Origin of the sequence: Haloferax sulfurifontis (assembly GCF_014635105.1) — an archaeon.
In the GTDB taxonomy this organism is placed as follows: Archaea; Halobacteriota; Halobacteria; order Halobacteriales; family Haloferacaceae; genus Haloferax; species Haloferax denitrificans.
The window spans coordinates 1-54,129 of the sequence record NZ_BMCI01000009.1 but is presented as its reverse complement, the minus strand read 5'-3'; the positions used below and the strand labels follow the sequence as shown (position 1 = coordinate 54,129).

Annotated in this window: 60 protein-coding genes, 1 tRNA gene and 1 pseudogene (1 of these 62 only partly in view); 36 read left to right on the top strand and 26 right to left on the bottom strand. The window is 66.5% G+C overall.

The window, feature by feature from the left end; translation table 11 throughout:
• On the top strand, positions 1 to 487 hold the 3' end of the coding sequence (locus IEV64_RS18900) for a lysylphosphatidylglycerol synthase domain-containing protein (RefSeq protein WP_007275393.1). It extends 515 nt beyond the left edge of the window; only the last 487 of its 1,002 coding nucleotides appear in the window; its start codon lies beyond the left edge, outside the window; its stop codon occupies positions 485 to 487.
• Positions 488 to 548: 61 nt separating this feature from the next.
• Here IEV64_RS18900 and IEV64_RS18895 read toward each other — a convergent pair whose 3' ends face one another.
• Positions 549 to 1,523, bottom strand: a complete 975-nt coding sequence (locus IEV64_RS18895; RefSeq protein WP_188425015.1) for a DUF7551 domain-containing protein — start codon at positions 1,521 to 1,523, stop codon at positions 549 to 551.
• Between the two features lie 449 nt (positions 1,524 to 1,972).
• Between IEV64_RS18895 and IEV64_RS18890 the strand changes: the two genes are divergently transcribed.
• The 3 genes from IEV64_RS18890 to IEV64_RS18880 all read left to right on the top strand — a co-directional run bounded on the left by IEV64_RS18890 (position 1,973) and on the right by IEV64_RS18880 (position 3,024).
• Positions 1,973 to 2,266 carry an ArsR/SmtB family transcription factor gene (locus tag IEV64_RS18890; protein WP_004967581.1) on the top strand — a complete coding sequence of 98 codons (294 nt, stop codon included), beginning with the start codon at positions 1,973 to 1,975 and terminating at the stop codon, positions 2,264 to 2,266.
• The gene (locus tag IEV64_RS18885; protein WP_007275396.1) at positions 2,259 to 2,675 is read left to right on the top strand and encodes a DUF8036 family membrane protein; all 417 of its coding nucleotides are present in this window, start codon (positions 2,259 to 2,261) and stop codon (positions 2,673 to 2,675) included. The genes IEV64_RS18890 and IEV64_RS18885 overlap by 8 nt, the downstream gene beginning before the upstream one ends.
• A gap of 115 nt (positions 2,676 to 2,790) precedes the next feature.
• Positions 2,791 to 3,024, top strand: a complete 234-nt coding sequence (locus IEV64_RS18880) for a DUF7123 family protein (protein ID WP_007275397.1) — start codon at positions 2,791 to 2,793, stop codon at positions 3,022 to 3,024.
• 339 nt (positions 3,025 to 3,363) lie between these two features.
• On the opposite strand, the gene IEV64_RS18875 is transcribed toward IEV64_RS18880, so the two are convergent.
• Entirely contained in the window at positions 3,364 to 3,903 is a 540-nt protein-coding gene (locus IEV64_RS18875) for an Lrp/AsnC family transcriptional regulator (RefSeq protein WP_188425013.1), read from the bottom strand.
• Between the two features lie 192 nt (positions 3,904 to 4,095).
• Between IEV64_RS18875 and IEV64_RS18870 the strand changes: the two genes are divergently transcribed.
• The 13 genes from IEV64_RS18870 to IEV64_RS18810 all read left to right on the top strand — a co-directional run bounded on the left by IEV64_RS18870 (position 4,096) and on the right by IEV64_RS18810 (position 16,340).
• The gene (locus IEV64_RS18870; RefSeq protein ID WP_188425011.1) at positions 4,096 to 4,578 is read left to right on the top strand and encodes a DUF7529 family protein; all 483 of its coding nucleotides are present in this window, start codon (positions 4,096 to 4,098) and stop codon (positions 4,576 to 4,578) included.
• 303 nt (positions 4,579 to 4,881) lie between these two features.
• Entirely contained in the window at positions 4,882 to 6,570 is a 1,689-nt protein-coding gene (locus tag IEV64_RS18865; protein WP_188425009.1) for an ABC transporter substrate-binding protein, read from the top strand.
• Positions 6,571 to 6,621: 51 nt separating this feature from the next.
• Positions 6,622 to 7,641, top strand: a complete 1,020-nt coding sequence (locus IEV64_RS18860; RefSeq protein ID WP_188425007.1) for an ABC transporter permease — start codon at positions 6,622 to 6,624, stop codon at positions 7,639 to 7,641.
• Positions 7,642 to 7,643: 2 nt separating this feature from the next.
• Complete coding sequence (locus IEV64_RS18855) at positions 7,644 to 8,549, top strand: ABC transporter permease (RefSeq protein ID WP_007275401.1); 906 nt, start codon at positions 7,644 to 7,646, stop codon at positions 8,547 to 8,549.
• Position 8,550: 1 nt separating this feature from the next.
• The gene (locus IEV64_RS18850) at positions 8,551 to 9,678 is read left to right on the top strand and encodes an ABC transporter ATP-binding protein (protein ID WP_188425005.1); all 1,128 of its coding nucleotides are present in this window, start codon (positions 8,551 to 8,553) and stop codon (positions 9,676 to 9,678) included.
• Positions 9,675 to 10,739, top strand: a complete 1,065-nt coding sequence (locus IEV64_RS18845) for an ABC transporter ATP-binding protein (protein ID WP_188425003.1) — start codon at positions 9,675 to 9,677, stop codon at positions 10,737 to 10,739. The genes IEV64_RS18850 and IEV64_RS18845 overlap by 4 nt, the downstream gene beginning before the upstream one ends.
• Positions 10,736 to 11,098: a hypothetical protein gene (locus tag IEV64_RS18840; RefSeq protein ID WP_083874923.1), complete on the top strand. Its 363-nt coding sequence runs from the start codon at positions 10,736 to 10,738 to the stop codon at positions 11,096 to 11,098. Before IEV64_RS18845 ends, IEV64_RS18840 begins: the two co-directional genes overlap by 4 nt.
• Positions 11,095 to 12,177 carry an S-methyl thiohydantoin desulfurase family protein gene (locus IEV64_RS18835; protein WP_188425001.1) on the top strand — a complete coding sequence of 361 codons (1,083 nt, stop codon included), beginning with the start codon at positions 11,095 to 11,097 and terminating at the stop codon, positions 12,175 to 12,177. The genes IEV64_RS18840 and IEV64_RS18835 overlap by 4 nt, the downstream gene beginning before the upstream one ends.
• 8 nt (positions 12,178 to 12,185) lie before the next feature.
• The gene (locus IEV64_RS18830) at positions 12,186 to 13,109 is read left to right on the top strand and encodes a DUF1177 domain-containing protein (protein ID WP_188424999.1); all 924 of its coding nucleotides are present in this window, start codon (positions 12,186 to 12,188) and stop codon (positions 13,107 to 13,109) included.
• Position 13,110: 1 nt separating this feature from the next.
• Positions 13,111 to 13,770: an AroM family protein gene (locus IEV64_RS18825; RefSeq protein WP_188424997.1), complete on the top strand. Its 660-nt coding sequence runs from the start codon at positions 13,111 to 13,113 to the stop codon at positions 13,768 to 13,770.
• A 1-nt stretch (position 13,771) separates the two neighbouring features.
• Positions 13,772 to 14,719 carry an aminopeptidase gene (locus tag IEV64_RS18820; protein ID WP_188424995.1) on the top strand — a complete coding sequence of 316 codons (948 nt, stop codon included), beginning with the start codon at positions 13,772 to 13,774 and terminating at the stop codon, positions 14,717 to 14,719.
• Positions 14,716 to 15,681 carry a nitroreductase family protein gene (locus IEV64_RS18815; RefSeq protein WP_007275407.1) on the top strand — a complete coding sequence of 322 codons (966 nt, stop codon included), beginning with the start codon at positions 14,716 to 14,718 and terminating at the stop codon, positions 15,679 to 15,681. Before IEV64_RS18820 ends, IEV64_RS18815 begins: the two co-directional genes overlap by 4 nt.
• Positions 15,681 to 16,340, top strand: a complete 660-nt coding sequence (locus IEV64_RS18810) for an aspartate/glutamate racemase family protein (protein ID WP_188424993.1) — start codon at positions 15,681 to 15,683, stop codon at positions 16,338 to 16,340. The genes IEV64_RS18815 and IEV64_RS18810 overlap by 1 nt, the downstream gene beginning before the upstream one ends.
• A 176-nt stretch (positions 16,341 to 16,516) precedes the next feature.
• Here the strand turns inward: IEV64_RS18810 and IEV64_RS18805 are convergent, their stop codons facing one another.
• On the bottom strand, positions 16,517 to 17,317 hold the full coding sequence (locus IEV64_RS18805; RefSeq protein WP_188424991.1) for a TrmB family transcriptional regulator: 801 nt from the start codon (positions 17,315 to 17,317) through the stop codon (positions 16,517 to 16,519).
• 386 nt (positions 17,318 to 17,703) lie between these two features.
• Here IEV64_RS18805 and IEV64_RS18800 point away from each other — a divergent pair, with 386 nt between their 5' ends.
• Positions 17,704 to 18,498, top strand: a complete 795-nt coding sequence (locus tag IEV64_RS18800) for a TrmB family transcriptional regulator (protein WP_004976490.1) — start codon at positions 17,704 to 17,706, stop codon at positions 18,496 to 18,498.
• Positions 18,499 to 18,548: 50 nt separating this feature from the next.
• Here IEV64_RS18800 and IEV64_RS18795 read toward each other — a convergent pair whose 3' ends face one another.
• On the bottom strand, positions 18,549 to 18,875 hold the full coding sequence (locus tag IEV64_RS18795) for a hypothetical protein (protein ID WP_152420733.1): 327 nt from the start codon (positions 18,873 to 18,875) through the stop codon (positions 18,549 to 18,551).
• Between the two features lie 367 nt (positions 18,876 to 19,242).
• Between IEV64_RS18795 and katG the strand changes: the two genes are divergently transcribed.
• The gene (katG, locus tag IEV64_RS18790; RefSeq protein WP_007275411.1) at positions 19,243 to 21,399 is read left to right on the top strand and encodes a catalase/peroxidase HPI; all 2,157 of its coding nucleotides are present in this window, start codon (positions 19,243 to 19,245) and stop codon (positions 21,397 to 21,399) included.
• Positions 21,400 to 21,526: 127 nt separating this feature from the next.
• On the opposite strand, the gene IEV64_RS18785 is transcribed toward katG, so the two are convergent.
• Complete coding sequence (locus IEV64_RS18785) at positions 21,527 to 23,263, bottom strand: methyl-accepting chemotaxis protein (protein ID WP_188425024.1); 1,737 nt, start codon at positions 23,261 to 23,263, stop codon at positions 21,527 to 21,529.
• A 346-nt stretch (positions 23,264 to 23,609) separates the two neighbouring features.
• On the opposite strand from IEV64_RS18785, the gene IEV64_RS18780 reads away from it, so the two are divergent.
• The 3 genes from IEV64_RS18780 to IEV64_RS20160 are packed head-to-tail and all read left to right on the top strand — an operon-like array spanning position 23,610 to position 25,501.
• Entirely contained in the window at positions 23,610 to 24,338 is a 729-nt protein-coding gene (locus tag IEV64_RS18780; protein WP_188424988.1) for an ABC transporter ATP-binding protein, read from the top strand.
• Entirely contained in the window at positions 24,335 to 25,051 is a 717-nt protein-coding gene (locus IEV64_RS18775; RefSeq protein WP_007275415.1) for an ABC transporter permease, read from the top strand. Before IEV64_RS18780 ends, IEV64_RS18775 begins: the two co-directional genes overlap by 4 nt.
• 45 nt (positions 25,052 to 25,096) lie before the next feature.
• Positions 25,097 to 25,501 (top strand): GIY-YIG nuclease family protein, encoded by a 405-nt coding sequence (locus tag IEV64_RS20160; protein WP_152420734.1) that lies wholly within the window; start codon positions 25,097 to 25,099, stop codon positions 25,499 to 25,501.
• Positions 25,502 to 25,700: 199 nt separating this feature from the next.
• Here IEV64_RS20160 and IEV64_RS18765 read toward each other — a convergent pair whose 3' ends face one another.
• A complete protein-coding gene (locus IEV64_RS18765) occupies positions 25,701 to 26,624 on the bottom strand; it encodes a DUF7845 domain-containing protein (RefSeq protein WP_229722758.1) in 924 nt (307 codons plus the stop codon).
• An 88-nt stretch (positions 26,625 to 26,712) separates the two neighbouring features.
• Positions 26,713 to 26,949 (bottom strand): DUF7563 family protein, encoded by a 237-nt coding sequence (locus IEV64_RS18760; RefSeq protein WP_081909213.1) that lies wholly within the window; start codon positions 26,947 to 26,949, stop codon positions 26,713 to 26,715.
• Between the two features lie 541 nt (positions 26,950 to 27,490).
• Here IEV64_RS18760 and IEV64_RS18755 point away from each other — a divergent pair.
• Both IEV64_RS18755 and IEV64_RS20155 read left to right on the top strand, forming a co-directional pair.
• Positions 27,491 to 28,636, top strand: a complete 1,146-nt coding sequence (locus IEV64_RS18755) for a Fic family protein (protein WP_188425023.1) — start codon at positions 27,491 to 27,493, stop codon at positions 28,634 to 28,636.
• 96 nt (positions 28,637 to 28,732) lie between these two features.
• Positions 28,733 to 28,921: pseudogene (locus IEV64_RS20155) on the top strand (DUF7342 family protein); the annotation flags it as partial.
• Positions 28,922 to 28,945: 24 nt separating this feature from the next.
• Here the strand turns inward: IEV64_RS20155 and IEV64_RS18750 are convergent.
• The 4 genes from IEV64_RS18750 to IEV64_RS18735 form a co-directional block, all read right to left on the bottom strand.
• Entirely contained in the window at positions 28,946 to 29,431 is a 486-nt protein-coding gene (locus tag IEV64_RS18750) for a DUF8154 family protein (protein WP_188424986.1), read from the bottom strand.
• A complete protein-coding gene (locus IEV64_RS18745) occupies positions 29,424 to 30,113 on the bottom strand; it encodes a helix-turn-helix domain-containing protein (protein WP_188424984.1) in 690 nt (229 codons plus the stop codon). Before IEV64_RS18745 ends, IEV64_RS18750 begins: the two co-directional genes overlap by 8 nt.
• A 227-nt stretch (positions 30,114 to 30,340) precedes the next feature.
• On the bottom strand, positions 30,341 to 30,670 hold the full coding sequence (locus tag IEV64_RS18740; protein WP_188424982.1) for a hypothetical protein: 330 nt from the start codon (positions 30,668 to 30,670) through the stop codon (positions 30,341 to 30,343).
• Complete coding sequence (locus IEV64_RS18735; RefSeq protein ID WP_188424980.1) at positions 30,671 to 31,042, bottom strand: hypothetical protein; 372 nt, start codon at positions 31,040 to 31,042, stop codon at positions 30,671 to 30,673.
• A 365-nt stretch (positions 31,043 to 31,407) separates the two neighbouring features.
• On the opposite strand from IEV64_RS18735, the gene IEV64_RS18730 reads away from it, so the two are divergent.
• Positions 31,408 to 31,923, top strand: a complete 516-nt coding sequence (locus IEV64_RS18730; protein ID WP_188424978.1) for a DUF7342 family protein — start codon at positions 31,408 to 31,410, stop codon at positions 31,921 to 31,923.
• 85 nt (positions 31,924 to 32,008) lie between these two features.
• The gene (locus IEV64_RS18725; RefSeq protein ID WP_229722756.1) at positions 32,009 to 32,368 is read left to right on the top strand and encodes a hypothetical protein; all 360 of its coding nucleotides are present in this window, start codon (positions 32,009 to 32,011) and stop codon (positions 32,366 to 32,368) included.
• Between the two features lie 167 nt (positions 32,369 to 32,535).
• Here the strand turns inward: IEV64_RS18725 and IEV64_RS18720 are convergent.
• The 5 genes from IEV64_RS18720 to IEV64_RS18700 form a co-directional block, all read right to left on the bottom strand.
• Positions 32,536 to 32,608, bottom strand: a tRNA-Arg gene (locus IEV64_RS18720).
• A 62-nt stretch (positions 32,609 to 32,670) separates the two neighbouring features.
• Positions 32,671 to 34,137, bottom strand: a complete 1,467-nt coding sequence (locus IEV64_RS18715) for an MATE family efflux transporter (RefSeq protein ID WP_007275418.1) — start codon at positions 34,135 to 34,137, stop codon at positions 32,671 to 32,673.
• A 188-nt stretch (positions 34,138 to 34,325) separates the two neighbouring features.
• On the bottom strand, positions 34,326 to 34,907 hold the full coding sequence (locus tag IEV64_RS18710; RefSeq protein ID WP_049920582.1) for a 2Fe-2S iron-sulfur cluster-binding protein: 582 nt from the start codon (positions 34,905 to 34,907) through the stop codon (positions 34,326 to 34,328).
• Positions 34,908 to 35,136: 229 nt separating this feature from the next.
• Entirely contained in the window at positions 35,137 to 36,036 is a 900-nt protein-coding gene (gene gnd, locus IEV64_RS18705; protein ID WP_188424975.1) for a phosphogluconate dehydrogenase (NAD(+)-dependent, decarboxylating), read from the bottom strand.
• Between the two features lie 93 nt (positions 36,037 to 36,129).
• Entirely contained in the window at positions 36,130 to 37,002 is an 873-nt protein-coding gene (locus tag IEV64_RS18700) for an ATP-grasp domain-containing protein (protein WP_007275421.1), read from the bottom strand.
• Between the two features lie 141 nt (positions 37,003 to 37,143).
• Between IEV64_RS18700 and IEV64_RS18695 the strand changes: the two genes are divergently transcribed.
• Both IEV64_RS18695 and IEV64_RS18690 read left to right on the top strand, forming a co-directional pair.
• Positions 37,144 to 38,238 (top strand): aminopeptidase, encoded by a 1,095-nt coding sequence (locus IEV64_RS18695; RefSeq protein ID WP_188424973.1) that lies wholly within the window; start codon positions 37,144 to 37,146, stop codon positions 38,236 to 38,238.
• A gap of 116 nt (positions 38,239 to 38,354) precedes the next feature.
• Positions 38,355 to 38,861 carry a high-potential iron-sulfur protein gene (locus tag IEV64_RS18690; protein WP_188424971.1) on the top strand — a complete coding sequence of 169 codons (507 nt, stop codon included), beginning with the start codon at positions 38,355 to 38,357 and terminating at the stop codon, positions 38,859 to 38,861.
• Positions 38,862 to 38,864: 3 nt separating this feature from the next.
• Here the strand turns inward: IEV64_RS18690 and IEV64_RS18685 are convergent, their stop codons facing one another.
• Positions 38,865 to 39,167 (bottom strand): rubrerythrin-like domain-containing protein, encoded by a 303-nt coding sequence (locus tag IEV64_RS18685; RefSeq protein WP_004967548.1) that lies wholly within the window; start codon positions 39,165 to 39,167, stop codon positions 38,865 to 38,867.
• 154 nt (positions 39,168 to 39,321) lie between these two features.
• On the opposite strand from IEV64_RS18685, the gene IEV64_RS18680 reads away from it, so the two are divergent.
• The 3 genes from IEV64_RS18680 to IEV64_RS18670 are packed head-to-tail and all read left to right on the top strand — an operon-like array spanning position 39,322 to position 40,668.
• The gene (locus IEV64_RS18680; RefSeq protein ID WP_007275424.1) at positions 39,322 to 39,723 is read left to right on the top strand and encodes a 30S ribosomal protein S6e; all 402 of its coding nucleotides are present in this window, start codon (positions 39,322 to 39,324) and stop codon (positions 39,721 to 39,723) included.
• 24 nt (positions 39,724 to 39,747) lie between these two features.
• Positions 39,748 to 40,185: a DUF7112 family protein gene (locus IEV64_RS18675; protein ID WP_007275425.1), complete on the top strand. Its 438-nt coding sequence runs from the start codon at positions 39,748 to 39,750 to the stop codon at positions 40,183 to 40,185.
• Positions 40,186 to 40,239: 54 nt separating this feature from the next.
• Positions 40,240 to 40,668, top strand: coding sequence for a DUF5807 family protein (locus IEV64_RS18670; protein ID WP_188424969.1), 429 nt, complete (start codon positions 40,240 to 40,242; stop codon positions 40,666 to 40,668).
• A 49-nt stretch (positions 40,669 to 40,717) separates the two neighbouring features.
• Here the strand turns inward: IEV64_RS18670 and IEV64_RS18665 are convergent, their stop codons facing one another.
• Both IEV64_RS18665 and IEV64_RS18660 read right to left on the bottom strand, forming a co-directional pair.
• The gene (locus IEV64_RS18665) at positions 40,718 to 41,980 is read right to left on the bottom strand and encodes a DHH family phosphoesterase (protein ID WP_188424967.1); all 1,263 of its coding nucleotides are present in this window, start codon (positions 41,978 to 41,980) and stop codon (positions 40,718 to 40,720) included.
• Between the two features lie 55 nt (positions 41,981 to 42,035).
• Positions 42,036 to 42,497, bottom strand: a complete 462-nt coding sequence (locus IEV64_RS18660; protein ID WP_188424965.1) for a universal stress protein — start codon at positions 42,495 to 42,497, stop codon at positions 42,036 to 42,038.
• Positions 42,498 to 42,598: 101 nt separating this feature from the next.
• On the opposite strand from IEV64_RS18660, the gene IEV64_RS18655 reads away from it, so the two are divergent.
• Positions 42,599 to 43,054, top strand: coding sequence for a universal stress protein (locus tag IEV64_RS18655; protein WP_007275428.1), 456 nt, complete (start codon positions 42,599 to 42,601; stop codon positions 43,052 to 43,054).
• Positions 43,055 to 43,085: 31 nt separating this feature from the next.
• Here the strand turns inward: IEV64_RS18655 and IEV64_RS18650 are convergent, their stop codons facing one another.
• Together IEV64_RS18650 and IEV64_RS18645 are read right to left on the bottom strand one after the other, a co-directional pair.
• Positions 43,086 to 43,640 carry a GNAT family N-acetyltransferase gene (locus IEV64_RS18650; protein ID WP_004967541.1) on the bottom strand — a complete coding sequence of 185 codons (555 nt, stop codon included), beginning with the start codon at positions 43,638 to 43,640 and terminating at the stop codon, positions 43,086 to 43,088.
• Positions 43,637 to 44,005, bottom strand: coding sequence for a universal stress protein (locus IEV64_RS18645; RefSeq protein WP_007275429.1), 369 nt, complete (start codon positions 44,003 to 44,005; stop codon positions 43,637 to 43,639). The genes IEV64_RS18650 and IEV64_RS18645 overlap by 4 nt, the downstream gene beginning before the upstream one ends.
• Before the next feature lie 120 nt (positions 44,006 to 44,125).
• On the opposite strand from IEV64_RS18645, the gene IEV64_RS18640 reads away from it, so the two are divergent.
• Positions 44,126 to 44,845: a DUF5806 family protein gene (locus IEV64_RS18640; protein ID WP_188424963.1), complete on the top strand. Its 720-nt coding sequence runs from the start codon at positions 44,126 to 44,128 to the stop codon at positions 44,843 to 44,845.
• Between the two features lie 67 nt (positions 44,846 to 44,912).
• On the opposite strand, the gene IEV64_RS18635 is transcribed toward IEV64_RS18640, so the two are convergent.
• Complete coding sequence (locus IEV64_RS18635) at positions 44,913 to 45,434, bottom strand: DUF7529 family protein (RefSeq protein ID WP_007275431.1); 522 nt, start codon at positions 45,432 to 45,434, stop codon at positions 44,913 to 44,915.
• A gap of 142 nt (positions 45,435 to 45,576) precedes the next feature.
• Here IEV64_RS18635 and IEV64_RS18630 point away from each other — a divergent pair, with 142 nt between their 5' ends.
• A complete protein-coding gene (locus IEV64_RS18630) occupies positions 45,577 to 46,029 on the top strand; it encodes a hypothetical protein (RefSeq protein WP_188424961.1) in 453 nt (150 codons plus the stop codon).
• Between the two features lie 21 nt (positions 46,030 to 46,050).
• Here the strand turns inward: IEV64_RS18630 and IEV64_RS18625 are convergent, their stop codons facing one another.
• Together IEV64_RS18625 and IEV64_RS18620 are read right to left on the bottom strand one after the other, a co-directional pair.
• Complete coding sequence (locus IEV64_RS18625; protein WP_007275433.1) at positions 46,051 to 47,340, bottom strand: dihydroorotase; 1,290 nt, start codon at positions 47,338 to 47,340, stop codon at positions 46,051 to 46,053.
• Between the two features lie 144 nt (positions 47,341 to 47,484).
• Positions 47,485 to 48,171: a lipoate--protein ligase family protein gene (locus tag IEV64_RS18620; RefSeq protein WP_188424958.1), complete on the bottom strand. Its 687-nt coding sequence runs from the start codon at positions 48,169 to 48,171 to the stop codon at positions 47,485 to 47,487.
• Between the two features lie 54 nt (positions 48,172 to 48,225).
• On the opposite strand from IEV64_RS18620, the gene IEV64_RS18615 reads away from it, so the two are divergent.
• Complete coding sequence (locus tag IEV64_RS18615; protein WP_188424956.1) at positions 48,226 to 49,137, top strand: DUF8155 domain-containing protein; 912 nt, start codon at positions 48,226 to 48,228, stop codon at positions 49,135 to 49,137.
• Positions 49,138 to 49,358: 221 nt separating this feature from the next.
• Positions 49,359 to 50,042 carry a helix-turn-helix domain-containing protein gene (locus IEV64_RS18610; RefSeq protein ID WP_188424954.1) on the top strand — a complete coding sequence of 228 codons (684 nt, stop codon included), beginning with the start codon at positions 49,359 to 49,361 and terminating at the stop codon, positions 50,040 to 50,042.
• A gap of 218 nt (positions 50,043 to 50,260) precedes the next feature.
• On the opposite strand, the gene khk is transcribed toward IEV64_RS18610, so the two are convergent.
• A complete protein-coding gene (gene khk / locus IEV64_RS18605) occupies positions 50,261 to 51,388 on the bottom strand; it encodes a ketohexokinase (RefSeq protein ID WP_188424952.1) in 1,128 nt (375 codons plus the stop codon).
• A 57-nt stretch (positions 51,389 to 51,445) separates the two neighbouring features.
• Positions 51,446 to 54,037 carry a PAS domain S-box protein gene (locus tag IEV64_RS18600; RefSeq protein ID WP_188424950.1) on the bottom strand — a complete coding sequence of 864 codons (2,592 nt, stop codon included), beginning with the start codon at positions 54,035 to 54,037 and terminating at the stop codon, positions 51,446 to 51,448.
• Positions 54,038 to 54,129 lie beyond the last annotated feature (92 nt).

Below are 54,129 nucleotides of genomic sequence, written 5' to 3'. Positions count from 1 at the left end.
GGCCCGAGACGCGCTGTCGGCGGTCGTCGTCGCGGTCCTGACTCCGGTCGTTCGCGTCGTCAGCGGCGTCACCCGCGAGACCCCGCTCGGCCGCGACGCCGTCGCCGACGCGGTCGAGCGGTTCTGGGAGCGCGTCGTCCGCTTCCGCGACGCGCCGGAACTCCTCGGCGTCATCGCGCTCAGCGGCGTCTTCGAGCAACTGCTCACGTCGCTCGCGCTCTGGGTCGCGCTCGCCGGCACCGGCACGACCGTGGCGTTCCTCCCGATTGTCGCCGTCATCCCGCTCCCGCAGGCGGCGAGCGTCGTCCCCGTTCCGGGGAGTCTCGGCGCGTACGACGTGCTTCTCGCGGGCGCGCTCAGCCTCACGACGGGCGCGCCGGCCGCGGGCGCGGCCGCGGCGGTTCTCGTCGTGCGGACGTTCGAACTCCTCGTCTCGCTCGGCTGTGGCGGCGTCGCAACCGGCTTCCTCCGCGGCTTTCGGGCCTGAGGCGAGTTGGTCGGCCCCCGTCGCGGCGGCGTGAGAGGTGATGAGAGGAGCGAAAAGCGAGTCAGTCGGCGGTGCGCTCGTGGATGGGGACGCTCGCCAGCCCGACCGCGTTAGACTTCGAGGAGACCGAGAGCGTCGCGTGCCAGCCCCCCTCGGCCGGCGTGACGTGCAGGGAGACGGGCTCCCACGACGACGCGCGGCGGTAGAGCTCGACGACGACCGGCAGTACCGGGAGCCGGCCCTCGCGCGCCGAGAGGGCGTAGCCTTCGAGGGTCAACTCCGCCGACCTCGTGCCGGCGTCCGGGCCGGGCCGCCACGCCGAACAGCTGTACGACTCCACGAGGCCGAGCCGTTCCATCTCCACCAGCGTCGCCTCCAGCGCCCCCGCGGAGTCGGGCCGCGACGCGAGATGCGAGGCGGCGCGTTCGAGCACGTCCGCCTGCTCGGCCGACGGGAGGTGCACGTGGAGCGCGGTCGCCATGCTCTCCAACAGGCGCAGACAGAGGTCGTCCGCGCTGGACACCGTCTCCGCGAGGTCGAAGTACGCGTCCATCACCGCGGTCTCGACCGCCCGGTGGCCGGCGTCCACGAGTGCTTCGAACACCGCCGCCGCGACCCGGTGACAGAACTCGACCCGCTCGGCGCGGTCGCCGCCGTCCACACACGCCGCGCGGCCGTCCGCGTCGGGTCCGAGGTCGAGGTCACAAGACGGGTTCGGGAGCCCCGGCGTCGCCCCGGCGGTCGCCCACCCCTCCGCGGGCGCATTCGCGCTCGCGCCGCCGCCCCCCGACCGCGCCTCATGCTCCGAGACGATGAGGTCGTAGTACGGGACCTTCGGGTCGTACCGCCGGAGCGCGGAGCGGTACTTCCTCGCCGCGCGCGCGGCGGCCTCGGCGGTCGCGCGGTCCTCGAACCGGAGGCCGTCGACCGGAACGGGTCGCTCCCCGGTCCGTCCGCAGACGAGCTCGTAGCTCCCGTCGTCGCTCGCGAGCGATTCGATGTGGGTCCGTATCTGGGTGAGTGTCGTGCCGACCATGATGTGTCAGTGTGTCCGTTCGCGGGTCGTCGCCGACGCCGCGGTCCGTTCGTCGCTCGCTCGACACATTGTTTAGGCGGGCCTAAAACGTATTGGTTCGAGCGGTCGCTCGGGAGGCCGCCCGAGACGCGCTTCCCTCGGTCGTCTGCCCTCGTTATCGCACCCGTGTCGGTCGGTCTCGATTCGAATTTGGGCCTAATTTGTGCCCCTCTCGGGGGCAACTCTGCGTCGAGTTCGGCGAATCATTATCCGCCGTTACGCGGGTAGATTCGATAGATGACGCACTCGACGAACTGCGAGACGAACACGCCCTCGATGACCGGCCGCGGGACGACCGCGACGGGCGCGCGACGATGACGACCCACAACCGCACCACGAGAACGCCGGCGCTCCAGCAGACGACGACAGATGCACGTCACGAACACCGGCGGAGCAAAACGGGAGCGCAGATGAGGCAGTTGTTGTGGTGGCTCGTCGGCGGGACCCGCGGCGGGAAGAACCGCCTCAGAATCATCCGCGCGCTGAACGAGCGCCCGATGAACACGAACCGGCTCTCGAACGAACTCGACTTGAACTACAAGACCGTCCAGCACCACCTGGAGATGCTCACGGAGAACGGCGTCCTCACCACCAGCGGCGAGGAGTACGGCAAGCTGTTCTTCCTGACGCCGGAGATGGACGACAACCTCGACCTCCTCGACGACATCGCGGAACAGACCGATATCGAGGACGAGGATGCATGAAACCGCGGCGCTCCGGCGAACCGCCGGGTACACCGCGGTCGCCGTCGCCGCCTCGCTGGGCGTCGTGTTCTCGCTCCCCGAGGCGGGGCTCCCGATGTTCTTCGACCCGCGGACCCCGCTTTTCGGCGCGCTCGTGCAGACGAAGCTGTTCTTCTCGACGTTCACGACGCTCTTACTGCTCGTCCTGCTCGCGACGTACGGCCGCGTCTACCGCGAGTTCCCGAACCGCTTCACGCTGAGTCTCATCCTCTTTACCGTCGCGCTGTTGTTGCACGCGGTCACGTCGAACCCGTTTCTCCCGCTGTTGTTGGGGTTCGGCCGCGGCGTCGAACTCGGACCTTTCACGTATCTCCCGGACCTCTTTACGAGCGTCGCGGTGGTCATCCTCCTGTACCAGAGCCACAAGTAGGGGCCGCCGCCCGCGATTGGGCCGTCCGAACTCGGTGGGAGTTGTGCCTCATCCGGCCCCGAATTGGTCGTAAGTTCGGAAATCGAATTTCACCGTTCGACCCGCACCTCGAACCATGAGTTCCGGTAGTGCCCCGTCCAAGCGAGACCGCCTCGAACAGTACCTCTCGGCGCGCGCCTCGGAGGGAGCGTTCCACTTCAAGAGCAGACACATCGCCGACGAGATCGGACTGTCTTCGAAGGAAATCGGGTCGCTCGTCGGGAGGCTTCAACGCGAGGCGGAGGCCGCTCGCATCTCCCAGTGGGGGTACACCCGCGGCACCACGTGGTACGTCGAGCCCGCCGACTGAGTTGCGAGGCGCTTGCCCGACGGCGGCGCAAAAGAATGTTGGTGGGATTCCGGCCCGAAGTGGCAGGGCAACCGGGTCCGAGACGGTGCGTCAGTCCGGGCCGACAGGGGAGACGGGGAACGCGGCGGCCGACGACCGGCCGAGCGACCGTGTGGTGCTCGGCGGACGCGGCGCGCCGCCGACGGGGTCCGTCACAGAGAGGGGAGTTCTGTTCCCCGTCTACACATGAGCTAACGGTGAAATAGCGGTTTTCCGAACTTCGGGACAACACCGACCGAACTCTCGCCGAACTCCGTTCGGATTACACCCAATTCTCGCTCGCGGCGACCCGCGACTCGGTCACGACGCGTCGTTGGCGTCTTCGCCCGGTCTGTAGAACGTCCGGTGGAACATCTTGTAGGAGTCGGTGATGGGGACGATGGTGTAGGTGTCGACCACGTCGCTGTCTTGGAGGAGTTCGCGGACGTAGCTGTTGATACTGCTCAAAGAAGACTGCCAGACGCGAATCAGCAGGTCGTACTCGCCGATACATTCGGCGACTTCGTACACCAGTCCCTCGTCGAGGAGCCGCTCGATGAACGCCGTTATCTCGTCGTTCGTGGCGTGGTTGTCGTAGGAGATGTGGACCTCGGCGTAGGGGTAGTTGGCCGCCCGAAAGACCAACAGCGCGAAGATTTCGAGAATGCCGTCTTCTTGGAGCATCTTGCGCCGCCGCCGCGCGGCCGTCCGCGAGAGCCCGACGCGGTCGGCCAGCTCCGTGTCCGAGATGCGCCCGTCTTTGTTCAGCTCGCGGAAGATGCGGACGTCCTTTTTGTCCATCCGGTCTTCGAGAAGCTCGACAACGCGCGGGTCCTCCATCCACTCCTGCGAATCGGGCATTGCTAGTCTCACGGTTATATCGCTTAGCTTCATATATATGAATGTTTCTTCGAAATCTCCGAATTGGATATAGTATGTGAACGAATCGTTTACTCACGTCGAGACGGCGGCCGACCGAAATCGCAGGCCGTCGGGGGAACGCGCGTTTCGGCCCCCAAACACTTTTACTCCGCGTTCACGGAGGGGAACGACATGGTTCGCGGAAAAATCAATCGAACGAACAAGGCCCTCGCGGATTGGGCCGACATCCTCACTGAAATCGACGAGGTCTCGGGGGAACTCGAAGATTCCGGCTGGGAGACGCTCGTCCTTCACCCGGGAGACGTCTCCACGTCGGACGCGGCGGCGGCCGCCGACTCCGGATTCCGGCTCCTCGTTCCGGATTCCGAACTCGAAGCCCTCGAATCGGCAGTCTCGGGGGCTGATGCGGCGTTCGACCAGTTCGAGGTCTACCGCGCCCGCGACACGAACGTCCGAATCTTCGTCGTCGTCGTGAAATCCGAGGAAACGATGGAAGCGGTCCTCTATCCCGTGTTTTACGACGCCGACACCGACTCGTCGTTCGTCGAAACGCTCCGGACCGAATCCGAGATTCGAACGACGGTGAGCGACCTCGGAAACAGTCGCCGCTGTTCGTTCCGACACACCGAACCCGGCCTGTTTCTCCCCCAGTAACTGCCCGCGGGGTCGCTGATTCCGTCTCGTCCCCGACCGCGCTCGCCGCGACGTTCTCGTGATTGACGAGCCGAGTCTGTCCACTATTCTCACGATTAGCTGTGCATATTCGATCTCTATCGGGAAAGTCAAGACCGAATCGGCTTCTATATCTTCTTATGGGGTGTATTCGTCCATACCTGTGGGTTCTCGGTTCTCTCCAATATTATTACGAACTCACAATTAGATGAATCAACTCCTTTTATAGACGATATGTTCAATCGCTAGGAAAGCTTTATACGAATGGGGTATCCACAAACCTCCATGCCAACCGGCAACATAGAGCGCAGAAAACTGCTGAAACTCATCGGTGCGGGCGCGACGAGTGTCGCGCTCGCGGGCTGTCAGGGGACCCAGCAGACCGAGACGAGCGACGGGAGTTCCGGGAGCGACTCGACTGCGACCGAACAGACGAGCGACGGCGGAAGCGGCGGAAGCGGCGGCAACGACTTCCACTTCATCGCCGGGCAGGTGTTCGGGACGCTCGACCCCGCAGAGCAGGTCGACTACACGCAGGGGCTCGCGGCGCAGAACCTCTACGACGAACTCATCACGGTCGACGCCGAGACGCTCCAGCCGACCGCCCACATCGCCGAGAGCTGGGACACCGAAGACGAGGGCCAGACGTGGGTGTTCACCCTCCGCGACGACGTGACGTTCTCCGACGGCACGCCGCTGACCGCCGACGACGTGGCGTACTCGCTCACCCGGATGCTGGAACTCCAGCGCGGCTACTCGTCGTTCTGGCTCGACTATCTCGACCCCTCGAACATCTCCGTCCGCGACGAGCGGACCGTCGCCTTCGAGTTCAATCAGGCGTACGGCCCGGCGCTGGCGACGTTCGTCCAGTTCTACGTCGTCAACAGCGCCGTCGTTCAGGAGAACGAGCAGGACGGCGACTACGGGAACGCCTACCTCCAGAGCAACTCCGCCGGGTCGGGCGCGTACGTCCTCGACGACTGGGAGCAGGGGAACTCCATCGAGGCGACCGCCTACGAGGACTACTGGAAGGGCTGGAGCGAGGACAGCTTCGACACGTTCCGCTCGACGGTCATCACCGAGGAGTCCACCATCAAGACGACGATGCAACAGGGCGAAGGCGACATGACCGACCAGTACATGGGCACGCAGGCGTACGCCGAGATGGACTCGTACTCCAACGTCCGCGTCCCCGAGGTGCCGCAACTGCAGTTGTTCCACTTCCCGCTGAACTGCCGGAAGGCACCGACCGACGACATCAACGTCCGGAAGGCCATCGCCTACGCGTTCGACTACGACAGCGCCGTCAACGACATCATCGGCGGCGGCGGCGTCGCGGCCGGGCCGGTCCCCCGCGAGATGGCGGGCCACAACGGCGACCTCGTCCCGATGGAACAGGACCTCGACAAGGCCAAGGAGTTCCTCGACAAGGCGGACTACTCCGTCGAGGAAATCAACGAAATCGGCCTCGAACACGTCGTCGTCGCCGGCACCGAACTCCAGCGCCAGATGGGGCTTCTCAACCAGGCCGGGCTGAACGAACTCGGCATCGACCTCGAAATCAACCCCCTGCAGTGGGCTCGCCTCACCGACCGCGCGACGAGCGCCGAGTCGACCGCCCACATGACGAACATCTTCCACACGGCGAAGATGCCGTCGCCGGACAGCCACACCTACCTGATGTACCACCCCTCCTCGTTCGGGTCGTACATCTCCCAGTCGTGGTACTCCACCGACGAAATCGCGGCCACCCTCGAAGAGGCGCGCCAGACCTCCGACCTCCAGAGCCGGCTGGAGAAGTACGAGGAGGCGCAGGCGCTCATCGTCGAGGGCATGCCCAGCGTCTACATCGCCAACCCGCCGTACCGCATCGGCATCAACGAGAACGTCGAGGGCTGGCAGTACCGCGGCGTGATGTCGTTCGACTGGGACGTCCACTCGATGACTCGGAGCGGCGAGGGTCGCGCGGAGTAGCCGCCCGACGACTTCCGACGCCCCGCCTCGGGCCGTCTTTCCAACTCACCAATGTCATACGTAGATTACCTCGTTCGGCGCGCAATCCACTCGGTCCCCGTCATCTTCGGGCTGTCAGTGCTCATCTTCCTGATATCCCGCGTGATTCCGGGCGACCCCGTTCGGTTGGCGCTCGGACCGGAAGCAACTGACCAGCAAGTCGCGGCACTCCGCGCCGAGATGGGCCTCGACCAGCCCCTGCCGATGCAGTACGTCGACTGGCTCGTCGGCGTCGTACAGGGCGACTGGGGGATGTCGCTACGGACGAACAACAACGTCTTTTCCGACATCGTCGCTCGCCTGCCCGCGACGCTCGAACTGACCGTCGTCACGCTGTTTTGCGCCGTTCTGTTGGCCATTCCGTTCGGCGTCGTCGCCGGCACCAACAAGGACCGCTGGCAGGACCATCTCTCGCGCATCACCGCCCTGTTCGGCGTGTCGATGCCGCGGTTCTGGGTCGCTATCGTCCTCCAAATCGTCTTCGTCGTCAGCCTCGGGCTGTTGCCCCTCTCGGGGCGGCTCAGCGACGGCGTGGCACCTCCGCCGGCGGTCACCCGCCTGTATCTGGTCGACAGCCTCATCGCCGGCCAGTTCGGGACGTTCGTCGACGCGGCCACGCACCTCCTGTTGCCGACCGTCGCGCTCGGCCTCGCCACGCTGGCGCAGGTGATGCGGCTCATCCGCTCGGACATGATCGACGAACAGCGCAAGGACTACGTCCTCGCCGCGCGGGCCTACGGCCTTCCGAACACCCTCATCGAATACAAGTACATGCTCCAAAACGCCTTTACGAGTTCACTCACGGTGGCCGGCCTCGCGTTCGGCTTCCTCCTCGGGAACGCGTTCCTCGTGGAAATCGTCTTCGCGTGGCCGGGGATGGCGCGCTACGGCGTTCAGGCCATCCTCTATCAGGACTTCAACGCCATCGTCGGCGTCACCATCGTGGTCGGTATCGGCTTCGTGACCGCCAACTTCGTGGTCGACCTGCTGTACGGCTACCTCGACCCGCGGGTGCGGCTGGAGGAGGGATAGCCGTGTCCACGAAGACCACTATCCCGTTTCTCGACACCGAGAGCGCCGCCCGAAAAGAGCGGATTCGACAGCTCAAACGCGGCTTTCGGACCTTCGCGGGCAACAAGCTCTCGCTCGTCGGGCTGGCGATGATTCTGACGCTCGTCGCCGCGGCGCTCCTCGCGCCGTACATCGCGCCGTTCCCCGAACACGCCGGCGCGGGCGTCTACTTCGACCAGGCGAGCGAGCCGCCGAGCGCGACGCATCTGATGGGCACCGACACGACCGGCCGCGACATCTTCAGCCGCGTCCTGTTCGGCGCGCGCCTGTCGCTCCTGATGAGCGGCGTCGTCCTCTCTATCGCCATCTCCATCGGCGTGACGCTCGGGCTCATCGCGGGCTACCTCGGCGGGACGACGAACACCGTCATCATGCGGGTGACGGACATCTTCCTCGCCATCCCGCCCACGCTTCTCGCCATGGCGGTGGTCGCCGCGACCGGCGCGTCGCTGTTCAACGTCATGGTCGCCATCGCCTTCTCGTGGTGGTCGTGGTACGCCCGCCTCGTGCAGGGCGAGGTGCTCTCGATAAAGGAAGACGAGTTCATCGAGTCGAGCCGGGCGCTCGGGTCGGGGTGGGTGCGGACGACGTTCAAAGAGATTCTCCCGAACGTCGTCAGCCCCATCACGGTCAAGGCGACCCTCGACATGGGCTTCGTCATCCTCGTCGGCGCGGGCCTGTCGTTCCTCGGCCTCGGCGCGCAACCGCCGACGCCGACGTGGGGCGCGATGATCGCGCAGGGCCGCAACTACGTCACGAGCTTCTGGTGGATCGCCGTGTTCCCCGGACTGGCGATTTCCTTCGCCGTCCTCGGGTTCAACTTCATCGGCGACGGCCTGCGCGACGTGCTCGACGTGGAGGTGGACTGAGATGGCCGACCCCATCTTAGAGGTGAAGAACCTCCACGTCCACTTCGAGACCCACGACGGGACGGCCGAAGTGATAAACGGCATCGATTTCACCATCGACCGCGGCGAGACCGCGGCGCTCGTCGGCGAGACGGGCTGTGGCAAGAGCGTCACCGTGAAGTCAATCATGGGCCTGCTCCCCTCGGCGACCATCCCCGAGGGCGAGATTCGATACAAGGGCGAGGACGTGCTCTCGCTTTCCGACGCCGAGCGCCACTCGCGGCGCGGCAAGGAGATGAGCATGATAATGCAGGACCCGATGACGAGTCTCAACCCCGTCCTGACGGTCGGCGAGCAGATGGTGGACGTGCTGAAGTGGCAGGGGCGGCCGCGGCTGTCGCTGTCGAAGCTCGTCCGCGACGCGCTTTCGACCGGCTCGAAGGCCGAATACAGGCGGCGGGCCATCGAGATGCTCGGCGAGGTCGAAATCTCGGCCCCCGAGCGCGTCTTCGAGAGCTACCCGGTCGAACTCTCCGGCGGGATGCGCCAGCGCGTCCTCATCGCCATCGCGCTCCTGTCGGAGCCGGACCTGCTCATCGCCGACGAGCCCGGCACCGCCCTCGACGTGACGACCGAGGCGAAGGTGCTCGACCTCCTCGACGAACTCGTCGAAGAACGCGACACGAGCGTCCTCTACATCACCCACGACCTCGGGGTCGCCCGCGAGGTCAGCGACCGAATCAACGTGATGTACGCGGGCGAAATCGTCGAACAAGCGCCGACGGCCGACCTGTTTGCGAACCCCCAGCACCCCTACACCCGCGGGCTGTTGGAGAGCATCCCGACGCTGTCGACCGGCATCGGCGACGGCATCGAAGGGCACCTGCCCGACTACACGGACCCGCCGGTCGGCTGTCGGTTCGTCGAGCGCTGTCCGCACGCGGAGCCGGCCTGTTACGACGCGTACCCGTACCCGCGGCAGACCGGCTCAGACCACGCGACCGCGTGCCACCTGTTCGACGGCCCGCCCGCCCGCGAGCGCCACGAATCGCTCGCCGCCGACCCGGTCGACATCGGCACCGCGCCGTGGCTGGCCGGCGGCGGCGACGCGCCCGGCGACGTCTCCGCCGACGGGGGGACGGACCAATGAACGACTCAGCGTACACGACCGACCCGACGGCGGCGGCACAGCGCGACCGGGACCTCGACGACCCGATGGTCACGGTCGAGAACCTCAAGAAGCACTTCCCGCTGTTCGAGGGAATCCTCCAGAAGAAGGCGGGGGAGGTCCGCGCCGTCGACGGCGTGAGCTTCTCCATCGCCGAGGGCGAGACGTTCGGCCTCGTCGGCGAGTCCGGTTCCGGCAAGACGACGACCGGCCGGTCGATGCTCCGCCTGACGGAGCCGACGAGTGGGCGGGTCGAAATCGACGGCCAGAACGTCGTCGACCTCTCGGACGGCGAGCTCAAGCGGTTCCGTCGGAACATGCAAATCGTCCATCAGGACCCGTCTTCGAGCCTCAACCCGCGCCACCGCGTCAAGTCGATTATCGAGGCACCCCTGAAGATTCACGACTACGGCGACTCCGAGGCCCGGCTCGAACGGGTCGAGGAACTCCTGGACATGGTGGACCTCCCGCGGGAGTTCATGTACCGCTACCCCGGACAGCTCTCGGGCGGCCAGAAACAGCGCGTCGGCATCGCCCGCGCCGTGGCGCTCAACCCGAAGTTCGTCGTCCTCGACGAGCCGACGAGCGCGCTCGACGTGAGCGTGCAGGCCCGCATCATCAACATCCTCGAAGAGATACAGGAGGAGTTCGGCATCACCTACCTGTTTATCACCCACGACCTCTCGCTCCTGAAGAACGTCGCCGACCGAATCGGCGTCATGTACCTCGGGCGGCTCGTCGAGGTCGGCGACGTGGACTCGGTGTTCGGGTCGCCGCAACACCCCTACAGCCGGGCGCTCCTCTCCGCCATCTCGACCATCAGCGAGGAGGACGAACTGGCGAAACCCGACCGAATCACGCTCGACGGCGAGGTGCCGGACCCGAGAGAAAAGCCCAGCGGCTGTGCCTTCCGGTCGCGCTGTGCCCACGAGTTCGACGCCTGCGCGGTCGAGGAACCCGACCTGTACGAGCGCGGGCCGGACCAGGTCTCGCGGTGTTTCCTCCACGACGACCGGTTCGAGGAGGGCGCGGAGTGGGAATGACCGCAGAGCGCGCGGAGCGCCTCGCCGCCCTCCGGCGGGCGCGGCGGAACCGCCCGTGGACCGACGAACTGCTCCGGTCGTGCGCGTCCGACCCGGCGGCGTTCAAGGCCGCCCAGCCGGCGTGTTCGGCCTGCGACCGGCCGTGCCGCGACGACGAGGTCTGCGCCACGGCCGTGGCGAAATCGGACGGACTGTTCGAATCGATGGGCCGCGACCAGACGTACCACCTGCTCGCGGCGGGCATGAAGCGACTCCGGGCGCGGGGGACCGCGACGCTTCGCAACGCCGACAGACAGCGGCCGAACGCCTTCCTCAGCGCGACGGCCGACGACGCAGACACCCCCGAGGCACCCCAATGACGACAGACGACACGCGGACGATAACGGCGGAATGGGTCGAAGACATCGCGGTCGGCGGCGCGGTCCTCGGCGGCGGGGGCGGCGGCTCGCTGGCCAAGGGCATCGAGTTCGGCGAACTCGCCGTCGAGTACGGCCGGCCGACAATCGTCTCGGTCGCCGACCTCGACCCGACGGACGTGGTGCTGACCGTCAGCGGCGTGGGCGCGCCCGCCGCGACGGAGAGCCACGTCGACCCCGCGGACTACGTGCGCGCGGTCGAACTACTGGTGGACAGACTCGCGGCCGACGGGACGACCGTCGGCGCGCTGATGACGAACGAGATGGGCGGGTTCGCCACGGTCAACGGCCTGCTCCAGTCGGCCGTGACCGGGCTCCCGCTCGTCGACGCCGCCTGTAACGGGCGGGCGCACCCGACCGGGCCGATGGGCTCTATCGGGCTGTCGCAGGACGCCGAGTCGGTGCAGGCGGCGGTCGGCGGCGTGCCGGGCACCGCGGCCCGACTGGAGACGGTCGTCGAGGCGGAACTCGGCACGGCGGCGGCGCTCGTGCGACACGCGGCCGAAGACGCCGGTGGCCTCGTGGCCGTCGCTCGCAACCCCGTTCCCGCGAGCTACGCCGAGGCGAACGCGGCGCTCGACACGTACGACCGGGCCGAGGCGGTCGGTCGCGCGGTCAGACTCGCCGACGACGGGCGCGACGCCGCCGACCGCGTCGCCGACGTGCTCGGCGGCGAGGTCTCGCTCGTCGGTCCCGTCGAGTCGTTCGCGCTCGAGACGACCGGCGGCTTCGACGTGGGTGAGGTCGAAATCGAGGGGCGCGAACTCACCTTCTGGAACGAGTACATGACGCTCGAACTCGACGGCGAGCGCCTCGCGACGTTCCCGGACCTCATCACGACGCTCGACGCCGAGACGGGGATGCCCGTCTCGACGGCGGAACTCGCGGAGGGCCGGTCAGTCGCGGTCGTCGTCGCGCCCGCGGCGAACCTCTCTCTGGGCGCGGGGATGGCCGACCCCGCGCTCTTCGACCCGGTGGAACAGGCGGTCGGAAAAGCGGTCAAATCACACGTATTCAACTAACGACACTCATGTTCGACAAGATTCAGCAAGCATACGACATCCTCAGCCGTCCCGACGCGGACGGCGAACTGGTACGCGACGCGCTCGAAACGTACGGTCTCGACACGGAAGTCACGACCATCTCGACCGACGAGGGGTCGACCGACTTCGTCAAGACGGTCGTCCCCGGGGCCGACCCGGACGCGCCGACGCTCGGCGTCATCGGTCGCCTCGGCGGGGTCGCCGCCCGGCCGGCCGAACTCGGACCGGTCTCCGACGCCGACGGGGCCATCGTCGCCCTCGCGGTCGCGCTCCACCTCGGCGAGACGCGCGCCCGCGGCGACGTGCTCGCCGGCGACGTTCGCATCGCCACGCACGTCTGTCCGGACGCGCCGACCTCCCCCCACGACCCGGTGCCCTTCATGGGCAGTCCGGTCGATACGAGCACCATGAACGAACACGAGGTGGACGAGGAGATGGACGCCGTCGTCTCCGTCGACGCCACGAAGGGCAACCGCGTCCACTGCGAGCGCGGCTTCGCCATCACGCCCACGGTCAAGGAGGGGTGGGTGCTGAAGGTGAGCGACAGCCTCCTCGACATCCAAGAGCGGTCGACCGGCCGCCCGCCGAGCACGCTCACGCTCACGATGCAGGACATCACCCCCTACGGCAACGACGTCCACCACATCAACAGCATCCTCCAGCCGGCGACGGCGACCGACGCGCCCGTCGTGGGCGTGGCGACGACGAGCGTCTCGCCCGTCCCCGGCTGTGGGACCGGCGCGAACTACCTCACCGACCTGCTCGACGCGACCGGGTTCGTCGTCGAGACGGCCAAGGACTTCACCCGCGGCCGCGCGTCGTTCTACGACGAGGCCGAGTACGACCGCCTCACGTCGCTGTACGGTTCGATGGGCCGCCTCCAGACGCTCGGCGAGGGCGAGGGCGTCTGAGATGTCGACGCTCGGACTCGTGACCATCGGTCAGGCCCCCCGGACCGACGTGACGCCCGACATCGCGGCGGCCCTCCCGCCGGAGGTGGACATCGTCGAGGTCGGCGCGCTCGACCGGTTCGACTCGGCGGCCGAGGTCGAGGCCGCGGTCGGCCCGCGCGATGGAAAACCGGTGTACGTCTCCCGACTCGCCGACGGCACGGCCGTCACCGTCGACCGCGAGTCGGTCGTCGACCTCCTCGGAGCGCGCATCCGCGACCTCGAATCCGAGGTGACGGCCATCGGCGTCCTCTGTACGGGTCACTTCCCGCCGTTCGACGTCAGCGTGCCCGTCTTCGAGCCGAGCGACCTGCTTTCGGCGTGGGTTTCGACCATCCTCGACGGGGGCACCCTCGGCGTCATCATGCCCAAGGAGGAACAGGAGGCCATGACGTTCGAGAAGTGGGCCGACTACGACCTCGTCACCGCCGCCGGGTCGCCGTACGCCGACGAAGACGAGGTGTCGGCCGCCGCGGCCGACATCGGCACCGACGCCGACCTCATCGTGATGGACTGCATGGGTTACACGCCCGAGATGAAGGCGACCGTCCGCGAGATAACGGACACGAGCGTCCTGCTCGGGCGGTCGGTGCTGGCGAAGACCGCAGAGGAGGTGCTCTGACGTGGCCGACTACCGCGCCGTGGCGAAGCGACTCCTCGCCGAGAACATGAACGCCCGTCCCGGCGAGACGCTCCTCGTCGTGACCGACACCGACACGAACCACATCGGGCGGCCGCTGTTCGAGGCGGGGGTCGAACTCGGCTTGGAGTCCGGGCTGTTCGAGATTCCGCCGATGGAGCGAAACGGGATGGAGCCGCCGGCGTCGGTCGCCCGCGCGATGGAGTCGGCGGACATCGTGGTCTGTCCGACCAGCGCGTCGCTGACGCACACGCGGGCCCGAGAGGCCGCGACCGAGGCCGGCGCGCGCGTCGCCACGATGCCCGGCATCACGGACCAGATGTTCAGCGAGGGCGCGATTACGGCCGACTACGAGGAGGTCGAGCGCCTGACGGCCGCGCTCACGGAGAAGCTCACCGCGGCCGACGAGGCCCGCATCGAGGCCGGCGGCGCGTCGGTGACGATGTCGCTTTCGGGCCGCGACGGCATCCCGAGCGACGGCATCATCGCCGACCCCGGCGACTCCGGCAACCTCCCGTCCGGCGAGAGCTACATCGCGCCGGTCGAGGGGACGGCCACCGGCACGCTCGTCTTCGACGGCGGCCTCGCGGGCGTCGGCGTCCTCGACGACCCGCTGACGGTCGAACTCGACGCGGGGCGCATCGCGTCCGTCGAGGGCGCGGCCGCCGACGAGTTCCTCGACGCGACGAGCGGCGACGACTGCGCCCGGCGGGTGTGCGAACTCGGTCTCGGGACGAACCCGGCGGCGAGCATCATCGGCACCGTCCTCGAAGACGAGAAGGTGTACGGCACCTGCCACGTCGCCTTCGGCGACAACCTCGGCTTCGGCGGCACCATCGACTGCGACTCGCACCTCGACGGCGTCATCCTCGAACCGACGGTTTCGCTCGACGGCGAGGTCGTCGTCGCTGACGGCGAGGTGCGCGTGTGAGCGACCGCGCGCCCTCGACCGGTGACCGCGCGGGCACGGACCACACGGAGCAAACAGCAGACCACGCGGACCGTCCCGCGCTCGCCGCGGCGGCCGCCGACGTCCCCGACCTCGCGCCGTGGCTGGCGCGCCGCGCGACGGTCCGCCAGTTCGACACCGACGCCGAGATTCCCGACGACGAGGTCCGCGCGATGGTCGACGCCGGGCGGAAGGCCCCGACGAGCGGGACGACCCAGATGTACAGTTTCGTCTGGATACGCGACCCCGACCGCCGCGAGCGGATTCATGAACTGTGTAGCCGCGGCACCGTGCAGGTCGAGGAGGCGAGCCACTTCCTCCTCGTCTGCATCGACGTCCGCCGGATTCGACTGTTGTTGGAGCACCGCGACCGCGAGTTCCGGACGACGCCCGCGATGGGGCTGTTGGAGGGGGCGATAGACGCCTCGCTGGCCGCGATGGGCGTGATGCTGGCCGCCGAGAGCCGCGGCTACGGCGTCTGTCCCATCGGCAACATCCTGAACAACCTCACCGAGGTCGCCGCGACGGCCGACCTCCCCGCGGGCGTCCTGCCGGTTTTCGGCCTCTGTCTCGGCGTCCCGCGCCACGGCGAGGCGACCGAGAACGCCCCGCGGGTTCCGCTCGACACGGTGCTCCACGAGGGCGGCTACCGCGACCCCACCGCGGCGCAACTCGACGCCTGCTACGACGCGATGAACGAGATGTACGGCGACAGCGTCTACGGCGACGACCGCCGCGAGTGGCAGGAGACGCTCGAACGCTACTGGGGCCCCAACGGCTTCATGAATCGCCGCGAGGGCGAACTGCTCGCCGCGCTCCGCCAGCAGGGCTTCTTCGCGGCCCGCGGCATCGACGAGCCGGCGGACGCGGACACGGCGGACGCGGACTCGGGCGCGCCGGACCCGGACGCCGACCGGAACGGGAACGGCGGGGGTGCCGCCTGATGGTCGAACTCGGCGTCCTCCGCGTGCTCACCCTCGACGACCCCGAGGAGGTCGCTCTCCACGGACGACTCGTCGAGCGACACTACCCGCACGTCTCGACGCTGTCGCGGTGCATCCCCAACCACCCCGACGGGATTCCGAACGCGGCCGCCGAGGCCGACGCACTCCCGCACATCGAGGCGCTCGGCCGCGAGCTGGCGACCGAGGTCGACGCGCTCTGCGTCAGTTGCGCGCTCGACCCCGGCGTGGAGGCGCTCGACGAGGCGCTCGACATCCCGGTCGTCGGCGCGGGCGCGAGCGTGGCGGCCGTCGCGTCCGCCCGCGGCGAGCGCGTCGGGACGCTCGGCCTCGAAAACGGGGCCGGGTCGGCCATTCGTGACCTGCTCGGCGACCGGCTCGCGGCCGAGGAAGTCGTCGAGGGCGCGGCGACGACGAACTACCTCACGACCGACGACGGGCGGGCGGCGATTCGCGCGGCGGTCGACCGCCTCGTCGACGCCGGCTGTGACGTCGTCGCGCCGAGCTGTACCGGCATCTCCTCGTCGGGCGCGATTCCCGACGTGCGGGCCGACGTTCCGATACCCATCGTCGACCCTGTCGTGGCGATGGGCGCGGTGGCGACGACCGCTGTCGCGCCGCCGCGTCCACCACGGCAGTAAGCTGCCGGACCACCCCGACGGCATTCCGCGCCGCTCGCGCCGCGCTCGGGGTCACGCGCGAGCGATTTTCTCGACAGTCGTCGGTCGATTGTACCGAGCCGAAGTAACGAGCTTCCGACTTCGAACGCTTCCGTCTCCGTGTTTCGAACCGCCCGAAGAGTCGGCCGGCCCCCGTCTCAGTCGGCGGGGTCAGCGTTTTCGAGCCGCCACGTGAATATCGCCCGGAGCACCGCGACGAGGCTGTTCGTCTCGCCGGCCCCCCAGATCGCCGTCTCCGACCGAGGGCTCGACGGAGCCGCGTCTCTGCCGTTGACGAGCACGCTCACGAGCGTTTGCGTTCCGTCGACCATCATGAGGCGGCCCGCGGGCGTGTCCGACCACATCCACAGCGTGTCGAACAGCTCCGCCTCGGGAATCTCTTCGTGAAGCGTGTCCTGAACGTCCGGCGAGATTCCCGCCACCCGAATCGAGACGCCCCGGCGTGCCGCCTCCCCCAGCGCCTCGACGATGTCCTCGGTGAGCAGTCCCTCGACGGTCATGTAGACGATTTCGTCCTCCGCGCCGCCGATGAATTCGAGGACACGGTCCGTGACGGCAGGCTGGCCTTCAACCGTCCAGACGCCACGCTGTTCCTGCTTGCGCTGGGCAGTTCCGAGTTCCTGAAGCGCCGTCGTCAGAAGGGAGGTCCGCTGTCTCATCTCCTGTTCGAACTTCTGGCACGTCGTCTCCGCGGACACCACCCAGAACTTCTTCGGTGAGGACTGCTGGACGTCGACGAGTCCCCGCTCGCGTAACTCGTCGACCGCGTCGTACACCCGAGTTCGCGGGACCTCGGAGACCTCGCTAATCTCCGTTGCCGTGCCGATACCGAGGCTGGTGAGTGCGACGAAGGTCCGTGCGGCGTACGCGCTGAGGCCGAGTTGTTTCAGTTGTTCGATTGCGACAGAACGGAAGTCGTCGCCCGAGTCAGTACTCATAGTGGGTGCCTCGCTGTCTGCGAAACTCAGCCACGACAAGTGGCTGAGGCGGCACGTGTCGGTTGTGGTTGGGACACAGTACTTCGCTGTGTGCCGCACTCTCCATTCGTCTTGGCGCCGTATAGTTGTTTGTGATTAACTGAGTGAATCTATTAAGTGCCTATCGTCTGCGCGTAACGTGCGAAAATCCGGGGGAGACTACTTTGTAACTAAGAAAATAACAACGGCACGTTCGGAGCCGGGGTGAAAGCACGTTTTTAACGCCGAATTAACTCGGTTGGCTAATACTGTCGAAACGTATTCACTCGAAAAGTAACAATTGTTATCCGTTCGCCGATACAAGCGTTCGTGAGGAGACGGGACGCCTCGGAGTTCGGTTGAGACATATGAGCACGGGAGATTCACAAGAAGACGCTATCGACGTACTTCAGCAACTCGGACTCAAAGAGTACGAGGCAAAGTGTTTCGTCGGTCTCACTCGCGTCTCGACGGGCACGGCGAAGCAACTCAGCGAGATTACCGACGTACCGCGGACTCGCGTGTACGACGCGGTTCGCGTGCTGGAGGCGCAGGGGCTCGTCGAAGTCCAGCACTCGAGTCCGCAGCGGTTCCGGGCCGTCCCGCTCGTGGAGGCGACCGAGACGCTCCGTGCGCAGTATCAAAACCGAATCGACCGGCTCACGAACGCGCTGGAGCGGACCGACAGAATCGACTCGGACGAACAGGGCTCGGTTCAGGAAGTCTGGGCGATGTCCGGGACCGAGGGCATCGCGAACCGGACGCACAAGCTCATCGACGACGCGGACGACGAAATCGTGCTCGTCCTCGGCGACGACTCGCTTCTGACCGACCGGTTCGTCGATGACCTGAACGCCCGAGCCGAGGATGTGGACGTGCTCATCGGGGCGGCGACCGAATCCCTGCGACAGCAGGTGCGGGCGGCCGTCCCGAGCGCGACGACGTTCGTCTCCGGTCTCGAATGGCTCCGCGGCGAGAACACCGCCGAGAACCTCGCTATCGGCCGGCTCTTACTCGTCGACCGCTCGTCGATTCTCGTCAGCACCATCGTTCCCGCCACCGGCGAAGAACACGCGATTTTCGGCAGTGGATTCCAGAACGGACTCATCGTCATCTCGCGTCGGTTGCTGTCCCAAGGATTGCTCGGCCGCGACTCGGAGTAATCCGCTAGCGGCGCTGCCGTTCGTTCGCACGTCGGTTCGCTCGACGACGCCTACAGTACGTCGCCCGGCAGTTTCTTTCGGTGGTCGTCGATGACGCGCAACAGCGGTTCGATCTCGTCGAAGCGCGGACCTCTGCGGATATCGTACCAGTTCCCGCTCGGCTCGATGAGGCCCATCTGTTCGAGCTTCGGGAGGTGCACGTGGTACATCTCCAGTTTCAGTTCCCGCACGTCGGTTCCCGGAGGTGTGTGGTCAGCGTCGAACGCGGTGCTGTCGGGCCCCGCTCTGAGAAGCGTGAGAAGCAGTAGACGCCGTTCGACGTGTTGAATAGCCGCAAGTTGCGTGTCAAACGAGAGTGCCGTTGCTCTATCGTCCATGGTGCATGCGAATACAGCGGCGATATTCTTTAATGACACACAAATTCACGTGGTAAGTATTTTTGATTATCCGAGTGAGGTGTGGGTACCTCAGTACGGTTGGACTTCTTTCGAGGACCCGAAACCGGCCGATTCCGACCTCCCACCCGCTTTCACCTCCGATTCGGCGGCCGGGTGGCGGAAGGTGGACGCGCCGAGCGCCACAACTTGTTACTCCGTTTGCTAGATGTGTTTTACTGATAGACTACGTACCAAACGCGAGCCCTCCGGAGAATTATTCATAAAGTAAAAAGATTGCTTTGGCTATAACCAAGACTTAATTCAAAATCAGTCAATTTTATCACCCAAAAGCGGTAACCGTTGGGGTATGAATGGCTCCGACCATGACTGGTGGCCGAACCAGTTGAAACTCGAAACCCTCGACCAGAACGCACAACAGACCGACCCGATGGGCGAGGAGTTCGACTACGCCGAGGAGTTCCAGAAGCTCGACTACGAGCAGGTGAAAGCCGACCTCGAAGAGCTGATGACCTCCTCGCAGGACTGGTGGCCGGCGGACTACGGTCACTACGGTCCCCTCTTTATCCGGATGGCGTGGCACAGCGCCGGGACGTACCGCGCCCACGACGGCCGCGGCGGCGCGTCCGGCGGACACCAGCGCCTCCCGCCGATCAGCAGTTGGCCGGACAACGTGAACCTCGACAAGGCGCGACGCCTCCTCTGGCCCGTCAAGAAGAAGTACGGGAACCAGCTCTCGTGGGGCGACCTCATCGTCCTCGCCGGCAACGTGGCCCTCGAATCGATGGGCTTCGAGACGTTCGGCTTCGCGGGCGGTCGCGCCGACGACTACGTCGGCGACAAGGCCCCCAGCTGGGGCCCCGAAGAGGAGTGGGAGACGACCTCCCCCGACCGCTTCGACGAGGAGGGTAACCTCAAGGAGCCGCTCGGCAACACCGTCATGGGCCTCATCTACGTCAACCCCGAGGGCCCCAACGGCGAACCCGACCTCGAAGGCTCCGCGAAGAACATCCGCCAGACGTTCAGCGGCATGGCGATGAACGACAAGGAGACCGTCGCGCTCATCGCCGGCGGCCACACGTTCGGGAAGGTCCACGGCGCGGACTCCGGCGACAACCTCGAAGCGGAGCCCGAGGCGGCTCCCGTCGAGGAACAGGGCCTCGGCTGGAAGAACAACTTCGGCTCCGGGAAGGGCCCTGACACCATCACCAGCGGCATCGAGGGTCCCTGGACCAGCGCGCCCACCCAGTGGGACATGGGCTACGTCGCCAACCTGCTCGACTACGAGTGGGAGGCCCACAAGGGCCCCGGCGGCGCGTGGCAGTGGCGGCCGGCCGACGAGTCGCCCGCGGACAAGATTCCGGACGCGGCTCCGGACGCGCACCTCCCCGACCAGTTCGTCGACCCGATGATGCTCACCACCGACATCGCGCTGAAGAAGGACCCCGACTTCCGCGCGGTGCTCGAGGAGTTCCGCGAGGACCCCGCGGAGTTCCAGGAGTCGTTCGCCAAGGCGTGGTACAAGCTCCTCCACCGCGACATGGGCCCGCCGTCCCGGCTCTACGGTCCCGAGGTCCCGGACGAGGCGATGCTGTGGCAAGACCCCATCCCGGACGCCGACTACGACCTCATCGACGACGAGGACGTCGAGGAGCTCAAAGCCGAGCTTCTCGACTCGGACCTCTCTGTCTCTCAGCTGGTCAAAACGGCGTGGGCCGCGGCGTCCACGTACCGCGACAGCGACAAGCGCGGCGGCGCGAACGGCGCGCGCATCCGCCTCGAACCCCAGCGTAGCTGGGAGGTCAACGAGCCCGACCAGCTCGATGACGTGCTCGGCACCCTCGAAGGGATTCAGGAGTCGTTCAACGGCGCGCAGTCCGACGACACCCGCGTCTCGCTCGCGGACCTCATCGTGCTGGGCGGCGCCGCGGCCGTCGAGCAGGCGGCGGCGGACGCCGGCTACGACGTCGAGGTGCCGTTCGAGCCCGGACGGACCGACGCGTCGCAGGAACAGACCGACGTCGAGTCGTTCGAGATGCTCAAGCCGGACGCCGACGGCTTCCGAAACTACATCGCGGACGACGTCGAGGAGCGCCCCGAGGACCTGCTCGTCGACAAGGCGGACCTGCTCGCCCTCTCGGCGCACGAGATGACCGTCCTCGTCGGCGGCATGCGCGCGCTGGGCGCGAACTACCAGGACTCCGACCTCGGCGTCCTCACCGACGAGCCCGAGACGCTCACGAACGACTTCTTCGTGAACCTGCTCGACATGGACTACGAGTGGGAGCCGGTCTCGGACGATCAGTACCTGTACGAAGTCCGCGACCGCCAGACGGGCGACGTCGAGTGGGAGGCCACCCGCTTCGACCTCGTCTTCGGGTCGAACTCCCGGCTTCGCGCCATCGCGGAAGTGTACGGCGGCGACGACGGCGAAGCGGAGTTCGTCGAGGACTTCGTCGAGACGTGGCACAAGGTCATGAGCCACGACCGCTTCGACCTCGAATAACCGCGCCGTCCGCCGCGTTCGGTCGCGGCTGAGCGCGCGACGTCGGTTCCCGCCGGGGCGTCTGCGGTCGCGGTCGCCGCCGCGGGCTGATTTTTTGACGTTCTCGCGCCGATTCGATTCCCCCGACTCAGTCGTCGGCGGGAACGTCGCAGTCGAACGTGTCGAGTCGCTCTTGGAGGCCGCCGGTCTGGCCCCTGAGTTCGTCGAGTTGCGCTCGAATCTCCGAGATCGTCGCCGCTCGGGACTCGGCTTGGCTCGCCAGCGCGTCGCTCTGTTCCGCGATGTCCCGCGAGTGGTCGGCGATGCCGATAATCGCGTCGACGACCTCCTCGGTCGTCCGCGCGCCGTCGTCGGTCGCCGTGGCGACCTCGTCGACCGACATATCGACGCTCTCGACGATGTCCGAGACCGCCGCGAACGCCTCGGCGGCGTCGGTCGTCGTCGCCCGCCCCGTTTCGAGTTGCGCCTTCGTCTGTTTCATCTCCGCCTGCACGCGCGCCACGTCGTCGACCGTCTCGGATATCGTCCGCTCGATGGCCGACGAGTGGTTCTGCGTCTCGTCGGCGAGGGACTTCACCTCGTTCGCGACGACGGCGAACCCCTCACTGCCGTCCGAGGCGCGGGCGGCCTCGATGTTCGCGTTGAGCGCGAGCGTGTTCGTCTGCTCGGCGATGGACTCGATGAGGTCGGTGCTCTTCGAGACGTCGTCCATCCGCTCGTCGAGCGACTCGACGAGCGACGCGAGTTCGCCGACGCTCTGTTCGACGTTCTCTATGGCCTCGATGGCCGCCGCCGCGGTTCCGGTCCCCTCGTCGGCGGCCGCCGCGGCGTCGCTGGCCTCGCCCGAGACCTGGTCGGCGTTCGCGGCGATTTCCTCGATTGTCGCCGAGAGACTGCTCAGCTCGTCGGTCGTGGATTCGAGGTCGCTGGCCTGCTCGCGCACGTCCGCGGCGAACGACCCCACGTCGGCCGCGAGCTGTCGTTGCGTCCGTTCGAGCGTCTCGGCGTCGTCGTGGACCGACCGCGTCGTCCGCTCGACGGTCGCCGCGAACGACCGGAGGTCGACGATGGTCGACGAGAGATCGCGCTTCATCGCCACGAAGGCGTCGCTGATGGCCTCGATGGCCTCGATGTCCGAGCCCTCGGGCGGGTTCGCGGTGAAGTCCCCCTCCGAGACGGCGTCCATGGCCGCGGCGAGCTCGTCGGCCCGCACCACCAACTGCTCGTTCAGGCGCTCGACTTCGGCCTTCGCCTCCTCGCTGTCTTCGAGGCTCTGCATCTTCTGTCTGGTCTCTTCCCGAGAGCGCTCGATGGAGAACCAGTTCGTGACCAACGCCGCCGCGAGCGCGAGGAGGAACACCGCGTGGACGAGCCCCCATCCCATCGGGTTGGCGATGGCGTCCGGGTGGTTGTATACCGCTTCCGGATGCGCCATGCCGAAGACGCCGTGCTGGATGGCGACGTACAGGATACCGACGACGAACGGGACCCAGTCCTCGTACACCGCGAGGACGGCCACGATGACGAAAAAGTGGAAGTGCGCCTCGATGTAGCCGCCCGAAAAGTAGACGAGCAGGGCCGAACACGTCAGCAACCCGGTGGACGCGAACCCGCTTCGTAACCGCCGCGGGAGCCACGGGAGCCACGCGAAAAGCGCCAGCACCGCGACCGCTCCGACACCGACCAAGACGTGCTCGACGGGCGCGGCGGTGAAGCTCGCACCCGTGACGTACGGTTCCGATCCGGTGAAGTTCCCGAGAGCGTACAAAAGCGGTGCGTGCGCCACGAGGAAGACGAGGATGTTTCGGTGCCGCGCCCGCCACGACTCGCTCGGAATCGAGTCCCCCTGCGGGACGTATCTCACTGCGTCTCGAAGCCCCTGTCGCCACCGCCCCACACCGCCGCGACGACGCTGTCTGTCCGCTGTCGGCGTTCCCATACCCCTCCCCTTCGACTTCGCGGTGAAATGAATTGGCGCTCGTTTATCAACGTTGATTCTCCCACTGGCAATTTTCGTTCCCAGAACCCCAATATTGTGGGGTTTTCGGCGTTTCCCTTTCCGTTTACCTAATTGATGCTTGACGGGTTTCCGTGCGGTCGGTGGGACTCGTCAGGGGTGTGTGTGGCGCGGGCGAACCTCGGTCACGCGACGGTGGTACCCGCACTGCTCGGACCATCGTATTTTTTCAGTTGGCTGTCCTCTCACTGATATGGACGGCGGTGACGTCTCGGTCGCCTGTGTTGGACTCTCCCGTGAGTTCGGACCCACTGTCGCGCTCGACGGTGTCGATATCCGCCTCGACGAACCCGAGATTCTCGGCCTCGCGGGACCGAACGGTTCCGGTAAGACAACGCTCATCCGCTGTCTGCTCGGACTGCTCGCCCCCTCCGCGGGGACGAGTGCCATCAACGGCGTCCCTTCACTCGAACTCGGGCCTGCGACGCGCGGGCGAATCGGGTTCATGCCACAGCGAGAAGCCGTGTACTCCGACCTCACGGTCCGCGAAAACGTTGCCTTCTTCGCGCGCTTGTACGGCCTCTCGAACCGACGTGAAGCGGTCGAACGGGCGCTCTCGTTCGTCGAACTCGGTGACCGGGCCGACGACCGTGTGCGGACGCTCTCGGGCGGCCTGGTTCGCCGGGTGAGTCTCGCGTGTACGCTCGTCCACGACCCCGACGTCATCGTCCTCGACGAACCCACCGTCGGGGTCGACCCGGTGCTTCGGGCGTCGATGTGGCGCGGATTCCGCGAGCGGCGTGACGACGGTGCCATCGTCATCGTGTCGACGCACTACCTCGGCGAAGCGACGAACTGCGACCGCGTGTTGTTCTTGCGAGACGGGCGCGCCCTCGCGGTCGACACGCCCGACGCGTTCCTCGCGTCGACGGGGGCCGCCGACCTCGAAAGCGCCTTCCTCGAACTGTTGGGGGAGCGATGAACGGGGCACAGGCGGTCTCGCTCCGAATCCTGATGACGCTTCGGGGAGACAAACGGACACTCGGATTGATTCTCGTCGTTCCCGTGGTCCTCATCTACTTGTTGAGCGAGGTGTTCGAGCGCCCAACCGAAGTCGCGCCGGTACTGCTCGCGGTGTTCGTGTTCATGCTGACCTACATTCTCACCGCAATTGGGTTCCTGCGAGAGCGTCAGGCGGGGACGTTCGAACGCGTCCTCGTCTCACCCATCTCACGGCTGGAACTGGTCTTGGGATACGTCCTCGGGTACGGGTTGCTGGCGACTGCGCTGTCGCTCGTGGTGCTCGGCGCGTCGGTTCACTTCTTCGAACTCGAGTTCGAACACGGGGTTGCGCTCTTTTTTCTCGTCGAATGGCTCGGCGCGCTGTCGGCGCTGGCCATCGGTATTCTCCTGTCGCTGTTCGCCCAAAACGAGTTCCAAGTGATGCAGTTCATCCCCGTCGTCATCTCCCCGCAGATTATCCTCGGTGGCACGTTCATGCCCGTCGAAGACCTGCCGTTCGCACTCGAAGTTCTCGCACGGGTCATGCCGCTTACCTACCTGATTCAGGGAATGAACTACGTCGTTCTCGACGTGGGGAGCGCGAGAGACCTCTGGGTCGCGGTCGTGGCGCTCCTGTTTTTCACCGAACTGTCCGCGATCGCCGCCAACGAGACGCTCCGGCGAGTCCGGTGAGAGTCCGGAGAAATCGCTATATTCCAGTCAAACGTATATCATTAAATGCCACCGCAACCTGGAAGACCGTTTGACTACACGAGGGAGAACATCCGAGGTAGTGTGCCTGCGGAAGCGGGAGTGTACTGGCTTCGAACGAATGACGGTGTCGCGTATATCGGAGAGAGCAATAATCTACAACGCAGATTGTTTGAGCACGCCGAGAAAGACCCTCTGCGATTCCAGTATGACACTGTGCGGTCGTACTGTGAGCGGTACGATTTGGTGAACTACCCGTGGCGATCGCCAAAGTGGATGGCGCATAAGATCGAGAACACCGAATTGAGCCTCTACGAAGACCGGTTCGGTAGGCTCCCCCCGCTGAACCAGAAGCGTAACAACCACCGGACAGACGTACTCGAGAGTGTCATTGAGACGGTGTATCGAGAAGGCAAAAACTGGTGGCCATAAGCGCTCCCCGCTCGTTTCGGGACCCCGGTGAAGAGGCACGGTTTCGATGTGCCGCCGAGGGCGGCTGGTCTCGCTCAACTGGTGTTGCCGATGAGTTCAGGGAGACTCGTCTGGTCAGTTATGAACCACCGTATGCACCGGGGGGAGCTTTGCGTGAACCCGGAGTGAACGAGCATCGATTCTTCTTATACTTAGGATGTCAATGACATCGACCGTGCCAACCGGGTGATCGAATCGGTTGAATTCTATGCACGCTGTTCGCCGATGACGGTGGTGACGGTGCATACATCGAGGTCTTCTTGTACAGCGCACCGAGTTTCGGGTGGTACAGCGGGTCACCGTCCGAACTTTCACGGACGTACTGCGGGTGGTAGTGCTTCAGCTGAAGCCCTCGAGGACGGTGCTGGCTATTCGGGAAGAGATCAGTAATAGCCGAGCGGTCGATCCGGAGCTGGTGGTTGTAGCCGACTACGTCCTCGTTGTTCGAATCGTAGACGACGTGCGAACCCTCGATATCGGCCGAGAGCATGAACAGACGCATGAAGACGCCGTCGCGTCGAACCAGTTTCTTCGTCTGATCGCGGTCGATCCGCAGATAGCGTTCGTCCTGAGTTATCGTCGAGAACTCGTGTGGCTCCTCGGCGAAGTACTTGCGCGACCAGTCGAACCCGACCTTCTCGCAGACTCGGCGCATCACCCACGTGATGACGTGCGGTATCTCGTCTAACTCGAGGTTGACCACGTTCTGCAGTTTCACGTTCGTCGCGGGACCGAGAGCCGCAGGAACGCTATCCGGTCGGTTCTCGTCGGACCACGCGAGGCGCGGCTGTACGCAGACCGGAAGCTTCCGCTCACCCTCGCCGTAGGCGTTGATGTCGTACTCGAGAAGCGAGTTCACCGTGTCTGCCTCGCGTGGTGAGAGACCCGACTGGTGGAACCCCATCGATACCTCCCACGTCTCGGTTCCGTCCTCCTCGAGGCGGGGCACCTCGATCTCGATCTTCGAGACACCGCCGTCGATGTGGTTGTACAGCTGACGAACCGCCCAGTACGGCGACGAACCGTATTCGCCGTAGAGGAGATCGCCGCGCGTCTCGTGGGGCGCGCTCGCGACGGAACTCATCGCCGGTCCTCCTCCGCGAGATCGCGGCCGCAGTACTCACAGCGGAAGATGCAGTCGCTGTCGCGGCTACAGGACGGACAGCGAACCGTCATTGCCACCGCTCCGGGTTACCGCCGTGCCGACCGGACGCACCGTTCCACGGGTCCGGAATCGGAACGTCGAGACCGCCCGCGGAACCGCGCTGTAGGCGAACCAGCGTGTCGCACTCGTGGCAGCGGTGCGCGCGGTCCTCGCGATCACCGTAGACGCGGCGGAAGTCGCGGGTGACGTGTGACCCGCAGTTGAGACAGCTGCTCTTTCGGCTCTCCGAGTCGAGCAGCATCATGCCGACCACCCCGTCTGTCCCGCCTGACCGCAAGACAGCGGCGACCCGCGTTCCGTTTCGTGGTGGACTCTTTTTCGGCCCCCGCTCGCGAATATATATACTCGCGATGAGACCAGCCGGTAGCAGTCGTGAGCCGGTCGTTTTCTACATATAGAAAACGCCAAAAATTTGGACGGACCCGACGGGCTTTCGTGCGAGAGACGAACGGGGTCTAGATTTCAGGCGATTGTGGGGCTGTACGGCGTATTTTCGAGGTGGGCGATATGACGGGTTTTTGGCTCCATTTCGTTCGAAATCTGAACGCTGGTATTTGCCCCCGGCCAGAACAATTCGTTGTCAAATCGTCTCCTTGCTAGTAGACAACGGTGACTCGAGTACGTTCACTTGTGTAGTAGTTTAAATAGCAGTTTCACAAGAACTGGATCCAACGGTTACTATTCCAAATACCCCGAGTTGCTCTGTACATACTGTGTCTCACCCCCGACCTTGTTCAATTAGTGTATGAATAATTATACATGGTTTCCCCATGTACTGCGTAGAAATGCGGACGAAAAAGCTCCCAAAGGAGGCACCGGGGAAGTACGTCGAATACCATCCGCGTCCGTATTACTCGCCAGATTCGCTTCCTCCAGAGCCGAAAATCGAACTCTCCGACGAGACACACGACCTCGTCGCCGACGCGGCTTACCAGATTGGTCGTGTCGATGGCATCAGTTCGACAGTCGACTTTGCGGCCGTCCTCTACACGACACTCATCCGAATCGAGGCAGTCGAGTCAGCTCGAATCGAGGGTGCAGAAGTCGATTATCAGGACGTCGCCGCATTCCACACGAAACACGAAGACGGCGACGACGCCGAACCGCAAAGCAAGGACTTGCGTGAAGCCCTGAACTACGAGGACGCGCTTCTGTACGGTATCGAGCACGTCGAAGGCGGGGGCGAACTCACGCTTGACCTGTTCAAACACCTCCACGAGATGCTCCTCGATGGTGTCCGTAACGAGGGCGATGTCGTCGGGGAGTTCCGTGACCACATGGTCCGGCTCAATAGTCCGAATCCAGCCAAAGACCCGTTTATTCCTCCGTCGGCGTCGTCGCTCGACGGTCTCATGTCGTCGCTCGTAGAGTACGTTGGGATGGATGGTGAGTACCACCCACTCGTCGACGCCGCGATTATCCACTACTTCTTCGAGACGGTTCACCCGTTTTCAGACGGGAACGGGCGTCTCGGCCGACTTGTCATCATCCTCTATCTGGTCGACCAAGGCTACATCGAGAGTCCGTACATCTACCCGAGTGCGTACTTCAACCGGAACAAGGTCGAGTACGTCGAGAAGATGCGGGCCGTGAGTGAGCAGGGCGAGTGGGTCGAGTGGATAGACTTCTTCCTCGAAGCACTTCGGTCACAGGCTGAAGAGTCGTACGACCGGACGTGGGCACTCAAAGAACTCCAGACGAAGTACGAAACTGAATACTCGGGGAGCACGTCCACGGACAGGTTCGCCCGCAAATTACTCGAAATTCCGTACTTCACGGCGAACGACATCGTTCGAGAGCTCGACGTGTCCCGCGGGACGGCGTACAACGTCATCGAGAATCTCGAAGACGCTGGACTCATCGAGGAAGTCACCGGGGCTGAGTGGGGTCAAGAGTACAAGGCGGTCGACGTGTTCGACGTGTTCGAGTAGACCGATTCGCCGCGAAGGTTTAAGCCATAAACCGGGACCATCCCGGTTTATGCACCGCCGACCGTTCCTCACCTCGCTCGCACTCGCATCGACTGCTGGTCGTACGACGTCGAGACGCCGGGGAAGCTTCGAGCGAGTATCGCCGACCTCGACGACGCCGACGAAGTCGAAACGAGACGAGAGGTTGCCAGCGAGTGGGAGCACCTCGCCGACCGTGTCCCGGTCGTTCGAGCAGCGCTCAACGAGTACGATTGGGCGACCAAACGAGACTCCATCTCCGTTTGACTAGCTATGTCTCTCGAGTGACGCTCACTCGCAGATGCACTCGTGTCGCTTCGCCGACTGGTTGACGACGTACTCGTGAGTCTCCGCCGCGAGTTCGTACAGTTTCTCTGCACGCTCTCTCGCGGCGAGTCCGTCCTGATAGTACGTCTTCGCACGGTGGTTCCGCCAGAGGTCCTGGAGGCTTTCGGCGACGTGTTTCGAGAGGATGCCACGCCTCGACGCTTCCGTGTACACGCCGGGGTGCGTTCCGGGAAGATCTCGTGGCTCGACGCTACCTTCGAGGAGTTTGAACTCGACGACGCGCTCGATGGCGACGAACGACGCCTCGATGACCAACGTGTAGAACCCTCGTTCCAGCAGTGCCTCTGCGCCCGCGAGCAGTCGACACGACTTTCGGAGCTGGAGGACGTCCGCCTCGTTCGTTTCGAGGCCGTCCTCGATATCGTCGGGCCGATAGTCGAAGGCAGCTTGCACCTCGTCTACTAACGTCTCGATTCGGGTACTACTCACTAGACATCACCTCCGTCCGGAGTCGTTGGAACTCGTCGCCGCCGTAGAGGGTGATTCCCTCCCGGAATATCTCTAGGAGCTTTTCGCCTGCTCGGAGCGCACTCTCCTCGCTCTCGACGAACGGTTCGAACGTGTACCGGTCGCCGTTGAATCGCTCTTCACCGAGTTGACTGGCCACGTTCGAGACCACGCGACGGGCAGTCGTTCGGTCGCCGTCGACGACGACGAACACGTCAACGTCGCTCTTCCGGTCGGCGTCGCCGCGGGCGACGCTCCCGAATACGAGAACGCCGAGTAACCGGTCGACTTCGTCCGAGTCCTCGACTGCCGTCTCGACGTTCTCTACGAACGCACGAACTGGTGCGTGGTACGCGGTCTGTTCGATGCTGAGTACCGGGTCGTCTTTCTGGAGGCGTTCGGGATCGATAGAGACGTACTTTCGCTGTGTCGTCTCTCGAACTCGTACGACGCCGAGTTCGTCGAGGAACTCGACTGCCCGCCAAATTGTCGACCGACTTCGGTCGGTCACTTCGGATAGTTCCTTCAGTGTGAACTCCGACTGGTGGGCGTCGACGAGCAGTCGAAGCACGTCGTCGGCCGCGTGGAGCCTGAATATCTTCGCGTCGTCACCGGGAGTGACGGGAACGCAGATATTTATACCCTGTTTCGTTTTGTCGGACACTGTCTGATTCTGTGCAACGAGATATAATAATCGTTGGCCCGTTCGCTATCTCTTCTGATTGTGAATACGTAGCCGAACGAAATCTACGGCAGTTCGTCATACGGGCACCTCAAGTCGCCGTAGTCTAGCGATTAGAAGAGCGACGGACCCGACGGGAATGCGCCATGGGCTGTGACGAATCTGTTTTAATCGGCGCGTTGTCTGGCGGTTAGAGACGCTGTCTAGAACTATCTAAGATACCCTTCGACTTGCTCGACGACCCTGTCTACAAACGCATCTTCGACTCGACCCTGCCACGCGACGAAGTCTTCGTTTCGAGGTGAGTGGACTGCCCACGGAGAGACGAACGATTTCCGTGGAACTCCTCCGACTTCCCACAGGTCACCGGTGAGTGGGAGTGAGCCATCGTACTCCTTCGTCGAGATGGCGACGGCGATGTACTGCTGGTCACCGAATGGGTGCGTATTGTTGTTGACGATGAGCCACGGCCGTTGTCTGTCGTCGCCGAGTTTGAACGGGTCGGAACTCCTGACGACATCTCCACGCTCGGGTTGCATCTAGTGCTCGTCCTCGTCTCGTTCACTCGGATGTTGGGTCTCTGGGGCGACTGCGTCCCATTCGTCGGCGTCGATGCCGCCATCTTCGTCGTTGAGTCGCCCGCTCGCAGTGTGGAGGTCGTAGGCGGCGGCGACGCGTTCGTCGTCGTCCGTAATTGCCCAGAATTCTCCCTTGTGCCGAACGAGATTCCGGGCTTTGAGCCGAGAGAGTGCGGTCCCGACGGTGTTCGGGTCTTCGCTGATGGCAGTCGCAATCTCGGAGCGGGTGAACGCTTGGTCGCTGTGAGTGTAGAGATACGTGACCACCTGCTCTGGGACGCTTGGGCCACGGGGTAGGTCACCAGACTCGAAGTCGTCGATGCTCACGGGCATACTATGGAATTAGTGTGCTGATGTAATGAGTGTACTCCTGTACTCTGTGTGCTAGTGTCTCGTTGGGAGAGTTCGTCATGGTGCGTGACGGAACCGATTGGCGGGAAAAAATGCTAAATCGGTGGCTACAGCGCCCGCTCTTCGGTTCTAAAGCGTTCCAGAACTGTACGGACCCGACGGGGATTCGTTCGGTGGGCGAACGGGGTCTAGATTTCAGGTGTTTGAGGGACTGTGCGGCGCATTCACAGCGGGGTCAGTCGACCGTATTTTTGGACTCATTTCGTTCGCCAAACGAACGCCATCCTTTGTCAGACTCATATTTCCAACCTAGTGGATATATGTTCTACCACCTCGTAGAATCGAGTATGCCCGACGAAACCCGGAACGAACCCCGCGCGTCGATGACCCGAGGTGAGCGAATCCGTGCCGCCGCTCGCACCCTTCGAACGCCTCGTACCGCGTCGTGGGTTGCAAACGAGACGGAAGTCTCCGTCAAGACGGCACAGAAGTATCTCGACCAACTCGTCGAGGACAACGTCCTCCGCAAAATAGAGCAGGGCGACCAGACGCTCTACTGCGTCGACCAGCTTATGGCGACCTATCGAGAGGTCGCGGCACTCCAGCGAGAACACAGCCGAGAGGAGTTGACGAGCGCCCTCGACTCGATGCGGAGCAAGATTACGGACTGGAAGCAGTCGTACGGTGTTGAAACACCAGGCGAACTTCGGGCGAGTATCGCGGACCTCGACGACGCCGACGAAGTCGAGACACGGCGAGAAGTTGCCAGCGAGTGGGAACATCTCTCCGACCGCATCCCAGTCGTTCGAGCGGCGCTCAACGAGTACGACTGGGCGACTAAACGAGATTCCATCTCTGCGTGACCAAATGGGCTTATCCGGAACTATCGACAGTTCGGTCTACGAGGGGCTGAAGGACGTTCTTCAGCGACATCCTGCGGTCACGTCGGTGTCCTACGAACCGGACAGCATCGTCAAGAAGTACATCCAAGCAGAACTTGACCCCAATCGAGTCGTGCCGACGACTGGGCCAGAGTCTCCAACACTCGACGTGGAGTGGCGGTTCGCCGGAGACGAGTCACAATTTCGGATTCATTACGCAGACCCGAATACAGAGTTCAATTGTGGATGGCATCGGGACGACGACCATCCCGAACTTGGGGCGGTTCATTTCCAGTATTATCTGCCAGATAGAGAAGAGACCAATCACGAGGCGGCTCAGTTCGAGAAGCAGATTCCGACAGAGATTCTGTGGACGGTTCTGGACAGGTTGTTTCAGGAGCGGCTTCCCGAACTAACGATGGAATAGGTAGCGTTGGGAACGAACGAAATCTTGGACAGTTTGTTCATTGAAGCGGTGAGGGAACTTCTGGGGTCTCTCTGCGTCGAATATGCCGTTTTAGAAAATGACGGACCCGACGGGATTCCCGCGAGCGCAAGCGAGCGGGAAGTCGTCGGGGGAGTGAGCGGAGCGAACGGACCCGACGGGATTTGAACCCGCGACATCTTGGTCCGGAACCAAGCACTCTGTCCACTGAGCTACGGGCCCTCAGCGGGCAGAGCTACACGGCACCGACGTAAAACCGTTGTGGAACCCGCGCCGGCGGCCGATTACGTTCCGGTCGCGTCGGCGTCGACGACGCTGTGTTTCCACGTTCCGCGGGTGAACCACGCCGTGGCCGCAATCGCACCGAGAATCTGCCCGACGGCCATCCCGAGCCAGATGCCCGTCTCGGCGAAGCCGAACTGGAACGAAAGCAGGTAGACGATGGGAACCCGGCCTAACCAGAGCGCGAAAAGCGAGAAGCCGAGGGCGGTCTTCGTGTTCCCCGCGCCGCGGTACGCGCCGAGGACGACCTGGAGAACGCCGATGAAGCCGAACTCGAACGCGCGGATGCGGATGTACTCGACGCCGAGGTCGATGGTTTGGGCGGCCGAGGCCGTCCCGGTCTGGAGGAAGAACGCGACGACGGGTTCGGCGAAGACGTACGCGAGGACGCCGGTGACGAGCATGACGCTCGCGCCGACTTTGGCGGCGAGCCAGACGGCGCTCTCGGCGCGGTCGGGTTTCTTCGCGCCGAGGTTCTGGCCGACGATGGTGTTCGTCGCCCGACCGAGGCCGAGCGCCGGAAGGAACACGAGCGACGTGAGGCGGTTGCCGAGGCCGAACGCGGCGACGACTTCGGGGGTGAACGTGACGACCATCGCGGTGAGGGTGATGAAGCCGAGGGCGGTGGCGGACTGCTCGATGGCGCTCGGGACGCCGATATCGACGATTTGCTTGATGTACTCGAACTGCGGGCGGAAGTCGGCGAGTTGCACGTCGGGGCCGGCGCTCGTCCCGAAGATGACGTAGATGCCGATGACGGTGGCGACGGCGCGCGAGAGGACCGTCGCGTACGCCGCGCCGGCGACTTGGAAGCCGTCGAAGCCCGTGGCGGCGAACAGGCTGGCCTGCAGGCCCTCCATCCCGAGCATCGAAAACAGCGGGTTGGCGTCGAAGCCGAAGATGAACACGGGGTCGATGACGACGTTGATGAGGACGCTGATGAACATCACGACCATCGGGGCGCGGGTGTTGCCGTAGCCGCGCATGAGCGCGGAGAAGACGAAGAAGCCGAAGAGGAACGGCAGGCCGAGGAAGAACACGCGCATGTAGTCGCCGGCGAGGGGGATGACCTGCCCGGCGGTCGCCTCCGAACTCGGGAGGACGGCGAGCATCGCGTCGGTGGCGAAAAAGCCGATGACGCCGACGACGACGGCGATAACGGTGATGAAGGTGAGCGTCTGTCCGGCGACGGTCCCGGCGGAGCCCTCGCTTTTCGCGCCGGTGTACTGGGCGACGAGCGTGCTCCCCGCGACGGTGAAGCCGCCGCCGACGGAGATGAGCAGGAAGATGAGCGGAAACGCGAGGCTGATGGCGGCGACGGCGTCGGTCGAGAGCCGACCGAGCCAGACGGTGTCGGCGAGGTTGTACGCCACCTGGAGGAGTTCGGTGACGATAATCGGCCACGCCAGTTCGAACATCGGGCGTTTGAGGTCGCCCTCGGTGAGGGAACCGCCTTCGGGGAGGGACACTGAACAGGTGAGACTCGCGGAGACCGTTTGAAACCGTCGATTAGCGTCTTCGAACGTGGGTGCGTCCCGGCACCGAACGAGCGCGACTGGTCGAGTCGCGACGGGGCGGCCGTCCGCACGAGCGGCGACCGCGGCTCACCGGAGCGGGTGGCGTCGCGAGAAACGGTGGGTGGTTGCAGTTCGTCGCGTTACGGCGCTTCGCCGGTCTCGATGGCGAAGTCGGCCTTCGGGTAGGCGACGCAGGTGAGCGTGTAGCCGTTGTCCATCTCCTCGTCGGAGAGCGTCTCCTGGGTGTAGTGCGTGATGTACTCTTCGGCCGGGCCGTTGGTAATCTTCGCGGCACAGGAGACGCACGAGCCCTGCCGGCAGGCGTACGGGAGGTCCATCCCGGCGTCTTCGCCCTGGTCGAGCACCGTCTCGTTGCTCGCCAGTTCGATGGTCTCGCCCTGCTTGACGAACTCGACTTCGAAGTACTCGACTTCGTCTTCGGGCATGTCGGCGGGGCTTGGTTCTTCCTCCGCTTCCTCGCCTTCGAGTTCGGCGCCCTCTTCGCCGGCTCCGACCGCGGCGACGCCGCCGCCGCCCCCGATAGAACGGTTCATCGGCTCGGGGAAGTCGGTCTCTGCGACGGTCGCCGCGCGGCGTTCGAGGACCTCCTGTGTGATGTCGGCGGTCGGCTCCCAGCCGGTGCCCTTCGAGTAGTGCAGGGCGACGACGAGGAGTACCAGGACCAAACCGGCCCCGACACCCACCAGACTGATGACTGCCATACCGGCGGATATGGAGGGAGGGGTTAAGGAAATTGTGATTGTGGCGGCACCCGCGGGCGGTCGATTTCGCCCCCGAAACGCGGGTCTCGCGGAGGTTCCCACAGTATCGAGGGCGCGCACGTCGTCCGCCGCGGCCGACCCGAAGGCGGTTCGACGGGGACAACCGCGTCAGTTCACGACCGCAGAAGCGGGTCAGTTCACGGCCGTAGCAGGCCGGTTCGCGACCGCGTCAGTCGTCCTTCCGCGCGACCTCGTGGCGGCCAAAGCCGTAGCGGAGTCGGTTAGCGAGGCGGCGGGAGAACCGGTCGTCGGCGCGGGAGCCGAACCGCTCGGCGAGCGACTGGTAGATGAGCGGGACCGGGACCTCCTGTTCGAGCGCCTCTTGGACCGTCCACGTGCCGGTCGACCCGCCCGCGATGTGGTCGTCCACGTCGCCGAGGTCGCTCCCCTCCTCGCGGAACGCCTCCTCGCAGAGTTCGAGGAGCCACGAGCGGATGACCGCGCCGTTGTTCCACGTCTTGGCGACCGATTCGAGGTCGAGGTCGTAGCGGCCCTCGGCGAGCAGTTCGAAGCCCTCGCCGTACGCCTGCATCAGCGCGTACTCGACGCCGTTGTGGACCATCTTCACGTAGTGGCCGGAGCCGGAGTCGCCCATGTGGCCGTGGCCGTCCGGGCCGGTCGCCACGGCGTCGAAGACGGGGGTCAGTTCGTCGTAGGCCCACTGCGGGCCGCCGACCATGAGCGAGAAGCCGAGGTCGGCACCGGCGGGGCCGCCGGAGGTCCCGCAGTCGAGGTAGGCCGCCGAGCACGCCTCGGAGCGCCGCACGGACTCCTCGAAGTGGGAGTTGCCGCCGTCGACGACCACGTCGTCGCCGTCGAGGTGCGGGTCGAGGTCGTCGAGCGTCGCGTCCACCGCGTCGCCCGCGGGAACCATGAGCCAGATTCGCTTGTCGTCGCCGAGTCGGTCGGCGAGGTCGGCGACGCTGTCCGCGGGTTCGGCACCCGCGTCGGCGGCCGCCGCGACGGCTTCCGCCGAGAGGTCGAAGGCCACGACCTCGTGCCCGGCATCGAGCACTCGGTCGACTACGATGCGCCCCATCCGGCCGAGGCCGATGACGCCTAGTTGCATGCGTCGGCATCGTCCGCGGGGGGTGGTAGTGGTTGTGGTTTGGCGCGTGCGCGGCCGTCCGCCGAGGCGGCACTCCTAGAGCCGCCCCCGCGTTCAGAGCCGTGCCAAGAGCGCCTCGGCCAACCGGTCGCCGGCGTCGTCGTCGGTTCGGAAGAACAGTTCCGGCTCGATGAGTTCGACTTCGAGGAGGTAGAAGTCGTCGCCGCGCTCCACGCCGTCGACGCGGGCGTACAGCGGCGGGTCGCCGCCGAGGTGGGCCGAGACGGCGTCGACGACGCGCCGAGCGTTGTCGAGGAGCGTCTCGCTCGGCACCTCGACGTGGACGCTCCCCCCGTGTTTCTCTTGGACGCGGTAGTCGCCGGGTTCGGGTCGCTTGACGACCGCATGGCTGAACTCGTCGCCGAAGAAGACGAGCGACCACTCGCCGTCTTCGATGTCCGGCGCGAACTCCTGAACCAGCACGTCTTTCTCCGCCACGAGGTCGTCCACCCACGGCTGGGCGGCGGCGGCCTCCGCGCGACTCAGCTGTCTCGTCTCGAACGCGCCCGCGCTCACGGCGGGCTTGACGACGAGTTCGTCCCAGCCCCGCCTCTCGAAGACGGCTTCGAGGGACACGTCGTCGCCGCGTTCGACGTACTCGGTCGGAAGGGTCGAGACGCCGGCGTCGGCGAGGTCACGCAGGTAGAACTTGTGGCTGTTCCAGTCGAGCGTCGCCGTCGGGTTCCACACCGCGCAGTCGGCGTCGGACAGTCGGTCGACCCACGCGGCATACGCCGCCGGACGCCGGTAGTAGTCCCAAATCGACCGGACGACCACGGCGTCAAATCCGTCCCAGTCGACCGACTCGTCGGACCAGACGACCGGTTCCGCGGTCACGCCGCGCTCCCGGAGCGCCGCGAGAAACGAGGCGTCGTCATCGACGAGTCCGGGGAGGTCCGCGGCGGTGGCGAGTGCGATGGAAGTCACGGCGGTGGATGATAGACATCGGGCGATAAGGGTTCTGTAACGCTCGGAGCGTCCGCCGCGACCCTCCGCGTCGCGGCCGCGGTCGGTCGGCCTCGCGCCCGCAGACGCCGACGTTTTTACCGCCCCGCGCGAGGGTCGCGTATGGACGAACGCATCCACGAGCACGCCGCGGTGCTCGTCGACTGGAGCGCGCGAATCGAGGCCGGCGACGACGTGGTCGTCTCCGTCGGCGAGGGGGCCCACGACCTCGCGGTCGCCGTCGCCGACGCCCTCGGCGAGCGCGGCGCGAACGTCGTCACGACGTACGCCTCCGAGGAGGTCCAGCGGGCGTACCTCCGCGCGCACGACGGCGACTTCGAGCTTCCCGAACACGAACTCGCCCTCTACGAGGCCGCCGACTCGGTGCTCTTCCTCGGCGGCACCCGCAACACGGCGGCGACCGCCGACGTGCCGACCGCGACGCGGCAGGCCTACGGCCGCGCCACGAGCGAGGTCAAAGAGGCGCGCATGGACACCGACTGGGTGTCGACGGTCCACCCGACCCGCGCGGCGGCCCAGCAGGCCGGCATGTCGTTCGAGGAGTACGCCGACTTCGTCTACGACGCGATTCTCCGCGACTGGTCGGAACTCGCCGAGGAGATGGCGAACATGAAAGACGTGCTCGACGCCGGCTCCGAGGTCCGCATCGTCAAGGCGGACACCGACCTCACGATGTCCATCGAGGGCCGGACCGCCGTCAACTCCGCGGCCTCGGTCGCCTACGACTCCCACAACCTCCCGTCGGGCGAAGTGTTCACCGCGCCCGTCGAAGACGCCGTCGAGGGCGAGGTGTTCTTCGACGTGCCGATGACGCTGGAGGGCCAGCGCGTCGAGAACGTCCGCCTGACGTTCGAGGGCGGCGAAGTCGTCGACTTCTCCGCGGACGCGGGCGAGGACGCGCTCGCCGGCATCCTCGACACCGACGAGGGCGCGCGCCGACTCGGCGAACTCGGCATCGGCATGAACCGCGGCATCGACCGCTTTACCGACAGCATCCTCTTCGACGAGAAGATGGGCGACACCGTCCACCTCGCGGTCGGCCGGGCCTACGGCGCGTGCCTCCCGGAGGGCGAAGACGGGAACCAATCTGCGGTCCACACGGACATGATAACCGACATGAGCGAGGACTCCCGCATCGAGGTCGACGGCGAGGTCGTCCAGCGGAACGGCACGTTCCGGTGGGAAGACGGGTTCTGAGCCCTCTCTGAGGCGTTTTCTGACGCAGACCGCGGTGGGCGGTTGAGACGATTAAGATACCATGACATGTGGTAACTCTACGCTTACTAAAACCGCGTGGTGACGTAGCTCCGGCTATGGCACGATTCGTCCGAACGAGGCGACGGTTCCTCGAACTGGCGGGGAGTGGTGCGGTGGTGGGAATCGCCGGCTGTCTCGGTGGGGGCGGCGGCCAGCAGGAAACGGAGACGGAAGCGACGACCGAAGCGGCCGACGACGACCACGACGAGGAGCGCCCGGAGGGCGTCTCCGCCGAGGAGTTCGAACGCGGCCCGGTCCCCGAACCCTACCGGACCGCGCTCTCGCAGGCGAACGAGCGACGGGACCCTGACGACCTGTTCACGAAGGAGGCGGTCAAGTTCCAAGAGGCGGACGACGCCGTCGAGGCGGGGCTCACGGAGGCGGGGCGGAACTGCGGCAACTGCGCGGAGTACATCCCCGACAAGAACGGCGACGGCTTCGGTGCCTGCGCCAAGGTCGAGGGCTACATCGGCCCCGAAGACTGGTGTTCGCTCTGGGAGTCTATCGAGGAGGCCGAGGCCGAAGAAGGCGAGGACGGAGGCGAGACCGCGTCCGTCGTCTGAGGTTCACTCCTGAGCCACGCCGATGTTCTTCAGCGACCCGCCGCACCGCGGACAGACCTGTTCGTAGACGCCGTGGCCCGAGCGGTAGCCGCACGCGGCACACTCGTACCGCGCGCGCTCGACGAGCGTCGTCGGTTCGGCCTCGACGAGCGTCTCCGTCCGGCGTTCGACCAGCGCCTCGGTCCGGCGCTCGACCAACTCCGCCGGGGGTCGTTCGACGAGGTCCGTCGGCTCGGGGCCGACCAGCGCCCGTGATTTGGCTTTGACGAGGTCTACAGGCCCGCGAGTGTCGATATCCTTGCTCATGTCACTGTGTACGCTGTGTCAGATGTTAACTCTTACCGGCACGCTCCGTTCTCCCTGACGACGCCGAATTCGGCCGTTTCGCCCCGATTCGGTGGGTTCGGTCCCGAGACGCGCTTTCGACGTACTTTTTATCCGCGACCGTTTTCATCCGCGCATGGCAGAATTCATGGTCGTCGTCGCCGACCCCGACTCCGGTGCGACCTACCAAGTCGACGTCGAAGGACAGGACGCAAACCGATTCCTCGGCCGCGACCTCGGTGACGAGGTCGACGGCGCGGCCGTCGGTCTCGACGGCTTCACGCTCGAACTGACGGGCGGTTCGGACAAGGCCGGCCGACCGATGCACCCCAACGTCCCCGGCGGCGCGCTCAAGGAAATCCTCGCCGAAGACGGCATCGGCTACAAGCCGTCCCGCGACGGCGAGCGCAAGCGCGTCACCGTCCGCGGCCGCGAGGTCTCCGGCGAGACCGTCCAGATCAACGCGAAGGTCGTCGCCGGCGAGGGCGACGTCGCCGCCGCCTTCGGCGAGGGCGACGACGAAGAAGCGGACGAATAACGCCGTCTCACTCCTCTCTTCCCCGTGCCAGAGCAACTGCCTTCCGACCATCCGTCGGTCCAGACGTTCCGCGCGAACATCGCCCGCAGTGGCGGCACCCGCCGTCCCTGCCTGCGCGTCCCCGACGACGTGCTCGCCGCCGACGGCGATTTCGTCCGCCTCCATCTCGGCGGCACCGCCTATCACGCCCGCCTCTCGGCGGACGCCTCGGGGCTCGTGATTCGCGGCGCGTACGACAACAAGCGCCTCGCCCGCACCCCGAACGGCGGCGAGAACCGACTCGTCGAGTGGTGCCGCGAACACGACCGGGCCGATGGCGACGCCGTCGAACTCGATGAACTGGACGACGGCTACCAGTACGGCCTCCGGGTTCCCGGGGTCCGACAGGTGTACCGCATCACCGAGCGCCCGAACGACTCGCTTTCGAGCATCGCCGAGCAGTTCGGCCTGTCCGACGAGTGACCGGTCGGGCTCCGAGACACGCCGCTTTTACGCGCCGACCGCACTAGGCGGGGTATGAGCAAGGTAACGGAGTACCTCGCAGGCGAGCGTCTCGACGACGTGGCGCTCTATCTCACCCACGAGTACCTCGACAGCCAGGGCAAACTCCCGAACATGGGCGTCGAAGTCGAAAACGGCTACGTGCTCGTCGTCCCCGGCGACGACGGCCGACGGGCCTTCGCGGCCGGAACCGGCATGGACGCCATGGAGTTCGCCCAGACCGCCATGGGCAACGACGGCGACATCGACGACGACCTCAGCGGCGGCACCTGCCCCGAGGCGGCCGCCGAGGAGAACCACGAGGTGAAGTTCATCTTCTCGTTCGCCGAGGCGCAAAACGAGGAGGTCGGCGGCATCTACGAGGACGGCGACGTGGTCCACGCCTACGCCAAATGTACCTGCGGCACGACGTACTCCGACCGCTGGGTCGTCGACGACGCGTAACCGCCCGATTCGGGTTCGAAGCTAGTTTTCGGGGGGGTCGACGCGAACGCTAGCGCTCGGTCTCGACGCCTTCGTCGTCCTCGTCGTCGGCCGCGGCTTCCGCTTCCGCCTTCTCGACCGCGTCGGCGACCTGTTCGAACGCTCGGAGGATGACGCGCTTCGTCGTCGCGCCCTGCGTCGTCCAGTGGTGGGCGTAGTCGAGCATGTCGTCGTAGATATCGGGCTTACAGCCGGCGGCCTTCGGGTGGCCGCCGCCGTTGACGAGGTCGGCGACCTCGTGACAGCGCTCGAAGTCGTCGGAGCCGCGGATGGAGGCGCTCCCGGCGGGCTTGACGACGACCGCCGCGTCCGCGCCCGCCTCGCGGAGGGCGTCGGCGACCTCGTTTTGCGAACATCGGCCGTAGGTGATGCCGACGGTCCAGTCGCCGACGGTCTTCAGGTCGGCGCGGTCGACGGCGGCCTGAATGAGGTTCTCCTTTTCGACGCGGCGGTGGGCGATGTACTCCTCGACGACCGGCGGGAGGTCCGCGCCGTACGCGCCGACGACGGCGACGTACTCCTCTTTCGAGGTCCAGTAGGCGTAGTCCGCGAGGTCCTGACTCCGCTCGTCTTCGTTCAGCCAGAGGTCGTGGTCGCGGGTGACCGCCGCGAGCTCCGAAAACCGCTCGTCGAACTCGTAGTCGAGTTCGCGGAGCGTCACGTCGGTCGAACACTCCTCGTCGGACTCGCCGACGACGAGGTCGACGCCGCCCCCGCGGACCGCTTCGGCGACTTCCGGCTTCCACTGGTGGTGGTCGTACCAGTGAATCTCGCCCGCCGTCTCGACGAGCGCGGCGAGCTCCTCTTCGACGTACTCGAACTTGTCCGGACAGAGGTCGCAGACGTACACTTCGACGCCCTCGGGGGCGTAGTCGGCGACGCGCTGAAGGTCGTCTTCGAGCGAGTACGGACTCGACCCCATCAGCGCGACCGGCGATTTCGGACGCTCGTCCTCGTCGCCCTCGTCGAGGGCGGGTTCGTCGTCGTCTTCGTCATCGTCGCCTTCGTCGTCCGCGAGTTTCTCCTCGATGCGTTCCTCGAAGTCGGCCACGTCGAGGGCGGCGTCGTACGCCTCCCGGAGGAGGGCGACACAGCCGAGGCCGTCGGCGTCGGTGTCGGTGACGACCGCGACCGAGGCGTCTTCGAGTTTCTCCTCGGCGCGCTCTTCGGCGCGTTCCTCGTCGAACGACTCGGGGTAGAAAAACCCGGCACCGGGGAGCACGGACTTGCGGGGGAGCGAGAGCCGAGAACTGTCGATGAGCTCGTCTTCCATACGCCGAACTCGGGCGCGACGGGGAAAACTCCTCCCGATTCGGTCGCCTCGTCGCTCAGGCGGCCTCGTCGCTCAGCAGGGAGTCCGTCGTCCCCGCTTCCAACTGGCGGACCGTCAGCACCGGCACCGGGCAGGTCCGGACGACGCGCTCGGCGACGCTCCCGATGAGAAACCGGTTCTCGCCGTGTCGGCCGCGGGTGCCCATGGCGACGGCGTCGGCGTCCACCTCGCGGGCGTAGTTCGAAATCTCGGCCGCGGGCCGGCCCTCCCGCACCGCGACGGTCACCTCGCGGTCGGTCGCGGCCTCGACCTCGGCGAGCGCCTCCTCGCCGCGTTCGGTGAGCGCGTCGCGCATCTCGTCGCGGAGTCGGTCCGGCGCGGTCTCCACGTCGCCGGCGTCGATGACGTACAGCGCATGGACCGACGCGTCGAACCGCTCTGCGAGGTCGACGGCGACGCTGACCGCCCGGCGGACGCTCGCCGAGCCGTCGGTGGCGATGACGATGGTGTCGAACATGTCCACGGGTTCTCGGCGCGGCGGCATAAAACCAGTCTGGGGCGGCCGGCCGGCGGGACCGTGGGGTGAGTTTTTTGTCGTCCCCCGACGCAGGTGGGGACATGTCACCGCGCCCGCTCTCTATCGACCTCGTTCTCGTGCCGGTCGACCAAAGCGAGGAGGCGACACGCGCGGCGGAGTACGCCGCCGCCGTCGCGGCCGAGTACGACGCCGCGGTCCACGCCGTCCACGTCCTCGGCGAGGACGTCGTCCGCGCCATAGAGCAGGGCGTGGTCGACGAGGACGCCGTCGCCGAGGACAGCAAGGCCGTCACCGACACGATTTCGGCCCTCGCCGAGACCGCCGACGTTCCCGTCACCACGTCGGTCGCCTACGGCTTCTCGCGGACGAGCAAGCTCCGCCACCCCGGAAGCGTCGTCCTCGACACCGCAGAAGAACTCGACGCGGACTTCATCGTCGTGCCCCGAGAGCCCGTCTCGGGCGACCCCGGCGAAGTGCTCGCCAAGGCCGCCGAGTACGTCCTCCTGTACGCCAGCCAGCCCGTGCTTTCGGTCTGAATCCTGAATCGGGGGTCGCTCGCCGCCGCCCTCAGCCCCCCTCCTCGTCCGGCGGCTCTGCGAGCCGGATGGTCATCTCCAGTTCGAAGCTCTCGGCGTCGCTCGTCTCGAAGCCGACGGTCTGGTAGAGGCCGACCGCCGCGCGGTTCCACCGCTCGACCGTGAGCCACACCTTCTCCACGCCGGACTCCCGGCCGTAGCCGAGAAGCGCCTTGATGAGCCGCGTGCCGATTCCGGCGCGCTGGTAGGTCTGGTGGACGAAGATGGCGAGTTCGTAGGCGTCGCCGTCGGGGACGAGCGTCGCGTGGCCGGCCACCTCGTCGCCGTCCCACGCGATGACGTTCAGGCAGTCCTCGTCGAGGATGTTCTCCAGCCAGTCGCGGATGCGGTCCTCGCGGCCCGGTGGGATGCCCTGCGCGCGGTCCGAGGGGTCGAACGCGTCGTACATCTCGACGAGCGCCTCCAGTTCCTCGTCGGAGCCGTCGTGCGCGCGCACCTCGATGGTGCGGTCCTCCCTGTCGGTGAACGACAGCGGCGGCGCGTCGTAGGGGTCGGCGACGGCGTCGGAGAACGTTCGGTCGCTCATCGTACCAGAGTGACGGTCACGTGGGAGTTCAGGAGGACGAACTCCGCGATGTTGCCGATCTGTATCTTCCCCATCGGGCTCGTCTCGCCGCCGCCGAGCACCAGTTGGTCGAACCCCTCGTTCTCGGCGAGGTCCACGAGGGCGCTCCCCGGGTCGCCGTCGAGCGCGCGGACGGTCGCGTCGACGCCGCGCTCGTCGAGCAGTTCCGTCACCCGCGCTTCCATGTCCTCGCGCGAGCGCTCGCCCGACGGGTTGTCGACGATGGCGACCGTGAGGTCGTCGCCGACCTCGGCCGTCCGTTCGACCGTCGTTTCGAGCGCGCGCATGGAATCGTCGCTGCCACCGATTCCGAGCAGTACCTTCATGATTCCCAATCTCGCGGGCGCGATAGAAAACCCTTACCCGGAAACGGGGGGCGACACCCCCGTCGGCGGGGGACCGAACATCGCGGAACCCTTTTCGGCCGTGCCGCGGTAGCCCGCGGTATGACAGACGAGTCCGACGAGTTCGAGACGGGCGCGAGCGACGCCGAGGAGACGGCTCGCCCCGACGCGGACTCCCGAGCGGCGGCGGACGAAGCGGCGGGAGACGCGACGGCGGCAGACGCGGAGCCCGAGACTTCGGCGGCGGCGACCGCGGAATCGACGGGTGCGGAATCGACGGACGCGGCCGGAGGAGATTCCGGCCCGGACGCCGAAGACGCGGTTCCCGAGGACGTCCAGAAGTACGCCCGGTTCAAGAAGGTCGACGGCGCGCAGTACGACCGCGTCAACGACTTCCTCCGCGAGCGGACCTACGTGACGGCCCGCGAGTGGGCAATCGCGCGGCTCTGTGCGGACTTCCGAACCGAGACGGGCGTCGAGATGACGAAAATCGGGAACAACCTCCCAGAACTCGTCCCCTTCATGACCGACACCTACACGCCGCAGGCGGTCAATCAGGCCCGTTCCGCGTTCCGCGACAAGGTCCGGAAGTCGGGCGCGACGTTCCTCTACGGCGCGATGTCGGGTTTTTTCACGGCCGAGGAGCTCGACGAGATGATGTACGAGGTGACGGAAATCGCCAAGTTCCTGCTCGAAGTCGAGGGCGTGGACCTCTCGGTCGAAGAGGAACTCGAAGCCGAAGAGCGTATTTCGAGCGTCATGCGCGAGGTGCGCGAGGCGAGCACCGACCTGCGGAAAGAAGAGCTGTCGGACGAGGAGTGACGCCCCGCGGCCCGTGCGACTTCGACCCGGCGCTGACTCCCCGAACCGACGCCGCGCCGACTCGAACTCAGGGGAAAAGCGGGTCTGGCTCCGACTGGACTAACTCGACGCGTCGGTCCGCGTCGACCGGTCGAACGTAGAGGCGGAGTTCGCCCTGTTCTCGCGCCGTCGTCGCCATCGCGGCCACCTCGTCCAGCCCGTAGTACAGCGGGACGACGACGGCTTTCGATGACGCGGCGTCCTGTACGACGGAGACGACGAACACGGTGTCGCCCTCGCGGGCGCGGTAGACGTCGTAGCGGCCGAATTCGGCAGATTCGACCCACGACGACAGCGCGTCGAACTCGCCTCCGGGGACGAGCACGTCGAAGCCGACGCGCTCGGTCGCCTCGGGCAGGTTCGCCGGCGGCAACACCGTCACGTCGCCGGGATGGACCACGAGCGTCTCCCACCCCTCGGCTTCGTACTCTGCCGCGGTCGCCTCGGCGTCCTCTACGACCGTCTCCCAGAACGACAGCAACCCCGTGAGTTCGGATGATTCGTCCGCGTCCGGGTCGCGGTCTCGCGGTGGCGTCCGCTCGTCGGTCATGCGTGTCACGCACTCTGGGAGTCGGACGGGAAAAGGATTCGCCTGCATCGGGGCGTCGTCCGGGTCCCGACCGACGCTCTGACGCCCCGACGCCCCGGCGACGACGGAACAGCTATCTGTCCGCCTGCCGACAGTCGGCCCGATGCGCCGGTCACTTCGGGCGGTCCTCGGGTCGCTCCAGCTCCCCGTCGCCGGTTCCGGGGTCGCCCTCCTCGCGTTCGTCTGGTGGACCGCCGTCACGATGCCCCCGCCACCGCCCGGAAGCGACGGCTTCGCCCACGGGCTCGCGGGCTTTTTCCTCCTCGTGTTCGGGGCCGTCGGCTTCGCCCTCCTCGCGGGCGGCCTGCTCATCCCGCCGGGACCGGGTTACGGCGTCCGGTTCACTCGCAGACAGCGCTGGCTGTTCGCCTACGCGCTGGTCGCGCCGGCGCTCGCCGTGGGTGGCTTCCTCGCGACCGTCGTCCTGTCGGCCGCACTCGGCGGCCTCGGCGGCCTCGCCGGGTCGGCAGTCTCGCTCGTCGCCCTGACCGCGCCGCTTGCGGTGCTCGTCGGCGTCGGCTGGAGGGGCGCGCAGGTCGCGGCCGCGCGGCTCTGAGGGTTCGGGGCGCAGTCGCGCTCAGTCGCGGACGTTCTCGCCCGCGACCGCGCCGAACTCCTCGCCGTCCCAGACGAACTCGCCGCGGAGCATCGTCCACTCGGGGAAGACGCCGGTGTGACCCTCGAACGGCGTCCAATCACAGTTCGAGTGGAGGTCAGCCCCGCGAATCTCGCGGGCGACGTCGAGGTCGTACAGCGCGAGGTCGGCGTCGGCGCCCGCCTCGATTCGGCCCTTGCGCGGCAGGTCGAACACCTCGGCGGGGTTCGCGGCGACCACGTCGCGGACGCGCTCGGCGGTGAGGTCGCCGGCGACGACCGCGCCGAGAAGCAGGGGAACCATCGTCTCGACGCCGGGGACGCCGCTGGGGGCGTCGAGGAGCGACTGTTCTTTCTCCTCGCGCGTGTGCGGCGCGTGGTCCGTGGCGACCACGTCGATGCGGCCGTCGGCGAGGCGCTCGAACATGGCCTCGCGGCGCGTCTCGGAGCGGAGCGGCGGGTTCATCCGGCCGTAGGTGCCCAACTCGGCGAGGTCGTCGCGGGACAGAAACAGGTGGTGCGGCGTCGCCTCGCAGGTCGCGCCGCCGTCGCGGGCGGCGTCGACGCCCTCGGGCGTGCTCGTGTGGGCGATGTGAATCTGCGCGCCGGTCTCGCCGCCGACGCGGACGGCGCGCTCGACGGCGACCGCCTCGGCCTCGGCGGTCCGGTAGGCGCTCCACGCGTCGGCGTCGGCGTCGCGGCCGACCCCGCCGAGGTCGCCCTCGATGGCGGACTCGTCGAACAGGTCGGCGTCCTCGGCGTGGACCGTGACGGGCACGCCCGCCTCGCCGGCGCGCTCCGCGGCCTCGGCAAACAGGTCGGCCTCGATGCCCATGTCGCCGGTCGAGTCGGCGAGGAACACCTCGCCGAGGGCGAAAAGCGGCCGGTCGAACAGGCTGTCGGGGTCCCAGTCGGCGGTGACGCCGCCGTTGATGCCGTAGTCGATACAGGCGTTCGCCGCGCGTTCTGCCTTCGCGTCGAAGCCCGCGCCGTCGGTCGTCGTCGGGTCGGTGTTCGGCTGGTCGGCGACGGTCGTCACGCCGCCGGCGGCGGCGCTCCGCGCGCCCGTCTCCCACGTCTCCTTGTGCTCGAAGCCCGGTTCGCGGAAGTGGACGTGCACGTCGATAGCCCCCGGCAGAAGCAGGTTCCCTTCGGCGTCGACGGTCTCCTCGTCGGCGACGGGGTCGAGGTCGCCGACCGCCTCGACGGTCCCGTCCTCGACGCGGACGTCGACGGCGCGGCCGTCGGCCAGCGTCGCGTTCTCGATTCGCATACGAGGGGGTGCGACGCGCCGGGTGCTAAGTCCGGCGGTTCGGGTAGTAAGGGGACCAGTGGTTCGGGGAGTGATGGCTCCGGCGGTTCGGAGAGCGGTCGCGGCCGGCCGCATCGCCCGGCTGTCGGCCGCGTCCCGCGTCGCTCACGCGAGGTCGGCCGCGTCTTCGACGCGCGTCTCCGCGTCGCCGACGAAGACGGCTTCGAGGGCGTCGCAGACCGCGTCCGGACTCGCCGGGCCGCCGGCGTCGGCGACGCTCCCCACCGAGTCCGGGTCGAAGGGAACCTCGATGGCCTCGTAGACGGGCGCGAGCACGTCGGCTATCTCGTCGCGGTCGGCGACGACCACCACGCCGGAGACGAGCGCGCTCCCCTTGCGGACCCGCTGGGCGAGGCCGCAGAGCTTTCCGCCCGCTTGGACCGAGTGGTCGCCGGGGCAGTACGAGTTCGGCGGTTCGCCCCGCCGCGCGGGGACGCCGAGGGTCCGCAGGGCGCGGACGACGGCGGTCGTTCCGGCCTCGTACCGCGCGTCGAGGCCGCTCCGGGCGTCGTCGAGCGGGAGCGCGTGGGCGAACGCGACGGTGGTTCCTGTGTAGGCTACGGCCCGGCCACCGACCGAGCGCTCGACTGGGGGGAAGCCGCGCTTTTCGGCGGCGGCGACGGCCTCGTCGTACCGCGGGGCGCGGGTGTCGCGCCTGCCGAACGCGAGCTGTCGGTGCGGCGTCCACGTGCGGAACGCCGGTTCGCCCGTCTCGCCCGCCTCGCGGAGCATGGCCGCGGTGACCCCCCGGTCTGCGTCCCGGTCGGGCCCGCGGTCGCGGATGACGCGCATGCCCGAGAGAAACACCCCGACGTACCTAAGCGCACCCGTCCCGTCCCGACGACCATGTTGCGACTGCCGCGGTCGGTGCTCGCGCGCTTCGAGCGCTTCTCGCTCTACAACTCGCCGTATCCCGCCCACGACGGCGGCTGTGCAATCGACCTCTACGTCGCCGACGACGACCCGGTGGCCCGCTCGCCCGTCGCGGGGGTCGTCCGCGAGACGCGGACCGTCCGCGCGCCCGACAAGCCCTACGCCCACGACGACGAGTACCTCGTGCTCGTGGACGTCGACGCCGACGCCACCGGACTGGACTGGCTCGGCGACCCCGACGACGACCCCCGCGACGGACTGGTCGCGCGAATCCTCCACGTCGACCCCGGCGTCGACGCGGGCGACGAACTCGCCGCCGGCGACCCGCTCGGGCGTCTCGTCCGCTCCGGCTTTTTCGCCCCGTGGGTCTCGAACCACGTCCACCTCGGCTTCCGGGCCGCTGACGCGAACCACCACCGCGCCCGCGGGTCGCTCCCGGTCTCGCCCGGCGTGACCGTCTCGCCGCTCGACTGGGACGGGACGGGAACCGTCGTCGAGACGGCCGAGACGTTCGTCGTCCTCGACGCCCCTGACCGCGCCGACGCGGGGGTCGGACCCGACGAGTTCGTCGGCCTCGCCAGCGACGAGGGCGTCGCCCTCGACGGCGGCCTCGCCCACTACGGCTTCGGGGGCACGCTCTCGTCCGTCGAAGACGGGCAATCGCTGTCGCTCCTCGGCGAGCGAGTCGGCCGGGCCGCCGGCCGCGACGTTCCGTGGGCCGACTTCGACGTACTCGTCGACGGCGTTCGAGTCACTGGGTTGTCACTATTCGCGTCCCGCGTCGACTTCGGGACCAAGGTCGTCTGTCCCGGCCACGACTTCGCCGTCGGCGACGAGGTGTCGGTCGCGATTCGCCCCAGCGCCGACCCGATTCGACTCGATTGACCCCGAAGAAAACATTTATAATTGACATGAATGTGCTGGTCGGAGGCGACTGAATGGACCCTCTATTTTGAGGTTCCTTTTTAAACACCTTTACTATGAAAGGATTAGTCTCCGCAAAAAATATCCTTCGCTCGCCCGTATTTTTCTCCGTTTGTGAGACTCGACAGACGAACGTGTGCCGTCGTTTCGGTTTTCGACGTAGCCGTCGGCTCCCCTCCGCGATGACTGACGACCACGCCAGTGGGTACGAGGTCGAACTCCGTCACCCGCTGGCCGGGGCCTCCCCCGACGGGACGTTCGAGGACCCCGAGTTCGAGCTCACGTTCGTCGGCGGTGTCCCGGTGACCGACGAGCCGGTTCCGTACTTCGTCGCCCGCGGGAGCGACCGCGAGGCGCTCGACGACCTGCTCGACGACCACGCGAGCATCGACCGCTTCGAACCGATATCCGACGGTCCAGAGGGTCGGCTCTACCGCTGTGAGTGGGCGACCCACGACGGCGACATCATCTCGGCAATCCGCGAGTGCGACGGCATCGTCCGGCGGATGGTCGGAACGAGATACGGCTGGTCGCTGTCGGTGTACTTCCCGTCGAACGAGCTGACTACCCGGTTCCACGACGCCTGTCTCGCCCGCGACATCGACATCGACGTGCGCCGCGTCGAACCGGCCCGCCTCGACGAGCGCCACCCCCCGAACACCGGTCTCTCGGAGAAACAGCTGACGGCGCTTCGGCTCGCCTTCGAACGGGGCTACTTCGAGACGCCGAAAGAGACCGGCCTCGACGACATCGCGAGCCGGTTGGGTATCACCGAGCAGGCGCTCTCACAGCGGCTTCGCCGGGCGCTCCGGAACCTCGTCGGGTCGGCGATAGACGACCTCGAACGCGACTCACGGTACGAGTGAAGAGCCGACGATGAGTGCAGAGCCGACGACGCGTCAGAACGGGACCGTGGTGGGACGCGGCAACCGGGCGCGAGATGCCACGGTGGGAGTCGATTTCGCCACCGGAACGGAGCGACCTGCGGCCCCTCCGGCGGTGCGCCCGCGTGGGGGGTGCCACCGACGCATATCGGTACGCCGATTCTAGTAATATATCTGACCCTTGTGTGGACAATCGGTATTTAAACAGCGTCGAAGTAATCGAGATACGCCGAGGCGAACGCCCGGAGTTCGTCGTACGTCGGCGGCGACCCGTTTCTGACGAAGTGTCCCGCGACCGCGATGCCGACGACGAGCGACTCCGCGCGGCCGAGGTCGAGGACGTGCGCGAGCGCGAGTCCCGCGTTGAAGTGGTCGCCCGAACTCGTCGTCAACACCGGGTCGTCCGTCCGGGGGACGCCGACGGTCGCGGTCCCCTCGTCGTCGACGAGGTGCGCCGCTTCGATGCCGTGGCCCGCGAACCGGCTGACGCCGAGGTGGTCGAACGCCGCCCGCGACTCGCGGCCGAAATCGCCGCTCTCGACGCCCGCCAGTCGCGCGAGATAGCGCGTCTCGTAGCGGTTCGCCGAGACGACGACGCGCACCGCGTCGTCCAGCGCCGACACCTGTTCGACGCCCGCGGCGACCACCTCGGGCTCCCGTTTTCTGAGGTCACCGGGGTCCAAAAGCAGTGTCTCCGGCGGGTCCGACAGCGTCGGCCACAGCTCCTCGCGGAGGCCGCGGGCCACGTCCGGTAGCTCGGGCATCTCCGACCAGTAGCCCATCCCGACGAGCTCGGTCCCGTCGACCAGTTCGGCCAGTCGGTCGAGGCCGACCCGCGACTCGATTCCGGCCCAGTCGAGCGTCATCAGCGCGCCGATTTCGGTGAGCATCAGCTTCCCGTCGCCGAACTCGACGGCGTCGGTGTAGCCCGGCGACCCGAGCGTCTCTAAGGGGAGGTGGCCGAACTCCTCGGCGAACGGCGCTTCGACCGGGTCGCCGAGACAGCCGACGACCCCGGGGTCGAACCCCAGTCGGTCGAAGGCGCGCGCGAGGTGGCTCACGTGGCCGCCGGTGCGGACGCCGGCTTGAATCCACTCGAAGCTGAGCGAGCTCTCGGCGTCGACCGAGTCGTTCACGCGGTCGGCGAACGCTTCGAGGGTCGACACCCGCTCGTAGGCGTCGGCCGACTGCCGCTCGGAGACCAACTCCCGAACGCGGTCGACGTAGCCGTCGAACCCGAACAGCGCCCGTCCGCCGCCGACCGTCTCGGGAAGCGACTCCCGGCACGACTCGACCGCGCGGACCGTCGCCTCGTCTGGCGTCTCCATGGCGTCCGGTTCGGACGACCGCCAGTTAGTGTTGCCGCCGGTGGCGCGCTCGCCCCGTCAGCGGCCGCTCTCCGTCGTGATTTCGAACCGCGCGCCGCCCTCGTCGCTCTCGACGAACCAGACGCTCCAGCCGTGGGCGTTCACGACGCTCATGACGACGCTGAGGCCGAACCCGGTCCCCTCGGTGCTCGTGGTGTAGCCCGCCTCGAAGATTCGGGGACGCTCGTCCGGCGGAATCCCCGGGCCGTCGTCTTCGACGTAGAAGCCGTCGCGGTCGCCGAGCGGACCGACGCGGACGGTCACGTCGTCGCCGCCGTGTCGAATCGCGTTCGAAAAGAGGTTCTCGAGGAGCTGTCTGAGCCGCCCGCGGTGGGCGTCGACCGCGACCTCGCCGTCGATAGCGAGCGTCGCGCTCGGCGCGCCGCCCGCGGCGGTCGTCCACGCCGCCTCGGCGACGGAGCGGAGCGACAGCCGCTCGGCCTCTTCGACCGTCTGACCGTTCTGCGCGAGCGCGAGCACGTCCTCGACGATGCCGGCCATCCGCTCGTGGGCGTCGGCCACGCGGTCCAACTCGTCGCCGTCGTACTTCTCGCGGGCGAGGTCGAGATAGCCCATCGCCGCGTTGAGCGGGTTCTTGAGGTCGTGGGAGACGACCGACGCGAACGATTCGAGCTGTTCGTTCTGGCTGGCGAGCTCGCGCTCGCGCTTCCGCAGGAGCCGCTCGCGTTCGACCCGGTCCAAGACGGCGCGGGTGTTCGCGGCCAGCACCTTCGCCAGCGCGATGCGCTGGTCGGCCAGCTCCCCCTCGTCGAGCGAGGCGACGAAGAACACGCCGTGGTCGGGAATCGGGACGATGAGCTCCTCTTTGACCCCGGCGTCGAGGACGAACCGCCGCGGGTTCGAGCCCACGTCCCGATAGAGGTTGTGCTCGCCGCGCTCGAACACCTCCCACGTCAGGCCGGTCCCCCGCGGCACCGGCGGCACGTCGCCGAACACCTCCCGGGCCTCGTCGGTGAGCGCCGTCGGAACGAGCGCGTCCTGCGACTCGTCGTACAGGAGGACGCCGCTTATCGCGTAGTCGAGGATTTCGGTGGCCGCCTCGCGGACGATGTCGGCGACCTCCTCGCGGCTGGTCGCCCCCGTCAGCCGCCGGGTCGAGGCGTGGAGCGCGTTGAGCCGCTGTTCGTACCGCTTCCGTTCCGTCACGTCCGTCGAGACGCCGACCGCGCCCACCGCCTCGCCGTCGTCGCCGACGATGGGCGAGACGGTGAACTCGACCACGTACTCCTCTCCCGGGAGCGACAGCTCGATTTCGAACCGCTCGCGCTCGCTCTCGCCGCCGAGGACGGCGTCGAGCGCGGACCGGACGCGCTCGTACTGGTCGGCGGCGAGATAGCCGGCGTCGCGGAGCGCCGAGACGTGCCGGCCGACGAACGACGACATGGGAATGCTCGTCCGCGACAGCGCGGTCTCGTTGATGAACTGGACGACCCCCGACTCGTCGACCACGTACGCCCCCTGTCCGATGCTCTCGACGATGGTCTCGTAGCGCTTGAGCCGCTGTTCGTAGCTCCGCTGTTCGGTCACGTTCCGCGAGGTGACGACGAAGCCGTCGACCGAGGTGTCCGCCTGATTGCTCCCCACGGATTCGAGCCAGGTCCACGACCCCTCGGCGTTCCGGTGGCGGTACCGGACGGGGTCGGTCCCGTCGGCGTCCGTCTGGAGCGCGTGGTCGAAGACGGCGGCGACGCGGCCCCAGTCGTCGGGGTGAATCAGCTCCGCGACGGAGCTCCCGACCAGCTCGTCGGGCTCGAAGCCGAGCACGTCGGCGACCGAGGGGCTCTGGTACCTGATTCGCCCGTCGGTCCCGACGAGAGTCACGAGGTCGCGCGCCAGCTCCACGAGGCCGCGGAACTGCGCCTCCGTGGCGCGCTGTTCGGTCACGTCGCGCACGGAGACGAGGACGCCGTACGAGCCGTGATACTCGATTTCCTTGACGTTCGCCGAACACTCGCGGGTGTCGCCGTCGGCGTCGACGATGTGTATCTCGTAGCTCACGGGGGCGTCGTCGCCCCGCCGCCGCGTCGCGGCGATGTCGGCGGCCCGCTCGCGGTCGTCGGGGTGGACGACGCTCGACACCGGCGTCTCGGCGAGTTCGCCGTCGCTCAGCCCGGTGAGCTCGGCCAGCCGGCGGTTCCAAAAGCGGAACTCGCCGTCCTGCGTGACGAAGATGGCGTCGTGGCTCTGCTCGACGACGGTCCGGTACAGCGAGTCCGAGTTCCGCCCCGCCGACGCCCACCGTGAGAACTCGATGGCGCGTTCGACCCGCGCGGCGACCGCCTCGGTCGCCGCCGGCGTCTGCGGGTCGTCGACGGCGATGGCACCGGCGCTCGCGGCCGAGTCATCGTCGCTCGCGGTCCCGTCGCCGCCGAGGAAAAACACCGGAACCACGCCGATTCGGGCGCGGACGCGGGAGACGAAGTCGGTGTCGACGGCCCCGCGGGCGACGACGCCGCCGACCCCGTCGTCGAGCGCGCCGAACACGGCGTCGCGGTCCGCGCACGTCTCGGTCGTGAACCCGCGTCGCTCGATGGCCTCGACGAGTCCCTCGGGGCACTCGTCGACCAGCACGACGCGGGAGTCGCTCATATCCGTACCACTCCGTGAACGTGTATATATAGTAACAATTAGAAATAATTGCTCACATTTGGAACTGAAAGTTGTTCGAGGGCGGTGTCGAT

Coding starts and splice junctions, on each gene's coding strand:
- IEV64_RS18895 (WP_188425015.1), bottom strand. CDS start 1,523: ATGGTCGGCACGACACTCACCCAGATACGGACCCACATCGAATCGCTC.
- IEV64_RS18890 (WP_004967581.1), top strand. CDS start 1,973: ATGAGGCAGTTGTTGTGGTGGCTCGTCGGCGGGACCCGCGGCGGGAAG.
- IEV64_RS18885 (WP_007275396.1), top strand. CDS start 2,259: ATGCATGAAACCGCGGCGCTCCGGCGAACCGCCGGGTACACCGCGGTC.
- IEV64_RS18880 (WP_007275397.1), top strand. CDS start 2,791: ATGAGTTCCGGTAGTGCCCCGTCCAAGCGAGACCGCCTCGAACAGTAC.
- IEV64_RS18875 (WP_188425013.1), bottom strand. CDS start 3,903: ATGCCCGATTCGCAGGAGTGGATGGAGGACCCGCGCGTTGTCGAGCTT.
- IEV64_RS18870 (WP_188425011.1), top strand. CDS start 4,096: ATGGTTCGCGGAAAAATCAATCGAACGAACAAGGCCCTCGCGGATTGG.
- IEV64_RS18865 (WP_188425009.1), top strand. CDS start 4,882: ATGCCAACCGGCAACATAGAGCGCAGAAAACTGCTGAAACTCATCGGT.
- IEV64_RS18860 (WP_188425007.1), top strand. CDS start 6,622: ATGTCATACGTAGATTACCTCGTTCGGCGCGCAATCCACTCGGTCCCC.
- IEV64_RS18850 (WP_188425005.1), top strand. CDS start 8,551: ATGGCCGACCCCATCTTAGAGGTGAAGAACCTCCACGTCCACTTCGAG.
- IEV64_RS18845 (WP_188425003.1), top strand. CDS start 9,675: ATGAACGACTCAGCGTACACGACCGACCCGACGGCGGCGGCACAGCGC.
- IEV64_RS18840 (WP_083874923.1), top strand. CDS start 10,736: ATGACCGCAGAGCGCGCGGAGCGCCTCGCCGCCCTCCGGCGGGCGCGG.
- IEV64_RS18835 (WP_188425001.1), top strand. CDS start 11,095: ATGACGACAGACGACACGCGGACGATAACGGCGGAATGGGTCGAAGAC.
- IEV64_RS18830 (WP_188424999.1), top strand. CDS start 12,186: ATGTTCGACAAGATTCAGCAAGCATACGACATCCTCAGCCGTCCCGAC.
- IEV64_RS18825 (WP_188424997.1), top strand. CDS start 13,111: ATGTCGACGCTCGGACTCGTGACCATCGGTCAGGCCCCCCGGACCGAC.
- IEV64_RS18810 (WP_188424993.1), top strand. CDS start 15,681: ATGGTCGAACTCGGCGTCCTCCGCGTGCTCACCCTCGACGACCCCGAG.
- IEV64_RS18805 (WP_188424991.1), bottom strand. CDS start 17,317: ATGAGTACTGACTCGGGCGACGACTTCCGTTCTGTCGCAATCGAACAA.
- IEV64_RS18800 (WP_004976490.1), top strand. CDS start 17,704: ATGAGCACGGGAGATTCACAAGAAGACGCTATCGACGTACTTCAGCAA.
- IEV64_RS18795 (WP_152420733.1), bottom strand. CDS start 18,875: ATGGACGATAGAGCAACGGCACTCTCGTTTGACACGCAACTTGCGGCT.
- katG (WP_007275411.1), top strand. CDS start 19,243: ATGAATGGCTCCGACCATGACTGGTGGCCGAACCAGTTGAAACTCGAA.
- IEV64_RS18780 (WP_188424988.1), top strand. CDS start 23,610: ATGGACGGCGGTGACGTCTCGGTCGCCTGTGTTGGACTCTCCCGTGAG.
- IEV64_RS18775 (WP_007275415.1), top strand. CDS start 24,335: ATGAACGGGGCACAGGCGGTCTCGCTCCGAATCCTGATGACGCTTCGG.
- IEV64_RS20160 (WP_152420734.1), top strand. CDS start 25,097: ATGCCACCGCAACCTGGAAGACCGTTTGACTACACGAGGGAGAACATC.
- IEV64_RS18765 (WP_229722758.1), bottom strand. CDS start 26,624: ATGAGTTCCGTCGCGAGCGCGCCCCACGAGACGCGCGGCGATCTCCTC.
- IEV64_RS18760 (WP_081909213.1), bottom strand. CDS start 26,949: ATGATGCTGCTCGACTCGGAGAGCCGAAAGAGCAGCTGTCTCAACTGC.
- IEV64_RS18755 (WP_188425023.1), top strand. CDS start 27,491: ATGCGGACGAAAAAGCTCCCAAAGGAGGCACCGGGGAAGTACGTCGAA.
- IEV64_RS18740 (WP_188424982.1), bottom strand. CDS start 30,670: ATGCAACCCGAGCGTGGAGATGTCGTCAGGAGTTCCGACCCGTTCAAA.
- IEV64_RS18735 (WP_188424980.1), bottom strand. CDS start 31,042: ATGCCCGTGAGCATCGACGACTTCGAGTCTGGTGACCTACCCCGTGGC.
- IEV64_RS18730 (WP_188424978.1), top strand. CDS start 31,408: ATGCCCGACGAAACCCGGAACGAACCCCGCGCGTCGATGACCCGAGGT.
- IEV64_RS18710 (WP_049920582.1), bottom strand. CDS start 34,907: ATGGCAGTCATCAGTCTGGTGGGTGTCGGGGCCGGTTTGGTCCTGGTA.
- gnd (WP_188424975.1), bottom strand. CDS start 36,036: ATGCAACTAGGCGTCATCGGCCTCGGCCGGATGGGGCGCATCGTAGTC.
- IEV64_RS18695 (WP_188424973.1), top strand. CDS start 37,144: ATGGACGAACGCATCCACGAGCACGCCGCGGTGCTCGTCGACTGGAGC.
- IEV64_RS18690 (WP_188424971.1), top strand. CDS start 38,355: ATGGCACGATTCGTCCGAACGAGGCGACGGTTCCTCGAACTGGCGGGG.
- IEV64_RS18685 (WP_004967548.1), bottom strand. CDS start 39,167: ATGAGCAAGGATATCGACACTCGCGGGCCTGTAGACCTCGTCAAAGCC.
- IEV64_RS18680 (WP_007275424.1), top strand. CDS start 39,322: ATGGCAGAATTCATGGTCGTCGTCGCCGACCCCGACTCCGGTGCGACC.
- IEV64_RS18670 (WP_188424969.1), top strand. CDS start 40,240: ATGAGCAAGGTAACGGAGTACCTCGCAGGCGAGCGTCTCGACGACGTG.
- IEV64_RS18665 (WP_188424967.1), bottom strand. CDS start 41,980: ATGGAAGACGAGCTCATCGACAGTTCTCGGCTCTCGCTCCCCCGCAAG.
- IEV64_RS18660 (WP_188424965.1), bottom strand. CDS start 42,497: ATGTTCGACACCATCGTCATCGCCACCGACGGCTCGGCGAGCGTCCGC.
- IEV64_RS18655 (WP_007275428.1), top strand. CDS start 42,599: ATGTCACCGCGCCCGCTCTCTATCGACCTCGTTCTCGTGCCGGTCGAC.
- IEV64_RS18650 (WP_004967541.1), bottom strand. CDS start 43,640: ATGAGCGACCGAACGTTCTCCGACGCCGTCGCCGACCCCTACGACGCG.
- IEV64_RS18645 (WP_007275429.1), bottom strand. CDS start 44,005: ATGAAGGTACTGCTCGGAATCGGTGGCAGCGACGATTCCATGCGCGCG.
- IEV64_RS18640 (WP_188424963.1), top strand. CDS start 44,126: ATGACAGACGAGTCCGACGAGTTCGAGACGGGCGCGAGCGACGCCGAG.
- IEV64_RS18635 (WP_007275431.1), bottom strand. CDS start 45,434: ATGACCGACGAGCGGACGCCACCGCGAGACCGCGACCCGGACGCGGAC.
- IEV64_RS18630 (WP_188424961.1), top strand. CDS start 45,577: ATGCGCCGGTCACTTCGGGCGGTCCTCGGGTCGCTCCAGCTCCCCGTC.
- IEV64_RS18625 (WP_007275433.1), bottom strand. CDS start 47,340: ATGCGAATCGAGAACGCGACGCTGGCCGACGGCCGCGCCGTCGACGTC.
- IEV64_RS18620 (WP_188424958.1), bottom strand. CDS start 48,171: ATGCGCGTCATCCGCGACCGCGGGCCCGACCGGGACGCAGACCGGGGG.
- IEV64_RS18615 (WP_188424956.1), top strand. CDS start 48,226: ATGTTGCGACTGCCGCGGTCGGTGCTCGCGCGCTTCGAGCGCTTCTCG.
- IEV64_RS18610 (WP_188424954.1), top strand. CDS start 49,359: ATGACTGACGACCACGCCAGTGGGTACGAGGTCGAACTCCGTCACCCG.
- khk (WP_188424952.1), bottom strand. CDS start 51,388: ATGGAGACGCCAGACGAGGCGACGGTCCGCGCGGTCGAGTCGTGCCGG.
- IEV64_RS18600 (WP_188424950.1), bottom strand. CDS start 54,037: ATGAGCGACTCCCGCGTCGTGCTGGTCGACGAGTGCCCCGAGGGACTC.